46 protein-coding genes (2 of these 46 cut by a window edge) are annotated in these 57,671 nt (G+C 54.5%); 13 read left to right on the forward strand and 33 right to left on the reverse strand.

Annotated features, from left to right (window positions below; translation table 11 throughout):
- The 6 genes from hisA to AC6I7Z_RS12790 form a co-directional block, all read left to right on the forward strand.
- A protein-coding gene (gene hisA / locus AC6I7Z_RS12765) for a 1-(5-phosphoribosyl)-5-[(5-phosphoribosylamino)methylideneamino]imidazole-4-carboxamide isomerase (protein WP_497814481.1) crosses the window boundary here: on the forward strand, positions 1-304 show its final stretch. It extends 434 nt beyond the left edge of the window; the window shows 304 of its 738 coding nt (coding positions 435-738); its start codon lies off the left edge, out of view; it ends in the stop codon at positions 302-304.
- Positions 286-1,062 (forward strand): imidazole glycerol phosphate synthase subunit HisF, encoded by a 777-nt coding sequence (hisF, locus tag AC6I7Z_RS12770; RefSeq protein WP_497814482.1) that lies wholly within the window; start codon positions 286-288, stop codon positions 1,060-1,062. Before hisA ends, hisF begins: the two co-directional genes overlap by 19 nt.
- On the forward strand, positions 1,056-1,667 hold the full coding sequence (gene hisIE / locus AC6I7Z_RS12775) for a bifunctional phosphoribosyl-AMP cyclohydrolase/phosphoribosyl-ATP diphosphatase HisIE (protein WP_497814483.1): 612 nt from the start codon (positions 1,056-1,058) through the stop codon (positions 1,665-1,667). Before hisF ends, hisIE begins: the two co-directional genes overlap by 7 nt.
- A 78-nt stretch (positions 1,668-1,745) precedes the next feature.
- Positions 1,746-2,222: a YbaK/prolyl-tRNA synthetase associated domain-containing protein gene (locus tag AC6I7Z_RS12780; protein ID WP_497814484.1), complete on the forward strand. Its 477-nt coding sequence runs from the start codon at positions 1,746-1,748 to the stop codon at positions 2,220-2,222.
- Positions 2,223-2,284: 62 nt separating this feature from the next.
- Complete coding sequence (locus AC6I7Z_RS12785; protein ID WP_497814485.1) at positions 2,285-3,079, forward strand: ABC transporter substrate-binding protein; 795 nt, start codon at positions 2,285-2,287, stop codon at positions 3,077-3,079.
- Between the two features lie 106 nt (positions 3,080-3,185).
- Positions 3,186-4,484, forward strand: coding sequence for a succinylglutamate desuccinylase/aspartoacylase family protein (locus tag AC6I7Z_RS12790; protein WP_497814486.1), 1,299 nt, complete (start codon positions 3,186-3,188; stop codon positions 4,482-4,484).
- 33 nt (positions 4,485-4,517) lie between these two features.
- Here the strand turns inward: AC6I7Z_RS12790 and gnd are convergent, their stop codons facing one another.
- The 28 genes from gnd to wbaP all read right to left on the reverse strand — a co-directional run bounded on the left by gnd (position 4,518) and on the right by wbaP (position 37,416).
- Positions 4,518-5,927 carry an NADP-dependent phosphogluconate dehydrogenase gene (gene gnd, locus AC6I7Z_RS12795; protein WP_497814487.1) on the reverse strand — a complete coding sequence of 470 codons (1,410 nt, stop codon included), beginning with the start codon at positions 5,925-5,927 and terminating at the stop codon, positions 4,518-4,520.
- 91 nt (positions 5,928-6,018) lie between these two features.
- The gene (locus AC6I7Z_RS12800; RefSeq protein ID WP_497814488.1) at positions 6,019-7,011 is read right to left on the reverse strand and encodes a sulfotransferase family 2 domain-containing protein; all 993 of its coding nucleotides are present in this window, start codon (positions 7,009-7,011) and stop codon (positions 6,019-6,021) included.
- An 8-nt stretch (positions 7,012-7,019) separates the two neighbouring features.
- Complete coding sequence (locus AC6I7Z_RS12805; RefSeq protein WP_497814489.1) at positions 7,020-8,873, reverse strand: acyltransferase family protein; 1,854 nt, start codon at positions 8,871-8,873, stop codon at positions 7,020-7,022.
- 16 nt (positions 8,874-8,889) lie between these two features.
- Positions 8,890-10,020, reverse strand: coding sequence for a glycosyltransferase family 4 protein (locus tag AC6I7Z_RS12810; protein ID WP_497814490.1), 1,131 nt, complete (start codon positions 10,018-10,020; stop codon positions 8,890-8,892).
- Between the two features lie 6 nt (positions 10,021-10,026).
- Positions 10,027-10,917, reverse strand: a complete 891-nt coding sequence (locus AC6I7Z_RS12815) for a glycosyltransferase (RefSeq protein ID WP_497814491.1) — start codon at positions 10,915-10,917, stop codon at positions 10,027-10,029.
- Positions 10,914-12,062 carry a UDP-galactopyranose mutase gene (gene glf, locus AC6I7Z_RS12820; protein WP_497814492.1) on the reverse strand — a complete coding sequence of 383 codons (1,149 nt, stop codon included), beginning with the start codon at positions 12,060-12,062 and terminating at the stop codon, positions 10,914-10,916. Before glf ends, AC6I7Z_RS12815 begins: the two co-directional genes overlap by 4 nt.
- Positions 12,063-12,087: 25 nt before the next feature.
- Positions 12,088-12,963, reverse strand: coding sequence for a hypothetical protein (locus AC6I7Z_RS12825; protein ID WP_497814493.1), 876 nt, complete (start codon positions 12,961-12,963; stop codon positions 12,088-12,090).
- Positions 12,956-13,528: a beta-1,6-N-acetylglucosaminyltransferase gene (locus AC6I7Z_RS12830; protein WP_497814494.1), complete on the reverse strand. Its 573-nt coding sequence runs from the start codon at positions 13,526-13,528 to the stop codon at positions 12,956-12,958. The genes AC6I7Z_RS12825 and AC6I7Z_RS12830 overlap by 8 nt, the downstream gene beginning before the upstream one ends.
- Positions 13,529-13,633: 105 nt before the next feature.
- Positions 13,634-14,527 carry a glycosyltransferase family 2 protein gene (locus tag AC6I7Z_RS12835; RefSeq protein ID WP_497814495.1) on the reverse strand — a complete coding sequence of 298 codons (894 nt, stop codon included), beginning with the start codon at positions 14,525-14,527 and terminating at the stop codon, positions 13,634-13,636.
- Complete coding sequence (locus AC6I7Z_RS12840; RefSeq protein WP_497814496.1) at positions 14,524-15,339, reverse strand: glycosyltransferase; 816 nt, start codon at positions 15,337-15,339, stop codon at positions 14,524-14,526. Before AC6I7Z_RS12840 ends, AC6I7Z_RS12835 begins: the two co-directional genes overlap by 4 nt.
- Entirely contained in the window at positions 15,332-16,078 is a 747-nt protein-coding gene (locus AC6I7Z_RS12845) for an ABC transporter ATP-binding protein (RefSeq protein WP_497814497.1), read from the reverse strand. Before AC6I7Z_RS12845 ends, AC6I7Z_RS12840 begins: the two co-directional genes overlap by 8 nt.
- A gap of 2 nt (positions 16,079-16,080) precedes the next feature.
- Positions 16,081-16,845 (reverse strand): ABC transporter permease, encoded by a 765-nt coding sequence (locus AC6I7Z_RS12850; RefSeq protein WP_497814498.1) that lies wholly within the window; start codon positions 16,843-16,845, stop codon positions 16,081-16,083.
- Between the two features lie 270 nt (positions 16,846-17,115).
- Complete coding sequence (gene galE, locus AC6I7Z_RS12855; RefSeq protein WP_497814499.1) at positions 17,116-18,129, reverse strand: UDP-glucose 4-epimerase GalE; 1,014 nt, start codon at positions 18,127-18,129, stop codon at positions 17,116-17,118.
- Between the two features lie 53 nt (positions 18,130-18,182).
- Entirely contained in the window at positions 18,183-19,079 is an 897-nt protein-coding gene (gene galF / locus AC6I7Z_RS12860) for a UTP--glucose-1-phosphate uridylyltransferase GalF (protein WP_497814500.1), read from the reverse strand.
- A 275-nt stretch (positions 19,080-19,354) separates the two neighbouring features.
- Positions 19,355-20,695, reverse strand: coding sequence for an MOP flippase family protein (locus AC6I7Z_RS12865; RefSeq protein WP_497814501.1), 1,341 nt, complete (start codon positions 20,693-20,695; stop codon positions 19,355-19,357).
- A complete protein-coding gene (locus AC6I7Z_RS12870; protein WP_033750174.1) occupies positions 20,692-21,915 on the reverse strand; it encodes a glycosyltransferase in 1,224 nt (407 codons plus the stop codon). The genes AC6I7Z_RS12865 and AC6I7Z_RS12870 overlap by 4 nt, the downstream gene beginning before the upstream one ends.
- Positions 21,916-21,919: 4 nt before the next feature.
- The gene (gene wcaK, locus AC6I7Z_RS12875; RefSeq protein WP_497814502.1) at positions 21,920-23,182 is read right to left on the reverse strand and encodes a colanic acid biosynthesis pyruvyl transferase WcaK; all 1,263 of its coding nucleotides are present in this window, start codon (positions 23,180-23,182) and stop codon (positions 21,920-21,922) included.
- A gap of 186 nt (positions 23,183-23,368) precedes the next feature.
- Complete coding sequence (locus tag AC6I7Z_RS12880; RefSeq protein ID WP_497814503.1) at positions 23,369-25,579, reverse strand: phage tailspike protein; 2,211 nt, start codon at positions 25,577-25,579, stop codon at positions 23,369-23,371.
- Between the two features lie 90 nt (positions 25,580-25,669).
- Entirely contained in the window at positions 25,670-26,704 is a 1,035-nt protein-coding gene (locus tag AC6I7Z_RS12885; RefSeq protein ID WP_497814504.1) for a glycosyltransferase family 4 protein, read from the reverse strand.
- Between the two features lie 40 nt (positions 26,705-26,744).
- Entirely contained in the window at positions 26,745-27,497 is a 753-nt protein-coding gene (locus AC6I7Z_RS12890; RefSeq protein ID WP_033750743.1) for a glycosyltransferase family 2 protein, read from the reverse strand.
- Positions 27,498-27,562: 65 nt separating this feature from the next.
- Positions 27,563-28,480, reverse strand: a complete 918-nt coding sequence (locus AC6I7Z_RS12895) for a glycosyltransferase family 2 protein (RefSeq protein WP_497814505.1) — start codon at positions 28,478-28,480, stop codon at positions 27,563-27,565.
- Positions 28,481-28,564: 84 nt separating this feature from the next.
- Positions 28,565-29,767: an acyltransferase family protein gene (locus AC6I7Z_RS12900; protein WP_497814506.1), complete on the reverse strand. Its 1,203-nt coding sequence runs from the start codon at positions 29,765-29,767 to the stop codon at positions 28,565-28,567.
- 33 nt (positions 29,768-29,800) lie between these two features.
- The gene (locus AC6I7Z_RS12905; RefSeq protein ID WP_497814507.1) at positions 29,801-30,523 is read right to left on the reverse strand and encodes an SGNH/GDSL hydrolase family protein; all 723 of its coding nucleotides are present in this window, start codon (positions 30,521-30,523) and stop codon (positions 29,801-29,803) included.
- 13 nt (positions 30,524-30,536) lie between these two features.
- Complete coding sequence (locus AC6I7Z_RS12910) at positions 30,537-31,673, reverse strand: EpsG family protein (RefSeq protein ID WP_497814508.1); 1,137 nt, start codon at positions 31,671-31,673, stop codon at positions 30,537-30,539.
- A 238-nt stretch (positions 31,674-31,911) separates the two neighbouring features.
- Complete coding sequence (gene wzc, locus AC6I7Z_RS12915) at positions 31,912-34,089, reverse strand: tyrosine-protein kinase Wzc (RefSeq protein ID WP_497814509.1); 2,178 nt, start codon at positions 34,087-34,089, stop codon at positions 31,912-31,914.
- 12 nt (positions 34,090-34,101) lie between these two features.
- A complete protein-coding gene (locus AC6I7Z_RS12920) occupies positions 34,102-34,536 on the reverse strand; it encodes an arsenate reductase/protein-tyrosine-phosphatase family protein (protein ID WP_497814510.1) in 435 nt (144 codons plus the stop codon).
- Positions 34,537-34,544: 8 nt separating this feature from the next.
- Positions 34,545-35,684, reverse strand: coding sequence for a polysaccharide export protein (locus tag AC6I7Z_RS12925; protein WP_033750198.1), 1,140 nt, complete (start codon positions 35,682-35,684; stop codon positions 34,545-34,547).
- A gap of 298 nt (positions 35,685-35,982) precedes the next feature.
- Positions 35,983-37,416: an undecaprenyl-phosphate galactose phosphotransferase WbaP gene (wbaP, locus tag AC6I7Z_RS12930; RefSeq protein WP_497814511.1), complete on the reverse strand. Its 1,434-nt coding sequence runs from the start codon at positions 37,414-37,416 to the stop codon at positions 35,983-35,985.
- 799 nt (positions 37,417-38,215) lie between these two features.
- Between wbaP and AC6I7Z_RS12935 the strand changes: the two genes are divergently transcribed.
- Entirely contained in the window at positions 38,216-39,790 is a 1,575-nt protein-coding gene (locus AC6I7Z_RS12935) for a TerC family protein (RefSeq protein ID WP_497814512.1), read from the forward strand.
- Position 39,791: 1 nt separating this feature from the next.
- Here AC6I7Z_RS12935 and asmA read toward each other — a convergent pair whose 3' ends face one another.
- From asmA to udk, 3 genes are all read right to left on the reverse strand, one after another.
- On the reverse strand, positions 39,792-41,615 hold the full coding sequence (gene asmA, locus AC6I7Z_RS12940) for an outer membrane assembly protein AsmA (RefSeq protein WP_497814513.1): 1,824 nt from the start codon (positions 41,613-41,615) through the stop codon (positions 39,792-39,794).
- 20 nt (positions 41,616-41,635) lie between these two features.
- Positions 41,636-42,217 carry a dCTP deaminase gene (dcd, locus tag AC6I7Z_RS12945; RefSeq protein ID WP_033750209.1) on the reverse strand — a complete coding sequence of 194 codons (582 nt, stop codon included), beginning with the start codon at positions 42,215-42,217 and terminating at the stop codon, positions 41,636-41,638.
- 83 nt (positions 42,218-42,300) lie between these two features.
- Positions 42,301-42,942 (reverse strand): uridine kinase, encoded by a 642-nt coding sequence (gene udk, locus AC6I7Z_RS12950; RefSeq protein WP_033750212.1) that lies wholly within the window; start codon positions 42,940-42,942, stop codon positions 42,301-42,303.
- 297 nt (positions 42,943-43,239) lie between these two features.
- Between udk and AC6I7Z_RS12955 the strand changes: the two genes are divergently transcribed.
- The 3 genes from AC6I7Z_RS12955 (at position 43,240) to yegD (ending at position 47,998) form a co-directional block, all read left to right on the forward strand.
- Positions 43,240-43,854, forward strand: coding sequence for a phosphatase PAP2 family protein (locus AC6I7Z_RS12955; protein WP_497814514.1), 615 nt, complete (start codon positions 43,240-43,242; stop codon positions 43,852-43,854).
- Positions 43,855-44,020: 166 nt separating this feature from the next.
- Positions 44,021-46,582, forward strand: coding sequence for a diguanylate cyclase (locus AC6I7Z_RS12960; protein WP_497814515.1), 2,562 nt, complete (start codon positions 44,021-44,023; stop codon positions 46,580-46,582).
- A 63-nt stretch (positions 46,583-46,645) separates the two neighbouring features.
- The gene (gene yegD, locus AC6I7Z_RS12965; protein ID WP_497814516.1) at positions 46,646-47,998 is read left to right on the forward strand and encodes a molecular chaperone; all 1,353 of its coding nucleotides are present in this window, start codon (positions 46,646-46,648) and stop codon (positions 47,996-47,998) included.
- A gap of 205 nt (positions 47,999-48,203) precedes the next feature.
- On the opposite strand, the gene AC6I7Z_RS12970 is transcribed toward yegD, so the two are convergent.
- Positions 48,204-49,544 (reverse strand): carbohydrate porin, encoded by a 1,341-nt coding sequence (locus AC6I7Z_RS12970; protein WP_084883862.1) that lies wholly within the window; start codon positions 49,542-49,544, stop codon positions 48,204-48,206.
- Between the two features lie 212 nt (positions 49,545-49,756).
- The gene (locus tag AC6I7Z_RS12975) at positions 49,757-50,716 is read right to left on the reverse strand and encodes an aldo/keto reductase (RefSeq protein ID WP_497814517.1); all 960 of its coding nucleotides are present in this window, start codon (positions 50,714-50,716) and stop codon (positions 49,757-49,759) included.
- A 238-nt stretch (positions 50,717-50,954) separates the two neighbouring features.
- Between AC6I7Z_RS12975 and AC6I7Z_RS12980 the strand changes: the two genes are divergently transcribed.
- The 3 genes in view from AC6I7Z_RS12980 to mdtC are tightly spaced (each overlapping or abutting the next) and all read left to right on the forward strand, a layout consistent with a single transcriptional unit that may run on beyond the window.
- Positions 50,955-52,178: an MdtA/MuxA family multidrug efflux RND transporter periplasmic adaptor subunit gene (locus AC6I7Z_RS12980; RefSeq protein ID WP_497814518.1), complete on the forward strand. Its 1,224-nt coding sequence runs from the start codon at positions 50,955-50,957 to the stop codon at positions 52,176-52,178.
- Entirely contained in the window at positions 52,178-55,300 is a 3,123-nt protein-coding gene (locus AC6I7Z_RS12985) for an MdtB/MuxB family multidrug efflux RND transporter permease subunit (RefSeq protein ID WP_497814519.1), read from the forward strand. The genes AC6I7Z_RS12980 and AC6I7Z_RS12985 overlap by 1 nt, the downstream gene beginning before the upstream one ends.
- A protein-coding gene (mdtC, locus tag AC6I7Z_RS12990) for a multidrug efflux RND transporter permease subunit MdtC (protein WP_497814520.1) crosses the window boundary here: on the forward strand, positions 55,297-57,671 show its 5' portion. Its footprint extends 700 nt past the window's final position; 2,375 of the gene's 3,075 nt are visible here — the first part of the coding sequence; it begins with the start codon at positions 55,297-55,299; its stop codon lies off the right edge, out of view. Before AC6I7Z_RS12985 ends, mdtC begins: the two co-directional genes overlap by 4 nt.

The raw sequence follows: 57,671 nt of genomic DNA on the forward strand, positions 1-57,671 counted from the left end.
GCAGGAAGCGGCCGGCGTTACGCTGGAAGAGGTCATCGCCTGGTTTGCGCCGGTCGGTCTGAAGCATGTGCTCTGCACCGATATTTCACGCGACGGCACCCTGAGCGGCTCCAATGTCGCGCTCTATCAGGAAGTGACCGCGCGCTATCCCGACATTGCGTTTCAGTCCTCCGGCGGCATCGGCAACATTGAGGATATCGCGGCGCTGCGCGGCAGCGGCGTCAAGGGCGTCATCGTCGGACGCGCCCTGCTTGAAGGTAAATTCACGGTTTCGGAGGCTATCGCATGCTGGCAAAACGCATAATTCCCTGTCTTGACGTGCGCGACGGCCAGGTCGTCAAAGGCGTTCAGTTCCGCAATCACGAGATCATCGGCGACATCGTGCCGCTGGCGCAGCGCTACGCGCAGGAAGGCGCTGACGAGCTGGTGTTCTACGATATCACCGCCTCCAGCGACGGCCGCGTGGTCGACAAAAGCTGGGTGTCGCGCGTGGCGGAAGTGATCGATATTCCCTTCTGCGTGGCGGGCGGCATTAAAAGCGAAGAGGATGCGGCGCGCATTCTGGAGTTTGGCGCCGACAAAATCTCCATCAACTCCCCCGCGCTGGCCGATCCTGAGCTGATCACTCGCCTGGCGGATCGCTTCGGCGTGCAGTGCATCGTAGTAGGCATCGATACCTGGTTCGATGAAGCCACCGGCAAATATCACGTTAACCAGTATACCGGCGACGAGGCGCGCACCCGCGTTACCGAGTGGGAAACCCTGGCGTGGGTCGAAGAGGTGCAAAAGCGCGGCGCAGGTGAAATCGTGCTGAACATGATGAACCAGGATGGCGTGCGCAACGGCTACGACCTGGTGCAGCTGCAAAAAGTGCGTGAGGTGTGCAAGGTGCCGCTGATCGCCTCAGGCGGCGCGGGCACCATGCAGCACTTTCTCGCCGCCTTTGAGCAGGCGAACGTCGACGGCGCGCTGGCTGCCTCGGTGTTCCATAAGCAAATTATCAATATCGGCGAGCTGAAAAGCTTCCTGAAAGAGAAAGACGTGGAGATTCGCGCGTGTTAACTGAAGAACAGCTGGCCCAGCTCGACTGGGTCAAAACCGAGGGCATGATGCCCGTTATCGTGCAGCACAACGTCTCCGGCGAAGTGCTGATGCACGGCTATATGAATCAGGACGCGCTGGCGAAAACCCTGAGCGACGGCAACGTCACCTTTTTTTCGCGCACTAAACAGCGTCTCTGGACCAAAGGCGAAACCTCCGGCCATTTCCTCAAGGTGGTGAGCATTACGCCGGACTGCGACAACGATACGCTGCTGGTGCTGGCCGATCCCATCGGGCCGACCTGCCATCGCGGCACCTCAAGCTGCTTTTCGCCTGCCGCGCCGGACTGGGTGTTTCTGCATCAGCTGGAGCAGCTGCTGGCGTCGCGCAAAAGCGCCGATCCCGCCAGCTCCTACACCGCACAGCTCTATGCCAGCGGCACCAAGCGCATCGCGCAGAAAGTCGGCGAAGAAGGGGTCGAGACTGCGCTGGCGGCGACGGTGAACGATCGCTTTGAGCTGACCAACGAGGCCTCTGACCTGCTCTATCACCTGATGGTGCTGCTGCAGGATCAGGATCTCGACCTGAGCGCCATCATCAACAACCTGCGCGCGCGGCATAAATAGCGGTGTGCAGCGCCGCTCAATATCGGGATGCGAAGCGATATTGAGCGGCATCGTCTCTTTTAGCTTCAGGATGCGGCTATGACCACCCATGAAAAACTCCTTGCCCTGCTGGAACAGCATCAGGCACGCTATCAGCTGATGAGCCATGAGCCGACCGGCAAATGCGAAGCGGTGGCGGCGATCCGCGGCACCGCGGTCGGCCAGGGCGCGAAGGCGCTGGTGTGTCACGTCAAAGGCAACGGCGTCAAACAGCATGTGCTGGCGGTGCTGCCGGCCGATCAGCAGGCGGATTTAGCCAGAGTGGCGGAAGCGGTGGGCGGCCGACGCGCCTCGCTCGCCAGTCCGGCTGAGGTCGATACGCTAACCGGCTGCGTGTTCGGCGCCATTCCGCCCTTCTCGTTTCATCCCGATCTCAGGCTGGTGGTCGATCCGCTGCTGTTTGAGCGCTTTAGCGAGATCGCCTTCAACGCCGGACGGCTCGACAGGTCAGTGGTTTTGAACACGGAAGATTACCGCCGCCTCTGCAATGCTAACGTAGTGAAAATAATCCAGTAATTGTCATCGTGACAGCTGGCAGGTACTCTGCTTTATTCAACATCACGATAAAAGAAGAGACTATGACCACTCCTGGCTTCTCACGTCTGCGCGCCGCGCTGATGACCGCCGTACTGACAGGCTGCGCCTTTGGCGCACAGGCAAAAATCGAACAGGTACGCTTCGCCGTCGATCCGACCTATCCGCCGTTTGAATCCAAAACACCGCAGGGCAAGCTGGTCGGTTTCGATATCGATCTGGGCAACGCCCTGTGCCAGCAAATGCAGGCGAAGTGCGTCTGGGTGGAAAGCCAGTTCGACGGCATGATCCCGGCACTGAAGGCGCGTAAGTTTGACGCTATCCTCTCCGATATGGGTATTACCGAAGAGCGCCTGAAGCAGATCGACTTTACCGTGCCGCTCTATGACACCCATACGCAGCTGATTGCACGTAAAGGCTCTGGCCTGCTGCCGACCGCCGAGTCGCTGAAGGGCAAAACCGTCGGCGTAGAGCAAGGCACGGTGCAGGAGCGCTACGCGCGCGCCAAATGGCAGCCGTTCGGCGTCAACGTAGTGCCCTACGGCGACCAGGCTCAGGTAGAGAGCGATCTCATTTCCGGACGGCTTGATGCGGTATTCACCGATGCGGCGCAGGCGGCGATCGGCTTCCTGAAGCATCCGCAGGGCAAAGATTTCGAGCTGGCCGGCCCTATTGTGCAGGATCCGCTTATCGGTCCCGGCACCGCGATTGGCCTGCGTAAAGGCGACAGCGAGCTGAAGAGCGCGTTGGACAACGCCTTTGCCGAAATCAAAAAGAACGGCACTTTCGACAAGATTCAGAAGCAATATTTCGCGACCGATATTTCCATTCAGCAGTAGTCTGAGGCGACCCAGGTGGTCGCCCGCTTTGATTCGGCACTATACTTTTCTTCATTTCCTGGGCGCAGTTGCGCCCGCATCCAAATGACAGGACAATCAGCGCCCTATGCATCAACAACATCATCCCCTTCTCAGCGCCTCGCTGGGCACTCAGCGCGAAATCGTCAGCTTCCACTTCGGCGAAGAAAAATATAAACAGGTCTATATTCAGGCGTCGCTGCACGGCGACGAGATCCCCGGCATGGCGGTCGCCTGGTTTTTGAAGCAGAAGCTGATGGCGCTGGAGTCCGCCGGCAGGCTGCGCGCCGGCTTTACGCTGGTGCCGGTGGCAAACCCGCTGGCGCTGAGCCAGCACTGGCACGGCACCCATCTGGGACGTTTTCACAGCGAATCGGGCCAGGATTTCAATCGTCGTTTCCCAGCGCTGGGCGAGAAGCTGGCAACCGAGCTGGCTGGATCGCTAACGCCGAACGAAGGCGACAATAAACGGCTGATCCGCGACGCTATCGATCGCCATTACCGTGATGTGATTGCCAAAACCGAACTGGAAGCGCAGCGCTTTACGCTGATGCGCATGGCAAGCCAGGCGGATTTGATGATTGATTTGCACTGCGACTGGGAGGCCCTGACTCACCTCTACACCACGCCGCACGCCTGGCCGGATATTGAGCCGCTGGCGCGCTGGCTGGGCAGCGAAGTGCAGCTGCTGGCGCAGATTTCTGGCGGCGAGCCGTTCGATGAAGCCTGCTGCGAACCCTGGCTGACGCTCGCGCAACGCTTCGGTGACCAGTATCCGATGCCGCGCGGCCTGCTGCCGGTGACGCTGGAGCTGCGCGGCGTGCGCGACGTTGATCCCGACCAGGCTGAGCAGGATGCGGAGGCGATCATCAATGCGCTGCGTGAAAGCGGCTATATCGCTGCGGAGAGCCCGACGGTGTCGGCGGAAGTGGCGGCGCCGGTGATTGGCGGCGACGAGCTGGCGCTGGTGACGGCCAATGCCGAGGATATCGCCGGCATGACCGAGAGCAGCGCGGCGGCGAGCGCGCTGGAAGCGGTGGACGTGCCGGAAGAGAGCGGCGTGATTAAACAGCGCCATACTGAAGGCGCAGGCGCGGTGTCCCCTGCCCTGAAACATCCTGCTACGCCGCTGGCTGGCTGCGAATATATTCACTCGCCGGTCTCGGGACTGATTCTGCATCGCAAGAAGCTGGGCGCGCATATCCGTCCGGGCGAAGTCGTGGCGGAGGTAGTGGATCCGATAACGGATTTTGTTACGCCGCTGGTGGCGGAGTATGGCGGCGTGCTTTATGCGCGGCACTGGACGAAGTTTGCGACGGCGGGAATGCTGGTGGTCAGGCTGGCGGGAGAAGATGAGGTGAGGAGCGGGGATTTGCTGGTGGGATAAAAAAAGGCTTCCGGAAGGAAGCCTTTTTGCTGATTAGTCCAGCCACTCGGTGTGGAACACACCCTCTTTATCGATACGCTTATAAGTATGCGCGCCGAAGTAGTCGCGCTGCGCCTGAATCAGGTTGGCAGGCAGCACTTCTGAGCGGTAGCTGTCGTAGTAAGCAATAGCGGCAGAGAAGGTCGGCGTCGGGATACCGTTCTGCACGGCATAGGCCACGACGTCACGCAGCGCCTGCTGATATTCGTCAGCAATGTTTTTGAAGTACGGCGCCAGCAGCAGGTTGGCGATATTGGCGTTTTCCGCATAGGCATCGGTAATCTTCTGCAGGAACTGCGCGCGAATGATGCAGCCAGCGCGGAAGATTTTAGCGATTTCGCCGTAGTGCAGATCCCAGTTGTACTGCTCGGAAGCCGCACGCAGCTGTGAGAAGCCCTGCGCGTAGGAAACGATTTTGCCCAAGTAGAGCGCACGACGCACTTTCTCTACAAATTCTGCTTTGTCGCCGGTGAACGCCTGCGCCTGCGGGCCGCTCAGCACTTTAGATGCGGCAACGCGCTGCGTTTTCAGCGAAGAGAGATAACGGGCGAATACGGATTCAGTGATCAGCGACAGCGGCTCGCCGAGATCAAGCGAGCTCTGGCTGGTCCACTTACCGGTACCTTTGTTGGCTGCTTCATCCAGAATGACGTCAACCAGGTAGTTACCCTCTTCATCTTTCTTGGTGAAGATATCCTTGGTGATGTCGATCAGGTAGCTGCTCAGCTCGCCGTTGTTCCACTCGGTGAAGGTTTTCGCCAGCTCTTCATTGCTCAGACCCAGCGCGCCTTTCAACAGCGCATAGGCTTCTGCGATCAGCTGCATGTCGCCATATTCAATGCCGTTGTGCACCATCTTCACATAGTGGCCAGCGCCGTCCGGACCGATGTAGGTCACGCAGGCTTCGCCATCTTCAGCGCGGGCAGCGATTTTATCCAGGATTGGCGCAACCAGCTCGTAAGCTTCTTTCTGACCACCAGGCATGATAGACGGGCCTTTCAGCGCGCCCTCTTCACCGCCGGAAACGCCGGTGCCGATAAAGTTAAAGCCCTGCTCAGACAGCTCTTTGTTACGACGGATGGTGTCTTTGTAAAAGGTGTTGCCGCCATCGATCAGGATATCGCCTTTATCGAGGTGCGGAGTCAGGGAGGCAATAGTTTTGTCGGTTGCTTCACCCGCCTGCACCATCAGCAGGATACGGCGCGGTTTCTCAAGGGACTCCACAAACTCTTCGATGGTGTAGTAAGGCGCCAGTTTTTTGCCTGCGTTCTCTGCGATGACTTCATCAGTCTTTTCGCGAGAACGGTTGAAGATAGAGACGGTGTAGCCGCGGCTTTCGATGTTGAGAGCCAGATTACGACCCATAACTGCCATACCTACAACGCCGATCTGTTGCTTGGACATCTGATGTTCCTTACACTGATTAAATCAACATTTTAACTAACTTTAAAGCCACATACTATCATGGATTTAACATTAGGATTTTCATCAATTTCTAGTGACGCAAAAAGGCAGAAAGTCTACGTAAAACTTTAGTATACCTAAAGGATTTACTATTCAACATTTTCTCATAACTATCTTCCAGAGAAGAACATTTTTGTTTTAGCTGAGAGATTTCAAGTTCGAGTTCTTTAATGTAATGCTCATCTTTAGAGTTGAGGTCAGCGCAACGAATAATCTCCTCATTTGCATTACTTATGGAAGCATTAAGACTATCAATAGCAGAATTTTTGTGCTTAATTTCCTCAGCTAAATAATGGACTTCATTTTGCAAATCTTTGACGAGCTTCATTTCAGGGATATATAGATCACTGAAATACTCAAGATAAACATCTCTACCAAAATCTTTTTCATATGTAGGGTTGATCATTGAGTATTTAAAAAACAAAAAATCCTTCCGATACACCTTATTTATCAAAGATATAGTTTCATCATGGAGATCTTTAACTTTAACCCGGCCTGGCAAATTACTTTTAATGTTATATTGTTTAAGATCAGCAGATATACCAAGTATAGACTGTATTACATACCAATCATATTCGATATTTTCTTGCCGGCCAACATAATCAGCAATAAGCTTGTCACCGTTGTAGAAAAAATAGTATTGCGGGCAAAAATGAATCAATTCAAACTTATATCTAACAGATGTCTCATTAATATTTAGACGGGCCCATTCGTTGATATCAATACATTCAGAATAATTATGTTGAATCTTGTACTCTTCCCACGCGCTTATAAATCTTTCATAAGGGTTACGAACGAAACCAAATGTAAAATAATCATGAGCTCTTTCACCCAGACGATGATAGACTAATTCTGAAGCCGGGACGTGGGCCTTATCAGTTAACCTGTTTAAAACTTTTATGTATTCAGGATTCCAATAGTAGCCACCAGAAGAATCGTATTCTTCCAAGGCCTTTCGCACTGACGTACCCGCTACTTTGGGGTTGTGAATGAAAAAAAACTTCTTATCATCAGAATAAAGCATGAGTACAATTACCTTTTCATATAATCTAATTCGTGGACATTTCTAAAAATGTATTTACCAACTATTTCGGAACCCTCTTTAGATAAGTGCCCATAATCGGTGTATAGAGGATGATTATCCTTCATTACCATACATTTTTTATCTGAACAGAGAGCTTTATCCGCAGCAATAAAGAAAGTATTTTTGTTTTCTCCAGCAACCTTGGCTAAAACAGCATTAACTCCATCATCGTTTTCTTTTTGATAGCTTTGACATTTATTGAAATGAAATATTTTATTAAAAGGGAGTTCATTTTTAGCTAGACATTCAAACATCAATTTTTTACTGCCTTGAACATCTCCAATCAAATAAAGTGGATTTCTCATAACATCAATATCTTTAAAAAAAAGATCAACTTCTTTATATATTTTTTCTAAAAGCGGGGTTTGATCAGAAGTTCCATCTCTTCTGGGTCCAACCCAAGTCCAAAGAGTGCTCCATAAAACAATTTTTCCAGGGTGGCTATTTATAAAAGAAATCATCTGATCATATCTTTCTTTACATAAATCATTGTTATAACTTTCAGTCATATAGTTCCTGGTGATATTGCATCCATCCAAAGCTAATGAAGCAACTTTAACATTATTGTTTTTAATGTAACTATAATAATGCCTGGCATGACTACTACCTATTAAAATATAATCAAAATCTCTTTCATTTCCATTAAAGTAAACGACATCTGGAGAATCGGATATTTGCAGATTACCCTCATATTTGATCCTGTATTGTTCAACACTCATATTAAATGCGTCAGGATTTTTAAGTCTTGAAGGCATCCCTGAATGCGCTATAATGACTGCAGCAAACGAGAGGAAAAGATAAACGATTACATTTTTTTTAAAGTTCCCCTTCTTTTTTTCACCAAAAAAATTCAGCAGAAAAGTCAGAGCGCAGCATAATAAAACATAGAGTAACCAGGTTAACTCAATATTCAACTTTTTATAAAGTACAATTAGCGGCCAGTGCACCAGATACAATGAGTAAGATGTAGAACCAATCTTCTGAAAGATAACATTATCTAACAGAAAGCTTCGATTTTTAGAAAATATAATCAGCCCTGCACCAGCAACAGGAAGTAGTGCATAATATCCCGGCCAGGCAAATGAGCTATCAAAATAAAAGAATGAAAAAACAATACAAAAAATGCCTAAGTAGTAAGCAGCACTTCTTAGTAAATAAGAGTTAATTTTAGGTATAAAATAAATTAAACCACCTAATAACAACTCCCAAGAGCGAGAAATAAAGTCGTAATAAATGAAATTAGGCTTGTACAACCACAACCCTAATTCCAGTAAAAGTAGACTTACAACTAAAAAAGAAAATACATAAATGAATAAATCACTACGTATTTTTTTATATAAAATCACCATCAAGGGTGGCAAAAGAAGATAGAACTGCCACTCCACAGATAAGGACCAACTGTGAAGCAGAAAACGCTCCTGAGAAGATTGATCAAAATAGCCTGAATTGAAAAAATAGATATAATTAGATATAAATAAGACGGTAGATATGACGTCTTTAGCTAGAACCTGATAACTGGCCGGGTCCAGAACGAAGAAACCTACCACAATTAAAGAGATGCATAAGAGAGAGAGTGCAGGTATTATTCTCAACGCTCTTTTAAGGTAAAAATCGGAGAAAGAAAATTTATTCTTTAATAACCTTTCAATTATAATACCCGTCATTAAAAAGCCAGAAATAACAAAAAAAACATCTACTCCAGCGAAGCCGCCAGGCAGCCAGTCTGGTTTGTAATGAAATAAGACAACACCTAATACAGCGATCGCTCGTAATCCGTTAATATCGCTCCTGAACTTTTCCATATTATCATAAACCAATTTATTTTATAATTTCTTTATAAACACCGAGAGTAGCATTGATGATTTTATCCGAGATAAACTCATCTCTTACTAGCTTCTCGCCCGCCTCTCCCATTCTCTTTCTTAATGCATCATCTTTCAACATCTCATATAACTTAACCTCAAGTTCAGTCTTATCTTTCTTTTTTATTAGAAAGCCATTAATATTATTTTTAACTATTGCATTAATTCCACCACTATCATAAGCTATGACAGCTCTTCTTAGAGCACAAGCTTCAATCAATATCATTGGTACACCTTCATTATAAGTTGAAGGTAAAGCTATTATATTTGAACTGGATATAAGCTGATAAACATCATCTCGTTTACCCAAAAAATTTATATTTTTTGTTTTTGACCACTCATTAATAACAGAAATTGGTATCGCTTCACTATCTCCTGGGCAATGGATCCCAGCTATGTTAAGTATAAAATCATAGCCTTTTTTACTAAGGGATTGATGAACTTCGACCAGGTCCTGTAAGCCTTTTGGATAAATTAGTCTACTTGCAAAAAGAACAACAGGTATATCATTATTAATTTCATTAGTGGCATTGAGATTATTAATGTTGATACCACCGCCATTGATGACAAGACATTTATTTTTATCGACACTACAGCGATTTACCAATATCTTCTTATCGCTTTCGCTTTCAAATATAAGCCTCGTTAGTTTTCTATTGAATAAGAACCCGTATAATAAGGAGATAATGCCTCCCAAAATATTATAGCTCCTTTTTTCACCACTAAACACTCTCCCTAACCCTACAAAACCCGCGATAAAGGGAATATTTCTATACTTTGAAACAAGCCCTCCTATAATTATTGGTTTAATTGTCACGCTATGGATTAAATCAGGCCCAATCAACTTGATTTTTTTATAAATATTCCAGGCGCAACGAAAAAAATTTGTAAAACTAAAGCTTCTTTCGTCAATCCCACTTTCAATACATTTGAACCCAATAAGTTCTAGTTCCTTTAGCAACTCATTATCATGAAACCGCATGAGTAGATATACTTCATACCCTTCGCTTTTTAATGCAAGAGCTCTATCAATCCAGTGTAATTTGAAATACCAGTCAGAATTTATAAAAAAAATCACTTTTTTCATATGTCACTACAACTTTCCGGTTTTGTTGGTGAGACCGTGCCATATCCCTTTAAGCAAACACTTAAGATAGTATGCTTTTTTCTTTTCATGAAGGGCTATTGATATATACTTGATAATTCTCAGCAAAATAAAATAATTATCAAAAACCTCACGAGTCCCCGGTTTTCTTTTCGAAAGCAATAAATTTCTAATTAGATAATAGACTTTCCACTCTTGGTTTTCAAAACCATTGCTTTTCTTTACATCGTGTCTAAATATAAGATTCGGATCATAAAAGATCGGGCAGCCAAATTCATTGAGCTGCCAGGAATAATAAACATCATCGAAATATAAAAACAACTCTTCATCTAGCATGTTAAAACTCTTAGTCAGAATACTGCTATGAATTAAACACCCAACGAATGAGAATGTAACAACATTTTGAAGAGATTCAGCATCCGCAATATAGTTTTTTTTATTGAACAGATATTGAATATTTGAAAATAAACCTTGAGGTATTTTCGACCAAGGTACATTCATATCGCAAATGTTACCTTGTATGTCTATAACTTTACCACACCATATTGTATGGCAATTATGATTTGCAAGACGGAATCTTTCAATTGTGCCTGATTCAGGAAACGCATCATCATCGTAAAAGGTAACCCAATCAACTTCAAATGATCTTAAAATATAGTCTATTCCTAATTTAAACCCTCCGGCACCACCAGTATTGATTTCATTATTAATTATAATTAACCTTTCATTTTCGATAGACGCTAACCACTCTCTTGTCCCATCTGTAGAGTCGTTATTAACGATAACAACTTTATCAAAGCTTTCGCTAAACGTCTTCTCAAGCGTAATTTTCAACTTTGCAAGTCTATTATAGGTAACAATTAAAGCAGCAATTTTCATAAGATTTTGGCCAAAAAGACTGGCATTTTTTTATTTTTTTTCTTTGCCTCTATAAACTCAATAGATACGTTCAAAGCTTCATCGATTATCGCATCCATATCTAAATAACGATAAGTGCCTAATCTACCCAGGAAAGTAACTTTTGTTTCATTGGATGCCAAGTTAACATATTGCTCTAACATTTTCATCTCATCTACAAGTCGTATGGGATAATAAGGTATATCCTCTCTTAGCGCCAATCGACTCACTTCTTTATAAATAATTGTATTATTATGCTTTTCCCACCACGCGAAATGTTTATGCTCTGTTATTCGCGTATATTCAACATCTTTATCACAGTAGTTAATAACTGCACATCCTTGATAATCAGACTCATGCGTTTCTGGATTAAAATCTAACGTCCTGTATGCTAAAAGGCCAAATTGATAATCATAGAAACCATCGATGGATCCAGTATAGAAAATATGACTATACTTGTTCTTCATATTACGGTTAAATGCCTGGCCCAAAGTGAGCTTGATTTTTTTATGATCAAGTATCTTCTCAACGATTTTAGTATAACCTTCTCTTGGCATTCCCTGATATTTATGATTAAAGTAATTATCATCATAGTCAAATCTTAGTGGAAGCCTTTTTAAAATCGCAGACGGTAGTTTTCGGGGAGATACGCCCCACTGTTTAACAGTATAATTTTTCAAGAATGCATTGTAGATTTCATGACCAACTAAAGATAAGGCTTGTTCCTCAAAATTATCTGGTGAATCCTTTTTATCTGTCAATGAATCCACATATGCTCTCGCTTCATTGGGTCTCATTGATTTACCAAATAATTGATTTATCGTATGCAAATTAATCGGTAAACTATAAACTTGATGATTATGTATGGCCTTAACTCTATGGATATAACCTTCAAAATCACCAAATTTGTTTATATAATCCCACACCTTCTTTTTGTCAGTATGAAATATATGTGGCCCATAAACATGTAGCATTACATTAGTATCTTCATCTCGTCGCGTATGACAGTTACCTGCGACATGAGAACGCTGATCAATTATTTCAACTTCAAATCCACTTTCTGCAAGTTCGCGAGCCACTACCGCACCGGAGAATCCAGCTCCTACAATCAAAATTTTGTCGGACATAACTCATCACCAATTACATTAAAATTCATTTATCGGTTAAAAAACGATTGCAAAATGGATCAGATTCAATTTCCGATGATACTTTCTGAAATAAATCATCAAGGTTACTGCTTTCAATTATATTTAATCCTTGAGAATTTAAATATCTTATCTTTTTGATAATACTATAAAAGAGATCATAATCTAAAAAATCACTTGAAGGATAAAAGACGTATTTAACTAAAGGGTTTTTCATAAGGTAATAGTTAACCTTATCAAAATCCTTTATATCTAACATTGCTATATTTATTTTGCCATTATCGAAAATGTGGCTTATGAAGCTTTCGATACTATAATCTCTTAATGCCACATCAGATTCATTATATAATTTACTCTCTTCTTCCAGGCCGTATCCAATGATAGATTTGGAGAATAATTGATGATAAACCATGGACATTGGAAAATTTTCTTTCAGCTTTTCTAATACATTTTTTATATCGTGCTCTATATTTTCATTTGAGATAAATATAAACACAGGAGATAATTTAGTATAAATCCCTATTTCATGTATAAACTTTTTTCTTGACTTGGGTGTAACATTAATAACATCTTCACCGTCGATATCGATATTCGACTCTTGATACATATTTTTAAGGCTTTCTACAATTCTGGCATCCCTTAGATTAATTTTCCTTGCAAAAAAATACTCTTTTGCACTTTCTAACTCTTTTAGATCTTTATAGGAAAATACTTTTGGGATCCCAGCATCATTGAATCTGTAATACATCAGTATTGGTTCAATACCTTCTCCGTTTTTTACATGACTAACTACGCTCTGAATATAAAATTCATCTGGTATCCATGTGTTTTTAAGATATTTCAAAGCATCATGCTTTTTAGTAAAGTCAACAACCTTATTCACCGTCTGGATTGAAAGACACCACCACTGTGAAACCCAACATCGGGACAATATTGCCTGGCAAATTTCGTTTAACCCTAATCTTTTTTTGAATTTTATGTGAAATAGAGAAAAATATCGGATCTAATCGCCAGTTAAAAAAATTATAATGTTCCCATCTTTCTCTTTCGAGGCCATCGATCACCCACTTACCGGAAGACGGATTATGACATTCTATAAAGTCCGTACCTTTTTTTTGCTCAAGTAAACTTATTAAATCTGTTCGTCTTTTTATTGGCATTGCTGTTCCGCTAAGCAATATCAAATAATCAATATCTGCTGTTAAAGCTGTTTCCATGCCACGTAGGGTTGCGTCAACTATTGAAGACTCTCCCCAGACGACATCAATCCCTGGAATTAATAGCGCATTGGGGTATTCATTTTTTATTTGATTGATTTCTTGATTCAGCGGCGACTTTTTATCTATATGTAAAATGACACGATCTTCATCAAATGAAGTTAATGCATCTAGTAGCCCTCTCAGTGCATCGAGTTTTTCATGAGCTAATACTAAGAAGCCTAGTTTCATTATAACCACTCCCTGTTTGTGATTAGACCTGCATCAAGTAAATCTCTATAGCCCCTGTATTCTTGACTAATAAACTCATCGTAAAACTCTTCATCAAGAAATGTTTTATAACCCTGATATTCTGAAGAGTTTCCCATAGTGCTGCTTTCTCACTTGTTCTTCTTCTACTTTTTCTATTAACAACGATACATATTTAAAATGCAATAAAGCGCCTGTTAATGAATATTTATAGCCGCCATTAAGTCTTCGTGGCAAAAGTGTGTGCATTGATGAGATATAACTGTAGTACCACTTCCATTTAACTAAAGGCGTTTTATTTAAAGCAGGAGCTTTATACGGCTGTTTTTTATAAAGTTTTCTCATCCTTACTCCCCCCTGAATCCATAGCGAGTTCATTTCTGGATTTTCAGTGAAAAAGTAGCCTTCTTTGTCATAAAACTTACAAACTGATAAAGGGTCCATTCCTTCTGCGTAAAAGGTATTGCTTGGGCTTTCTTTACCATACATATCAATCATTATAGTAAAAAACGAGCGTCTTGCCGCTTCATCGAGATAATTTACTAAGCGTGAAACACTTCTTTCATCTTCATTTGGAACCACTAAAAATTCGTCAGGGTCGCACGTTATGCACCAATGATTATTACCATGTTTTCTTAACAGGAAGTTAAGCCAGTGCATGCCAAAATTAGATTTTTTATAACTTGCTTTCGTGTGATATACCGTTACGTCACTATAATTTTTTATAATCTCTTTAAAATCGTCTTCAGAATCATTATCAACAAAGATGAAATGATCGACTCCAAGATTTTTATAATATTCTATAAAATAATTTATTCTCTTCGATTCATTACGCAATGTGCAAAACAAAAGCAAATCGCTTTGTTTAATCTTGCTACTATTATCAATAACTAACTTCAAATCTTTGCCATGTATCAATGATAGAGCAAAATATTTAAACATTTCCATCGCGTGTCTTAAATACCCGATATACCGCTTCATTTCACTTTCCTTAGAAAATATCTCATTGGTTTAGAAAAAATAAAGTCTCTAATAAGACCACACCATAAATCGGTTTTAGTAATTCTGTGCTTAATTATGAATTTCTTTTTATAATGATTATGAAGATCTTTTTTATGTATGGAATTCATCGATTCAACACTGCTCTGACTCATTTCTCTTATGTGATAATTTGCTAACGGTAAAGAAATCAATCCAACATTGGCATGATTTAAGTAGCGATAATGAAAATCCCAGTCTCCACAAACTAAAAAACTCTCATCAAAACCACCGATTTCTTTGCATATTTCTCTTGAGAAAACAAAAGATATCGGCATAAAAATATTTTTCGATTTAATATCTTTAACTCTTAGCTTTTTTAAATCTGGATTGAAATACCGGCAACTATTGATATTAATAAGGCCATTTTTTTCAGTTTCAAATACCTGCTTGACATGGCAAACGCATCCATCAAGTTCGTGCGTTTCTATATGATTAAGCATTAATTTAAGAAAGTCTTTGTCCCAAGTATCATCGTCGTCATGTATAGCAATCCACTTAGAATCTGAATTCTTAATGCCTGTATTCGTTGCGGCTTCCATGCCAGAACTATAAGGCTTGTGGATTATTTTTAATCTATTCAAATAATCAGGCAAGTAAGGTCTAACAGTTTCATCTAGTTCTTTTTCATCTCCACCATCATTTACGATCACATGTACCCAATCTTTATAAGTCTGAGAAATTACGCTTTCGATGGCTCGATTAAGAAACTGATTTCTGTTTTTTGTTCTGGTGATAATCGCTATTTTAGGCATTCATCATTCGTTCATATAAAGGGAGAATGTCTGCTGTTTTGCCGTCAGCAACCTGTGTATGATTATCAATCCATATAGTGCGATCACAAAATGCTCTGACGTCATTAGCATTATGTGAAACTAGTACAACTGTCGTGCCCTTATCTTTGAATTCTTTAATTGTCTTTAGGCATTTTTTTTGAAACGCAATATCTCCTACAGCTAACACTTCATCGATAATTAAAATTTCGGGTTCAACACTAGTTATAACCGAGAACCCTAATTTAGCTAACATACCTGAAGAATATGTTCTTATCGGTTGGTCAATAAATTCACCTAACTCTGAAAATTCAATTATTTTTTCTAATCTTTGCTTAGTTATTTTTAACGGCAAACCTAACAATGTTGCGTTCATTATTATATTTTCACGCCCCGTTAATTCGCTATGGAAGCCGCCACCAAGCTCTAACATGGCTGCCACTCTACCTGCAACTTTTATTTCCCCATAAGTTGGCTTCATTACACCAGTTAGAAGGGAAAGTAATGTGCTTTTTCCAGCGCCGTTCCTACCGATAATTGCAACAGCTTCGCCTTTACTAATGGAAAAGTTAACATCATGTAACGCGGTAAATTTCCGGGAACTCAAAAATTCCTTAATTTTAGTTGGTTTTAGTAATAAATTTTTTATACCACCACTAATATGGTTATAAAATGGATAGTCCTTCCTGACATCTTTCGCTTCTATTACATATTTCTTCATATTTACAGAACTTCCGCAAATTTAAATTTAAGCTTATTATATATTAGAGACGCTAACACAAGAAACACAATACCAATACCGAGTATCTTAAAATAAGCAAACCAGTCGAAAGCTCCGCTCATAAACAGGTTTCTCCATAGTGTTATCAGTTCGGCAAACGGATTTATTTTAATGATCCATTGATAATTCTCAGGTATCATTTTTTCTGAATAGAATATGGGAGTAGCATAAAACAAAGCCGTCATTGCTAAGGTGACAAACCTTTCTATATCTCTAAAAAAAACACACAATGTTGAGAACAGGAGTGACAGGCTGAATGACAATATTATTTGTATAATACATAAAAGCGGTAGAAACAAAATTATATCCAGATGTAAAGTAATTCCGCTGTACCACAAAAAAAGTAATATAACTGGCACAGACATTAAAAAATGGAATCCTTCCATAAACACGTTACTCAAGATTAAAGTGAATTTAGGGAAGGTTGTTTTTTTAATTATTTGTGCATTCCCCAGAAAGCACCATGCGCCATTGGTTATACTATTAGTGATCCATTGCCAGGGAAACAGCGCGCACACTAGAAAAGCAGGATAATTTTCAACCTGCACGCGCATGAAAACTTTAAAAGCAAGATAATAAATTAAAGTAAAAAACAAAGGGTTTGCCAGAGCCCATAGATATCCTAACTTATTGTTTTTATACTTTACTTTTATATCTTTTTGTGTGAGGACTAATAACACTTCATATACTCTGGATATTTTTTCCACTGTCAACCTCTTAAACACGAACGCTTAAAATACCTTATGTACTTTAATTCATTGACTAAATTTATTGAATGCTACCGCCCTTGACTCCAAGCTGCCAATGTGCTTAACCACTTAAGTAAAGATGCTTTATTGAAATTAATGATATCACCAAAGTTATTAAGTAAGCATCTTATCATCTTGCCTGATAGCATTAAAGTTTCTGGCTTGATTTCAATATCGAATCTATAAAAAAAAGCCTGTCATAGACAGGCTTTTTAAAGTATCTGAAATTCATTTAAATCCGTTCGGATTCTTCGACTGCCAGTTCCACGTATCCCGCATCATCTCTTCAATCCCGCGCGTCACGCGCCAGTCCAGCTCTTTATCCGCCAGGCTCGCATCGGCCCAGAAGGCAGCCAGGTCACCGTCGCGACGCGGTTTGATCTCGTAAGGAATCTGCTTACCGGACGCCGCTTCAAACGCCTTGATCATCTCCAGCACCGAGTAGCCTTTACCCGCGCCGAGATTGTAGGCCTTGTAACCTTCAACCTTCGGTAAATGATCGAGCGCTTTCAGATGCCCTTCCGCCAGGTCAACGACGTGGATGTAGTCGCGCTGACAGGTGCCGTCCGGCGTCGGGTAATCGCCGCCGAACACGCCCAGCTGCGGCAGACGGCCAATCGCCACCTGCGCGATATAGGGCAGCAGATTGTTGGGAATGCCGGTCGGGTCTTCGCCGATTTCGCCGGACTCGTGCGCGCCGACCGGGTTGAAGTAGCGCAGCGCGATAGCTTTGAATTTTGGTTCGGCGAAGGCGAAGTCGCGCATCACGAACTCAATCATCAGCTTGGAGGTGCCGTAAGGGCTGGTGGTGCCGCCAATCGGCGTGGTTTCCACATAGGGAACCGGCGCGTCGGCGCCGTAGACGGTGGCGGAAGAGCTGAAGATAAAGTTATAGACGCCAGCGGCGCGCATCTCTTCCAGCAGCACCACGGTGCCGGCAACGTTGTTCTCGTAGTATTCCAGCGGCATGCGGGTCGATTCCCCTACCGCTTTCAGCGCGGCGAAGTGGATCACCGCCGTGATATCGTTGCTGGCGAACAGATCGCGCAGGCAGGCGCGGTCGCGAATATCGCCTTCGACGAAAGTCGCTTTTTTACCCGCCAGCTTCTCAACGCGATTAATCGCCTCGCGCGAGGCGTTGCACAGGTTATCCAGTACCACAACGTCGTCGCCGCGCTGCAATAACGCCAGCACCGTATGCGAGCCGATGTATCCCGCCCCGCCCGTTACCAAAATAGCCATGTGTGCTCCTGTCTAAGCTGCCGCGTCGGTGCGCGGCAAAACGTGAGAAAAGGTTATTTTGCCAGAATTTTCTCAATGGCGGCGCGGAAATCCTGCCCCATGCCGTTGCTGCGCAGGCCGTATGAAACGAACGCCTGCATATAGCCGAGTTTACGACCGCAGTCGAAGCTGCGACCCATCAGCAGCGCGGCATCGACCGGCTTCTTCTGGCTCAGGCTGGCGATAGCGTCGGTAAGCTGAATACGGCCCCATGCGCCCGGCTCGGTGCGCTCAAGCTCGCCCCAGATATCGGCAGAGAGTACATAACGGCCGACCGCGGCCAGATCGGAGTTCAGCGGAGCCGGCTCTTCAGGTTTCTCAACAAAATCGGTGATGGTGCTGACGTCGCCTGGGTTATCCAGCGGCTGCTCGGTGGTGATAACGGAGTACTCAGAGAGATCGGCTGTCGGCATATGCTGCGCCAGCACCTGGCTGTGCCCGGTCTCTTCAAAACGCGCCACCATCGCGGCAAGGTTGTAGCGCAGGTGGTCGGCGGTGGAGTCATCCAGCAGCACGTCCGGCAGCACCACCACAAAGGGGTTGTCGCCGATCATCGGGCGGGCGCACAGAATAGAGTGGCCCAGACCCAGCGGCTGCGCCTGGCGTACGTTCATAATGGTCACGCCCGGCGGGCAAATTGACTGTACTTCGCTCAGCAGCTGACGTTTTACGCGCGCTTCGAGCAGCGCTTCCAGCTCGTAAGTGGTATCGAAGTGGTTTTCCACCGCATTTTTGGAAGCATGGGTGACCAGCACGATCTCTTTGATGCCTGCAGCAACGCACTCATCAATGATGTATTGAATCATCGGCTTATCAACGACAGGCAGCATCTCTTTTGGAATTGCTTTCGTCGCCGGGAGCATATGCATACCGAGACCCGCAACCGGGATTACTGCTTTAAGCTTGGTCATATTTTTTCCATTTCATGAAGTGAATACGTGCGGTCGATTATGCAGGATCGGCCAGAACTGCAAGTATAATCTTTATCCGAAAATCCGATACTAAATGCCTGTCATCCCTTAGAAATTCATCTTTTTCCCACTGTTCAGGCGCGCCACAAAGCGAGTAAAGACAAGCGCTAACCGCCGGGTTAAAACCTGCGTGGATAACGCCGTTCGGCAAAGGTTAATGCCAGGCTAAAAAAGACTCGGGCGGCACGCTGGCCGCCCGAGAGGAAACGCGTCGATCAGAGCCAGCCCTCAAACCATTCCGGCTTAACGAACAGGTTAAAATGGTTTACCAGCGCGATGACCGCGATAAATATCGCCGACACCGACACCCACTGTCGCGCATAGGGCATAAAGCGAATACCAATCACCGGCTTGATAAAGAACGGGTGCGCGAAAGCGGAGATCAACACCTGCGAGATCGACAGCGTCAGCGCCACATAGAGCACGTTCGGCCAGATAAAAGTGGTCGCCAGCACCGCCAGCACCACCAGACTCGCCACCACATTCCAGTAGAATTCGACGCTGGTGCGCCCGTTCGCCTGCGAAATCGCCCCGGTCAAGCCGCCCATCGGCCGCAGCATGCCGAACAGCAGCATCAGCGGGATCAGATGGTAGACCTGCTCGTGCGATGCGCCATACAGCACGCGCACAATCACCGGCGAGAGAATGCCGATGGCGAGATACATCGCGCTGCTGAACAGCATGATGACGAAAGTGCCCTTCAGGAACAGTTTTTTCAGCTGCTCCGGATCCTGCTGCTTTTCGGCGAAGCGCGGCAGCGCCAGGCGGTTGATCACCGGCGACACCAGCTTGAGCGGCTGGAGAATCAGCTCTTTCGCCAGCGAGTAGATGCCGAGCATCTCGGCGCCCATCACCTTGCCGACAATCAGGGCATCCGCCTGGGTGCGCAGCTGGTTGATGGTCTGCGAGCCGAGCTGATAGATGCCGTAGCGCACCGCGCTGACGAAGGTCGCTTTGTCAAACTCCCAGGTCGGCCGCCACTCCTTCTCGCCGAAGGCGATCAGGCAGAGGATGCGGGTAAAGGCGTTGATAAACAGGCCGAGGATCGCCGCAGCTACCGTCAGCGAGGTGAAGTAGAGCATCGCCACGGTGCAGGCGAACGCAAACAGTTTGGTCGCCATCTCGATTTTCGCCAGCAGCACCATGCGTTTGGTTTTGATGTAGTGCGCCTGATACTGCGACAGATGCCCCAGTACGAGGAAGTTGAGGCTGGTGAGCATAATCAGCCCTACCAGCTCCGGCAGGTGGTAGAACCAGGCGATGGGCCAGGCGACGCCGATCAGAAACAGACCGGTCACCAGGCTCAGCGACACGTTGACCCAGTAAATGGTGCTCTGCTCGCGTCGGCTAATCTCCTGGCGATGCACGATATAGCTGCTCATCCCCATATCCTGCAGCACGGTGGCGACCGCCAGAATCGCGTTGATTATCGCCAACAGCCCCAGCTCGTGCGCCTCCAGCTTGCGCGCCAGCACGCTAAGCTGCAGCACCTGTAGCAATGCGGCGAAACAGGTGCTGCCAAACAGCCATATCGCCTGTTTTTTTAAACCGCTCACGCCAGCTGCTCCAGCAGCCTCGCCAGCTCGCCGTAGGCGATATGTTGGTTGAATTCCGTTTCGACCTTGCGGCGCGCCGCCGCAACCACCGGCGCGACGTCGATATCGCCCTGCGAGAGCCGGAAGAGCGTATCGGCCAGCGCCTCGGCGTCGTTTTCCGGCACCAGCCAGCCTGAAACGTTGTTCTCAATCAGCTCCGGAATGCCGCTGTGGAAGGTGGAGACGACCGGCAGCCCCACCGCCATCGCCTCCATCAGCGCAACCGGAATGCCTTCCATATCGCCATCGGCGGCGGTTTTCGACGGCAGCAGGAAGATATCCGCCTCGCTCAGGGCGGCGCGGATCTCCTCCTGCGGCTTAAAGCCCGGCATACTGACGCAATCCTCCAGCCCGGCATTAGCGATATGCTCGCGCATCATCTCATCCTGATCGCCGTTGCCGATAATGGTGAACTCAAACTGGCCGCCGCGCTGCTTCAGGAGTTCGCTGGCCTTCACCGCCACGTCGAGCCCCTTCTTCTCGGTGAGACGCGCCACGGAAACAATGCGCAGCGGCGAATGAAACGCCTGGCGCGGCTCGAAGTTGAACTTCTCCGGCTCGATGCCCATGCGCGTAACGTGGATCTTCTCCGGCGGGCAGCCCATCTCGATTAGCTTGCGCTCCCACAGATGGCTAATCGGCAGCAGCAGCTCGCTCTGTTCGAACAGATTGACGTAGTCCTGCTTATGCTCTTCCAGGATATGGCGACGCGAAATATCCGCGCCGTGGAACACCGTCGCCTGTTTGCCTACCAGCACGCCCAGCTCGCGCAGCTTATTGGCCAGCGCGCCCGCATAGCCGAAGTGCACCAGGAACACGTCAGCGGTATAGGGCTGGCGGGTATTCGCCACGATAGAGGGCAGCAGCAGCTTGCTGGACTGCGCGCCATAGCGACGCACGTTCAGCGAGCGGATCAGCGCCGGTTTCGCCACTTTCGGCAGTACCAGCTTCAGGCGCTGGTTGAGCTTGTCGAGGTTCGAGACCTTCTCTTCCGGCAGCAGATAGTGAGTGCGCGCCGCCAGCTGATATTCGTCGAAGGCCGCGTGACGGTTCACCAGATCGCCTGGGAACACGGAGATAATTTCGACGTCGTAGCCGGCGTCGATAAAATGGGTCACCTGGTTCAGCACGAAGGTCTCAGAGGCGACCGGGAAACGCATGGTGAAAAAAGTCAGTTTCATAGCATTACCCCAATACGTTGAGGATCTCTTCTGTGATCCGGTTACCGACTTCGCGCTCGTGCGCGACCGCCGTATCGACCTGCTGCTTGATGGCGTCGTAATTCGCCAGCACCTCTTTTACTTTGCCGATCAGCGAGCCGTCCATCAGGCTCTTCACGTCGGTCGCCATCTGCGGCAGACCGAGCTGATTCATGACGCCCATCGACTTATGTTCATAGTTGATCGCCACGGCCGGCGTGCCGAAGTTCATGGAGATAATGGCAGAGTGCAGGCGCGTGCCGATGGTGAGATGGCAGCGGCTTAACAGAATGCCCAGCTCCAGGTCATTGAACTCATCCATAATGACGTGGTAATTCTCCGGGCGCTCGACGCTGTCGCGCAGGGTCAGCGCCACCATGCGATCGTCTTTGGCATAGCTGTCGATGCCGGTGCAGGTAGAGAAAGCGACCACCTGATAGCCCTCGGCAATCATCGCGTTGATCACGCGGCCAAAGGCGGCTTCATACTCTTGCTGCGTTACGCCCAGGCGCTTGTCGAACGGCGCCAGCTCGCGCACGGTAATGGCGATGGTTTTGCGGCTGCCGATGATGTTTTGCCAGTGCAGCAGGTTGTGGCTCGGCTGCTCGACGCTGCGCGCGCGCACCAGAAAAGCGGTGTCGACGCCCGGCGCGACTTTCCGCGTGGTGACGCCATCTTTTTTCAGCAGATCGAGGCTGACCGACTCGCGCAGCACCAGGCTGTCGACGCGGTCAAAAACAAAGTTTGCCAGCGCGTTAACGCGCGGATTCTGAAAAGGGCCGACCGAGTGGCCGATCAGATAGATCGGTTTTTTCGCCATCAGGGCGCAGAGCGCATGGTCGAACTGCGTCACGCCGTAGAGATCGACGAAGAAAGAGCCGCCGACCTGGATAATGGCGTCGTACTGCTTCAGGCTGTCGGCGAAGGATTGCAGATGCGCCGGTACGGCAAAGGATTTAAAGGGTCCGCCTTTGCCGAGATGCGCCATCATAATGTTCGGCATCAGGCGGTTGGCGATTTTGCGCTTTACCGTGCCGATCAGGCCCTTCGCCGCTTTGCTGTTATGCAAAAACAGCGAGTCCTGCTGAATGTCCTGCTGGAGCAAATACCCAGAGCTCGTTGGATAACGGCTGATCGCGTCAATCTCTATGTCACTGCGGGCGGCATGCATTGAATCGATCAGCCCGCGAAGAATCGCGCCATCCCCGCGATTCCCGCACGTGTGGTTACCCACCAATAAAATTTTCATCAACAACTCCGAAAAAATTCTTTTAATTTTTTACCCGGACGGAAATTCTGCGATGCGTCGGGTAAACAAGCCGCCCTGTCCTGACGGGCAAAGTAAACTCTGCGTTCAAAAAAAAACCAATGTGCAAGCTAAAAAAGGCTCCAGAGGATGCTGCTCGCGCGCCTCCCTGCGCGCGATAGACGATTATTAGCCCTTCACGGCGAAATAGGGCACGGCACACTGTTCGCCGTTAATCACCATCGAGATAAAGCCTTTCGGCTTGCTGGTGTCCACCTGCCCGGCGTCAAGCGCGCGCGACGCCAGCAGCAGATCGCCCTGCTCGTTGCCGCCGATGCCCGCCTTGCCGTTATGCAGGCTAAAGCGCTGCGGCGCCGCCACGTTGCCGGACGGCGGTGTCGCTTTCTCCATGCTGGCGCTGACGCGCGCGCAGCGGCCGGTGGCGAAGCGGTCTTTGCTGGTGGTCTTCATCAGCACCACCGCCGACGGCGTCCAGCCCGCCAGCTTCACAAAGATGCGCACTTCGCTGTCGCTGGCGGCGACGTAGCGCACCTCGACGACCGGGCTGCTGCCCTCCGCCGACCAGCTCGCTTCCGCCTTGCTCTTCTTGCGCTGCACCTGGATCACCGCACGGCCGCCGGTGGAGCGATCGGCGATCGGATTCATCAGCGGCTGGCTGGTGCTGCCGTTGCTGAACTCCGACTGGCCGAAAATCTCGATCTCCCAGGCGTCGCCGACGTCCGGCGAATAGAGCGTGCCCAGCTCAAACCACGTCTGCTGGTCGCTGTTGTTCTCCAGCCGCCAGCGCGAGGTGATGTAGTTGTATTTCAGGCTGCCGTCGATGGCGACGCCGTAAGACTCCACGCGCGTCGATCCCATCTCCCAGACGTTGAGCCAGCGCTCGCCCTGATCGGAGTTATCGATCCAGCTACCGGACTGTAGATTGGTCTGGCGCATATTGAGGCGCGAGTTGTGCGCAATCAGCGGATTTTTGCAATCCTCCAGGCTCAAGGCATCGACAATCCACTGGCCGTTGGAGATGTCGCCCGGATGATCGCAGTGCTCGATCCAGCCGTTATGGATAATCGACTGGCTGCAGCGCGGCAGGTTCAGCACCATGCCGCCGCGGCAGTTCTGCGCGTTGAAGTTGGAAAGCTCGATAGCGGTGCTGTGATCCCAGGCGCCCGCCTTGCGGCCCGACCAGCCCGCTTTAATCACGTCGCCGGTGCAGCGCGAGGCGTACCACTGGTCGATTTTGCAGTCGAGCGTATCGAGCAGGCTGAGCGCGGTGCCGCCTACCGCGTTGAAGCGCAGACAGGCGCCGCGGAAGAACTGGCCGCCGTCGCAGGTGTTGCGAAACAGCCCCTGTTTATTAGGACGCTTGTCGCTGTTGCCGTTGAAGATCAGGTTAGAGATCTCGACCCAGCGCGCGTTGACGTCGAAGACGAACTCCGACTCACCGTCGGAGACGATGGTGGTGGCCGGGAAGTAGCCGAAGTTGACCATCGCGCCGGAGATACGGAAAAAGCGGCGCCCTTCGCGGCCGAAATCGCAGGCGGAGACGAAGAAGGTGCCGGCGGGAAACTGCACGCAGATAGGCTGCTGCGCCTGTTCCGACCACTGATACATCGCTTTGATGGCAGGCGCGGCGTCGGTTTTGCCATCGGCGATGGCGCCGAAGTCGAACAGCGACAGGCGATTGAAATCGTCTACCACGCGGCGCCAGTAAAAGCCCTCGCCGGCGAAGTTCACGCCGCCGTCGTCTTTGGCGCCCTGGAAGCTGCCGACAAACTCGCCGCCGCCCACTTCCAGCCCTTCATGCCAGCTTTTCAGCTTGATTTTCGCCCCTTCGAACAGTGGGCGGGTTTTGCGCAGCTCCTCAACCGAGGCGATCTCGCCAATCAGCTGATAGCCGCCCGGCTGCGCCAGACGCTGGCTGAATGCCGCCTGGCCCGGTCGGCTGACGTCGGGAATATTAAACAGCGTGTTGCCGTCTTTGTCTTTCACCGTCATCGAGTGCGCCGGATCGGCGATCAGCGCGGCGTTGTCGTGAACGAAACGGGCGAAGCTGCCTTTGTTGAGCGCGATTGGCTGGGTGATTTGCGCCAGCTTGCCGCTGTCGTCGCGCAGAAAAACCGGGATCTGGTTGCCAGCCTGGCTGGCGTCGCTGCCCGCCTTGCCGATCCAGAGCTGCCCTTCGAAGCCCTGCCAGAACTGCGGCGGCATGGCGTAGAGGTTCTCCGGCGTCAGAATCGGCACGTCGCCTTTCGGCACCGCTGCCGGATCGACCGCTTTCAGGGCGACGCCGCTGCTTTTCGCGGCGTGGCTGGAGAACGCAGTGACGGAGAGTGCGGCAACAATGGAGGAGGCTGCGCTCTGCAAGACTTCTCTTCTTTTCATGCATCTAATCCCGTAGTCGATGGGGCCGCGCAATGGGCCATAACAGTGTCCCCTGAGGCACGTTGCAATCAGGCCCGTCCCTTGCCGCTGTTAAACCAGCGCCAGCCAGCTCTGCTTAATCTGCTTACCGTCGAATTTCAGCGCGGTAATTTTTGTTTTCTGACTCATGGCGTAGAAAAGCGCGTCGTCGCTGGCAAGCTGGTCCATGCGCGCCAGGAAGGTCGCTTTGTCGTTCATCGGCACCAGGAAGCCATCTTCGCCCTGGTTGATAATCTCCTGCGGGCCGGTTGGGCAGTCATAGGCCACCACCGGCAGCGACCAGGATTTAGCTTCGAGCAGCACCAGCGGCAGCCCTTCGTAGCGCGAGGTCATCAGCGCCATATCGCTGTCGCGGTAGTAGTCGTTGATATTGCTGACGCGGCCAACGAACCTGACGCTGCCGGTGATGCCGAGCGCCGCCGCCTGATCTTCCAGCTGCTGGCGCAGCTCGCCGTCGCCGGCGATCGCCAGCGTCCACTCCGGATGGCTTTGCGCGAAGTCGCGCCAGATATCGAGCAGCAGATCGAACCCTTTCTGGTGATCGAGGCGGCCTACCGCCAGCGCCTGACGGCTGCGCGAGGTGCGCTCAAAGGCTTTGTACACCACCGGATTGGGGATTTGCTTGCTCGGAATGCGCCAGCGGGAGAAGACCTGATGGTCTTTGTCGGTCAGGACGATGACCTGATCGTAGTAGCGCAGCAGCAGGAACTTGAGGAGTTTGATCGGCTTGCTGAAGGAGTTGATGGCGATATGTTCGCAGGCATAGGCCTTGAAGCGTTTCTTCTTGCCGGAGAGCAGGCTCCAGAAAGCGAACATCACGCTCAGACGCCCCATGCTGATCAGAAAAACGCTGTCAACCTCTTCGCTGTGAATGCGTCTGACGATGCTTTTGATCGGATTGCTGTGTCCCTCGAAGCTGACGATCTCTTTGACGTGCTTAAAGGGATAGAAGGTTTTACCGCTGCCTTCCAGCGAATAGATGGTGACGTCGTGCGTTTCGCCCAGACACTCGGACATAAAGTTGCAGATGTTCTCAGTGCCGGCATACGAATAGGCATCTTTGATCACCAGGACGATTTTTTTCATTTAACGCTACCCACCTCAAAAGAGTAAAAAGACAATCCTGTTATCGATGCTTAAGGGTAAACAGTACGCCGTTCACCATATACCAGCCGTAATAGTAATAGATTTTTAAAGGATTGTTTTTATAGATAATTCTTAATAATTCCAGGTGCCACTTCGCCGCTTTATTCTTGTTGCGCGAAAGGGAATCGCCTAATTCGTAATAGTTGACGAGAATGCTCTGAATCACGCGCGCCTGTTTGTAGCGGGTGAAGAGTTCATAGAGGAACAGGAAGTCCTCGTGCCCTTTACGCTGGAAGAAAATCCCCTGCGGCGGACGGCGGAAGCAGACCGAGGAGAAGCAGACGCGATACTGCTTCTTCACGAAGTTTTCCTGCTGAAGGTAAGGTTTGCTGTAGGTGATGTCGTGATCGGCGTTTTTGGTTTTGTAGTGATATTCGGTGATCACGAAATCGTCGCCGGAGGCGATAGCGGCCGCCTGCTGCGCCAGCTTGTCGACGTGCCATTCGTCGTCGCTGTCGAGGAAGGCGATAATCTCCTCTTTCGCCGCGCGCAGCCCGACGTTGCGGGTCTCCGCCGCGCCGAGGTTTACCTCGTTGTCGAGAATGGTAATGCGCGGATCGTTACAGTGCTCGCGCACCAGCGCCAGCGAATCATCGGTAGATTTGTCGTTGATCAGGTAAAGGTGCCAGTCCGGCCAGGTCTGGTTCATTACCGACTGCACGGCGCGTAAAACCGTCTGGCGTGCGTTATACATCGGCATCACAATGCCTACGGTGCCAACATGATTCGTCATATTCATACCTGAATAAAAAAGTGTCGTTCCGGGAAAACGCTCCCGCGTCGGGGAGCAAGAAAGAGTCAGGAAACCGCTTTTTCACCGCCCAGCCGCGCCCTTAACTTATCTTTCACACGGTTAAGGAAGTAGGACTGGTTGTCTTTGTTGGTGAGAAAGAAGTAGCGCGCGAAGGTCAGGCTCGCCATCAGCGACTTGCCGTCCATTTTGTAGCGCAGCGGCAGCTTAAACGCCTTGTAGGTGTCGATATCGCGCGCGGTCAGGTGCGGCTTCATGGCATCCAGCCAGAAAAGCGAATATTTCACCGATTCGCCTTTATGCTTGGATCCAAATTTCGTTACCAGATGGTAGGTGGCGAGCGGGCGCGCGATCATCACGAACTCATAGCCGAGACGATCGGCGCGAATGCAGAAGTCGTAATCCTGATGGCGGATATAGCGCGTATCGAACTGGATGCGCGCGGCATCCTCGCGTTTCAGCACGATGGTGCTGGTCTGGATAAAGCCGTAGCAGCCGAAGAGATACTCCGCCACGGTTTCGTTCTTGCCCGGCGTCTGCATCGGCATCACCTTCAGGAAGCTGCCGTCCTGATAGATGTTCACCTGGCTGTAGATCACGAACTTGCTTTTGCCCTGCGCTTCCAGCTGCTGGATTTTACGGCTGGTCTCCAGCAGCTTGTCGGCGTGCCACTCGTCGTCCGCGTCGAGAAAGCTGATGTAGTCCCCTGTCGCCAGCTCAATGCCTTTATTGCGCGCGCCTGCGCCGTTCAGTTTCACCTCGGAGAGCACCAGGTTAATGCCCAGATCCTGATAGCGCTCGCTGTTGACTACCTCCGCCAGCGCCGCCGCATCGGCGGATTTGTCGTCAACGATAATCACTTCGAAATTGCGGTAGCTCTGCGCCTTGACGCAATCCAGCGTCGCGACGATCGACTGCGACGCGTTATACGCGGGGATTACAATGGAGAAACGAATGTCCTTCATGCCAGTACCTCTTAAAAACAGGGCTGAAATCGATAAAAAAACGCGCTGCGTGCCGCGCGGCGGCGCCGGACGCAGCCGCGATAATCAGTAAGGGTTACCGGTGCGATCCTGTTTAGCGGGCGCAACCTCGGCCGCTACCTTCTTCTTGTTGCTGCTGCCGATAAAGGGCTTTTCAACATAGAGATAGGTCATCTTCGCCACGTAGAACGACAGCACGAAGAACAGCGTGGAGATCAGGGTGTAGACCACCATGTTGTGCGGCACCATGCTGAGCGGGATCTGCTTAATGAAGTAGAGCACCACGCCGTGGATCAGATAGAGGCTGTAGCTCACCTCGCCGATCGACATCAGGGTTTTGTTCTCCAGCATGCCCAGCAGGTTGTTGCCGCTGCTCACCACGAAGAAGATCGCCGTCAGGCAGCAGAGGAACACCAGATACCAGAAGGCGTTGCTGGTGAAGGCGAGCGCGAAAATCGCCAGCAGGATGCAGGCCACGCCCGCAACGCGCGACGTTTTAAACACCGCCAGCCGGTCGCGCCAGGTATAGGCGAAGTAGCCCATCGCGAAGCCCAGCACCGGACGCGGGTCGGTATAGGTTTTGCCCCACAGGCGCAGCGCCACGGCGACGCAGAAAATCGCGCCGATCGAGCCGAGGATCAGCAGGGTTTTGTACTTGCCGTGGGTGGCGCGGTTCACCACGAAAATCAGCGGGATAGAAAGATAGAGCAGCCACTCCAGACGCAGCGTCCACTCCACGCCGGCGTTGACGTCGGCGGTGAGAAAGTCGCCCATATGATAGCTGCCGACAAACAGCAGCCAGAGCACGGCGTCGGTTATGCTGTGCGCGTTGATATGCAAGCCGCCCTGCGCCAGTCCGACCAGGATGATCACCAGCCCGGAGAACCAGAACATCGGCACGATGCGGCGCACGCGCGACTTCAGCAGCTTCCAGGTGAGCTGGCTCGCCGGCATGCCGTCGTTGTCCAGCCAGCGATAGAACAGAAACGCCGAGATCATAAAGAACAGCAGCACGCCGAACTTGCCGGCGTTGACGAAAAAGTTGCCTTCGGAGAACCAGACGAAATAGTCCTTATCGAAGATCCAGTTGCCGTCCAGCGAGTAGAGATAGTGCACCAGATGGGAAAAGGCGACGATGCTGGCCAGCAGCGCGCGCAGCCCGGAGATGCTTTTAATGCCGCTGCCGTTGTAAACGCCTTTATGGAATCCGGTCGCGCGTAGAAAAAGCAGCGCCAGACAGAACGACACCACCATGATTAATACGTACATGACAACTCCTGAAGCCACAGAGTGAGGTTGGGTTTAGCTGCCGGGCTGCGACAGCTGTTTACCGAAGTTGGCACTGATGACGTCAAAGGTCTGCTGCGCTTTTAGCTTATAAAGCGATTCGGACGGATGAATACAGTCCGCCGACATGCCGCTCTGCCAGTCGCGCTGCGCCTTAATGGCCGTCCACTGCTTCACGACAGGCACCCCTTCCGCTTTGGCGACCTCATTGAGCTGATAGACATAGGGCCAGACGTTCCAGCGCTCGACTTTGCCGCAGATGGGATTCGGCTCCTGCAGCACCACCAGCTTGTTGTGCGCCTTCGCCTCTTTGACCAGCGCGGTCATGATGCGGCCATACTCTTCCGGGCTTTCCAGATGGGCGTTCTTGTCTTTAAAAAAGTAGTGACGTGCATCGTTGATGGCGTAGTTGAGCAGGATCAGCCGCGCGCTGGAGTTCGCCATGCGCTCGCTCCAGCCGCTGGGATCGTCCTTGCCCTTGTTGTAGAGCAGTTCCGCCGCCTGCGCGCCCGGCACGCCGTGATTTTTTACCTCGATAGCGTCGCCATATTTGCTTTGCAGCATTTTTTGCAGCCAGGCCATCTCATTGCCCGGCGCGATCACGTTTTTCCCGCCGGAGGACATTACGCCCGCCGTGGTGGAGTCGCCGTAGGCGTCGATAATAAAGGGGCCTCGTTCGGCGGCCTGCGCGAAGCAGGCGGTCGAGAGGATAGCTGCGGCAATAAGTGATTTGGTCATGTTACCTCCCCGGTTAATGGAACAGCTTGAATTCCTGAGCAACTTCATAGCCGACAACGGCCTGCTTCAGGGAAATCGTGTTGTAGTAGAGGTAATAGACAAGGAAGAACGCGAACATCGCGAACATGGCCGGCTTGAGTATCGGGCGCACCTGATACACCAGCGAGGCTAAAATAATCGGCTCGACCTGCAACAGGTAGTTGGAGAGGCGCGCGCCCGACGAATAGTTATAGAAGAAGATACGGATGCCGCCGCCGATGGCGAAGGTCAGCACCAGCAGGTAGTTAAGGCGATACTGCTGGTAGTTATATTTTTTAATCTCGTTGCTCAGCAGGAAGTAGACGAAGATAAACACCAGCATGATGTTTTTCAGGTTCGACACCGAGAAGATGCTGCCTTCGCCCGTGTTGGAGGTTTCGTTGCTGTAGCCTTCCGCCCTCTCCCCCAGCGATCCCAGATGCGCCGAGATCAGCGAGATAAAGCTGGTGCCGCCGACTTTCGAGGCGGGAATGCTCAGCAGAATAATCGCCACCGGCCACCAGCGCGAGTCGCGGATAAACAGGAACGGCACAATGGTCACCACCATGACCGCAGTGTTGTGGCTGAAAAACGACAGCAGGGTAAAGGCGAGCGCCATCCAGTAACGCTTCAGGTAGATATACCAGATCACGCCGAGGAACAGCGCCGAGCTAAGGCCGAAGCGGATCTGGTTCATATCTTTGTTGATAAAGATATGCGCCGAATAGAGCGCCAGCGCCAGGATGGGATAAGGCGACATCTTCTTGAAGAACACCGCGTTAACCGCCACCGCCAGCAGGCAGAAGATAAACAGGAAAATGTCGGCGTTGTGCGACACCAGGCTGGTGAGATAGGCCAGCACGAAAATCAGCGGTTCGTAGCGGAAGAACGCCACCGTTTCGGCGAAGCCGTTCACCTGAATGCGGTTGATAAAGTCGGCGAAAAAGCTGCGGTACTGATAATCATCCATGCCGGTGCCGAGGCCGCGGATACCGCCGAACACCACCAGCGTCGCTGCGGCGATGCAAAGCAGATAAGTCAGGATGTGCGTAGTGCGTTCGTCTTTTTTCAGCAGGATTTCTACGATCGAAATCAGCAGCAGAAACCCTGATATATACCAATATGGAGCCATGGTGTGATTCCTTAATTCCACACGTTGCCAGCTGACAGGCGTTCACGCTTTTTGCGTAAAGCCGCGCCTGAAGGCGCCTGCCTGTTGCTGAACCATTCTGTTATGGGCGCCCGCCCGGTTATGCGTGTTATGCGTGGCGTCTGGCGCGAAACACAGAATCACCTGTGTACATCGTTGCGTGTCGTCTTTAACAGACGATAAAAAGGGGCGGTCTTGCCGCCCCGTTAATCGTCAAAGTTTAGCTTTTGGTCGGCTTGCCATATTCGTAGTCGTAATAGTCGTAGCCATAACCGTAGGCATTGGCGGCTTTACGCACCACGGCGTTAAGAATGACGCCTTTGATCTCGATGCCGTTCTGCGCGAAGCGCTTGAAGCTGACGTCGATCTCTTTCGCGGTGTTGGTCTCAAAGCGCGCCACCATCAGCGAGGTGCCGGCCAGCTTGCCGATAATCGAGGCGTCGGTCACGGCCAGAATCGGCGGCGTATCGATCAGCACCAGGTCGTAGTTCTTGCTCGCCCAGTCCAGCAGCTCGCCCATGCGGCGGTGCATCAGCAGCTCCGACGGGTTCGGCGGCACCTGACCGCGCGGCAGGAAGTCGAAGCCGTACGGACCGCGCTGGATCAGCGCCGGGCTGAACTCAGTTTTGCCGGAGAGCACGTTAGAGAGACCAGATTTGTTATCCGCGCCGATCAGGTCGTGGGTATAGCCGCGACGCATATCGCCGTCGATAAACAGCACGCGCTGACCCGCTTTCGCCACCAGCGTCGCCAGGTTGGCGCAGATAAAGGTTTTACCAATGCCTGGGCTCGCGCCGGTGATCATCAGGATATTGTTTTTCGCTTCCATCATCGCGAAGTGCAGGCTGGTACGCAGGCTGCGAATCGCTTCGATAGAGAGGTCGGTCGGGTTGCCCAGCGCCAGCAGCGTTTCGTGCGGGTCGGTCTTCACTTTATGGCCGCGACGCGCCAGCGCTTCGGTGTCTTTCTTGCGCTGCCATTCAGAGAGCGGCACGCTCGCATAGACGTTCATACCCAGCTCTTCCAGCTGTTCCGGGTTCTCGATACCGTGATGCAGCAGCGCCTTCAGCAGCACCAGACCCACAGAGACAACCAGACCAAGCAGCAGGCTGGCGGCGATGATCAGCGTTTTCTTCGGCGCGACCGGCGCGTTAGCCGTTTCCGCGTTATCGATGATACGCACGTCGCCGACGGTGCTGGCTTTACTGATGCCCAGCTCTTGCTGACGGTTCAGCAGCTGCATGTAGATCTCCTGCCCCGCCTGCACGTCGCGGGTCAGACGCAGGATCTCTTGCTGAGTCTGCGGCATCTGGGAGATTTTCTTGTTCAGCTGCGCCTGCTCGCCTTCCAGCGTTTTGCGTTTTTCCAGCAGCGCGCGGTAGGTCGGGTGGTCTTTGGTGAACAGCTGCGACACTTCCGCTTCGCGGAAAGTCAGCTCGTTCAGCTGGCTCTGCACGCTGACAGAGGAGTCGAGCGCCGATTTCGCTTCCAGCGACATATCGACTGATTCATTCTGACGACGGAACGCGTTCAGCTTGTTCTCAGCGTCGTCCAGCTTGGCGCGCACCTGCGGCAGCTGGTTGCGCAGAAACTCGAGGCTCTTCTCAGCCTGCTCGGATTTGCGCTCGACGTTTTGCAGCAGATAGTTGTTGACGATCTGGTTCAGCACCTGGCTGATGTGCTCCGGATCTTCACCTACATACTGCAGACCCAGCACGCCGGTGTCTTTGCCTTTATCGGCGACGGTCAGGTTCGCCAGCACGGAGTTGATCGCCTGCAGCTCGTTCAGCTTGGTGACGGTGAAGCTGGTGCCCTCTTCCGCCTGGATGCCGCTGACCAGCATGGTGATTTCGCCGTGCTGCTCCAGACGACCCACCTGGCCTTTAAACAGCTCGTCGCCATCTTTGGTCACGGTATAGGTTGTCGGGCTGTTGACTTCCAGCTCAACGCTGCGCTTGTCGATAGTGCGCGGGATATCCAGACGCGAGATGGCGATCTGCGCCGGTTTGTTGCCCATCAGGCGCGACAGGCCTTTACCGATAATCGGGAAGTATTTCTGCTCGACCACGGTATCCAGACCGAGATCGCTCACGGTCTTGCCGATGACCATGCGCGATTCCAGGATCTGAATCTCGGTATCCGACTCCGGCGTCGCCGGCATCAGGGTTTGCAGATCCGAAAGTACGGAGCTGCTGTTTTTCTGCTCTACCTGCACCATGGCGTCGGCGCTGTAAATCGGCGTGGCAAAGAGTGTGTAGAGCGTTCCCACCAGCATAAAGAAGGCGGTTACGGCGACAATGATCCAGCGATGATCGATCAGCTGTCCCAAAAGGTGGCCAAGATCGAATCCCGTCGACTCCTCTCTTGGCGCGGTCATAACCTTATTTTTAATATTCATGGATAATCCCAACTATCGGCTTAATACGTTGACCCATTTCTGGGTAGCGTTTTCCAGTAACCCGTAAACCTCTTCAAAGGCCTCACGACTTTTTCTATACGGATCCGCGATTTCCTGTTGGTTGAGCCAGTGCCCAAGCAGCATGGTTTTTCCGCGCGCGGCTGGATCGATGCGATTGACCTGTTCGATATGACGTTTCTCCATCACCAGAATCAGGTCGAAATCGCGGCACATACTGGCGGTTAACTGCTGCGCGTGATGCCCCTCCAGCGAGAGGCCATGAACCGCGGCCACCTCGCTGGCGGTTTGATCCGCCGGATAGCCCTTGAGGGCGCTGAGCCCCGCCGAGGCGATGCGCTTTTCCGGCAGCGCGCGCTTCAGTAAGCGCTCTCCGGTAGGAGAGCGGCAGATGTTGCCGACGCAGACCACTAACACGGACGTAATCATGGCTAAACCTAGTTCGACCAGTTGCGGAAACGCAGCGCCGCCTCGCTCGCGTCGTTGATGCCGGCGATGGTCGGCAGCAGCTGCGAGATCACGCGGTTCCAACGCGTCAGCGGCGTCGAGGTGACATAGACGATGTCGTAAGGTTCAAGTTGGAATTCGGTACCCATGACCATCGCCGCGGCATCTTTGGTGTTCAGCTGATAGATGTTGGCGATTTTGGTGCGGTTTGTGCCGCGAATCGGACGGATAACGAATACGCCGGTGGCGTCAGCGGCAGTCTGATCCATACCCTGAGCGTTGCCCAGCGCTTCTGCCAGCGTCATGCCGCTGCGGTCCATTTTCAGCGTCGACTGCTGACGCACTTCGCCCATCACGAAGACTTTGAGATCGTCGTTGCGCGGTACGTAAAGGATGTCGCCCGGATAGAGCAGGTGGTTCTGGCTCAGGTCGCCATTCTGCATCAGCGCCTGCAGCGAGATACGCTGCTCGGTGCCGTTGTGCGTCAGCACCACGTTGCGCCAGTCGGCGTCCGCCGCCAGGCCGCCCGCGGCGTTGATGGCGTCCAGCACCGTCAGCGGCACGTTGGTGATCGGCTGCTGGCCAGATGTGGTCACGGCGCCGGTCACGTAGGTTTTCTGCGACTTAAAGGAGGCGATGCTGACATCGACCTGCGGGCTCTCGATATACTGCGCGAGGCGACGCGCGATCTCGCCGCGCACTTCGGTGACCGTACGGCCCACCACGCGGACTTTGCCGATATAGGGATAGAAAATGGTGCCGTCGGAGTGCACCCAGTTGCCGGTGTCGCTGGCGCTGCGGTACTGGCCGGCCGGCGTCGTCAGCTCTGGGTGATCCCAGACGGTGACGTTAATGACGTCGCCGATGCCGATGCGGTATTCATAGTTCTGAATTTCGTTCTGCAGCCCTGGGTTGGCCTGCGCCACCAGCGGCTTGGGTCGCATCTGCTCGACCAGGCGCGGCGTTAACGGGAAGACGTTGACATATTTGTCGATGTCATAGTTGCTGTCCTGCTGCTCGACGACATCTTTTCCGCTAGTGGAAAGGTGCTGGCCTGGAACAACCGTACACCCTGAGAGAAATGTGGCGGATACCAGCATGGGTATCAATTTCGTTTTGATTGTAATCATCTAGATCTTCGCTATCAGTTATTGATTGATAGAGGCGAAAACGCCGCTGTGTAAGCGCTGAAAAAAAATAAACTCGCCAGCCTAAGCACTGAAAATGCCTGTCATTATCACTTACTCCCTAACTCTTTTTTGTTGCTGCCGTTTAACAGGATGGAATAAGCAAACCTACTACGTTGCCTTCTGCATCAATTAACGGCTTCCTTCAGCCACGATAATGGCAGCTATCGCCAATGACGTTGCCAGCGGCGGCGCCTGCAACCAGGGAGCGTTGATATTCGCTCCCCGCACTCGCCTGCTATCAATACGCCCCATCGCGCTTCAGTACGACACCGACCGTTTTGAACAAAATGGCGATATCGTTCCACAGCGACCAGTTTTTTACGTACCACGAATCGAAATAGACGCGCGTTTCGTAATCAACGTCGTTACGACCGCTGACCTGCCACAATCCCGTCATGCCCGGTTTCGCCATCAGATAGTAGTCGACATCCCCTGCATAACGACAAAGTTCATCTTCAATCACCGGGCGCGGACCGACAAGGCTCATGTCGCCGCGCACAACGTTCCACAGCTGCGGCAGCTCATCCAGACTGGTTTTACGGATGAAGTGACCGACCTTAGTGATGCGTGGATCGTTTTTCAGTTTGAAATCTTTATCCCACTCGGCGCGCGCCACTGGATCGGTGCGCAGCACCTCTTCCAGCACCTCTTTAGAGTTGATCACCATCGAGCGGAACTTCAGGCATTTGAACTTGCGGCCGTTCATGCCGACGCGTTCGTGGCCGTAAATCGGCGGTCCGCCGTCGCGGCCGACCAGAAAGCCGAGCACCAGCAGCGCAGGCAGCAGCATGATAATAATCGACAGCGCGCCGACGATATCGAACGCTCGCTTCAGGAAGCGCGAGGTGCGCTTCGCCAGATTGTTATTAACGCGCAGAATCATCACTTCATGGCTGAAGATATAGGCCATGTCGGTGCCGTAGAGCGGCACGCCGCGCAGCGTCGGGATGACGGAGACCGAGCGGCAGTTGTGTCTCGCCAGGTTCTTCAGCCACAGGTCGCGATACTGGCTCTGCTCATACTCGACCGCTACGATGAACTGCGTTTCGCTGTGGGTCAGGTTCCAGAGTTCCGCCTCTTCGCGCAGCACCGGCACGCCGGCGATGCTCCCCTGCGGACAGGTGCCGTCAACATCGTAAAAGGCGATAACGTCGAAACCCATCACCTCTTCGCTCTGCAGCGCCTGCCAGGCTTCCTGCGCATTTTTGCTGCTGCCGATAATAATGGTCTGCTTTTTCCACAGGCCGTAGTGATTAAGCAGATGTTTAACCACCGCGCGCGCCACCGGAATTAACACCAGCGCCAGCACCCAGGTCAGCAACCAGACAAAGCGCGACATTTGCCACTGCGACAGTGCGGTAATCGACAGGTCGATAATAGAAAAAATAAGAATGGTACGAAAAACTTCTTTCAGCTCGAACCAGAATGGTTTGCGGTAGGTAAAGTGACGCAGCCTGACCCAGAACCATCCGACGCAAATTACCGACAGGAGAATATGCGTAGCTATTTTCAAATTTAGATCTTTTTCAGAAATATCTGCCAGTGGCGAATCAGACATCATATTAATTAACGCCAGCGCTATGAATAATGCGGCGTTAAAACAAATTAAATCCGAACCTGCCAACAACAATTTAGTGAAAAGACTTTTAAACGTAATTTCAGTATCGCGCATATTTAACTCTTTATTTTATTTCCTTTAACCCGTGACGCCCTGAGCTGTGTAATAATTGAGCGAATCAGTCTCTCGTCGACATATGCGTAACTGAGGGGAGTTCCAGGGTGCGTTCACGCCAGTTCCCTTATCAAGAAAACAAGAAAATCATGATGAATACCAACAGATTACTCTGACTTAACCTGTCGTGACGCACTGATTATTTTCTAAACATAAAAGGCGTTTCAGGCACGCTACCGCCCTTGGCTGTCGCTGCCAATACCGCTTTTGATATCCTGTTTCCGGCCTGTCTTTCCCGGGCCGGTTGCCTGATGCATACCCCACGGGACAGATCACAATTCACAACATTGAGTGCCAAATCAGTGGGCGAATATCAACATAAGCGCAGACTTTTAACAGCACGTTGCTATACTAGTTATTACTGGCTTCTTTACAAGTAGGCCCCGCCGTCCCCTGACTATTTTAGGAAAAAGACTACCAGCCATTAGTATTGAGGCCCGCCATCCGGCAAAAATGAAAGTGCAATACCCTGCGTAAAAATCAGATTATTACCATATTCGCCACGCTAATAAATTCTCCCACCGCCGTGATGAATTCAAAATCGATTCATCAATAATTCATCGCGTCGCCATCTTATCCTTTACCTAATTCTGGCTCGGTGCTGAAAGAAATCAGACGCTATCCTTTCATTATTCCCTGTGGACGCCCTAAACCTCGGGCGCGACGGCCTGTTGTGCCCTGCCCTCTGCTCCACTATCCTCAGACTTTACTGACTTCGATATATTCAGGCGGCTAAGACATGTTGGAGGTGTTTGCGGATCCCTCGCTATGGGCGGGGTTAATTACGCTAATCGTTCTTGAACTGGTGCTGGGGATCGATAACCTGGTCTTCATCGCTATTCTGGTGGAAAAGCTGCCCGGCAAAGATCGCGACCGGGCGCGCGTTATCGGTTTACTGCTGGCGTTGCTCTGCCGTTTGCTGCTGCTGGCGTCGCTTTCCTGGCTGGTCACTCTGACGCAGCCGCTGTTTACGCTACGCGGCCATCCCTTTAGCGCACGCGATCTGCTGCTGCTGCTCGGCGGTCTTTTCCTGCTATTCAAGGCAACCACCGAGCTGAATACCCGGCTGGAAGGCCAGGATCACAGCGACAATCAACAAAAGCGCGGCGCTAAATTCTGGCCAGTGGTGGCGCAAATCGTGGTGCTGGACGCCATTTTCTCGCTGGACGCGGTGATCACCGCCGTCGGCATGGTCAATCAGCTGCCGGTGATGATGACCGCCGTGACCATCGCGATTCTGCTGATGCTGCTGGCCAGCAAGCCGCTGACGCGCTTCGTCAACCGCCACCCGACTATCGTTATTCTCTGCCTGAGCTTTCTGCTGATGATCGGCTTCAGCCTGGTGGCGGAAGGGCTCGGCTTCGTCATTCCTAAAGGCTACCTCTATGCGGCGATCGGCTTCTCGATCGTGATTGAGGCGTTTAACCAGCTGGCGCAGCGCAACCGCCGCCGCGCGCTGTCGGCCGGCCGGCCGCTGCGGCAGCGCACTGCGGAAACCGTGCTGAGGCTGCTGCGCGGCGAAGCGGAGCACGCCGAGCTGGACCCGCAAAGCGCGATGCTGATCGCCGACAGCGATCGCCATGCGCTGTTTAACCGTCAGGAGCGGGTGATGATCGCCCGCGTGCTCAACTTCGCCCAGCGCCACGTCAACAGCATCATGACCTCGCGTCACGATATCGAACATATCAATCTGGATGACGACCCGGCGGAGATTATGGCGCGGCTCGACCGCAACCAGCATACGCGTCTGCTGATCACCGACCAGAGCAACGAGCTGCTGGGCGTGGTGCACGCCATCGATCTGCTGCATCAGTCGCTGCATCATCAGTCGCTGGATTTGCGCGCGCTGGTTCGTCAGCCGCTGGTGTTTCCCGAGCGGCTGACGCTGCTGCAGGCGCTGGAGCAGTTCCGCCAGGCGCGCACCCATTTTGCCTTTGTGGTCGATGAATTCGGTTCGGTGGAGGGGGTGGTAACGCTGAGCGATTTAATGGAAACCATTGCCGGCAATTTGCCCCTCGAGGGCGAGGAGATCGACGCCCGCTACGACGTGCAGGCGCAGGGCGAAGGCCGCTGGATCGTTAACGGCAATATTCCGCTGGAGGATTTAGCGCTCTATGTCAGGCTGCCGCTGGATGAGCGACGCAGCTACCACACGCTGGCGGGTCTGCTGATGGACAGCCTGCAGCACATTCCCGAAGAGGGTGAGACGCTGCAGGTCGGCAGCTATCTGCTGCGCATCCTGCAGGTGGAGAATCATCGCGTGCATAAGGTGGAGATCCTGCAACAGCCGCAGGATCCCGATTACGAAGTCTGACTTAGGGCCGCAGCAGCTTGCGCAGGCTCTCGCTGTCGCTGTTTTTCGGCTGGCGGTCCAGCCACTGATTCAGACGCGACTTCGCCTCGCTCTGCAGCTGCTGACGCAGCACCTGATCGACCGGCAGCGAGTACTGCACATTATTCCAGCTGCCGTACATGCGCAGCGGAATCGCCTGCTGCGACAGCAGCGCGACCACCTTGTCGTCGCCTTTCCAGCCGGTGAGCGTCAGGCCGAAGGTGACATCCAGCTGCTGCGTCGGCATATTCACCTCGCCGCCGCCCTGCAGCCTGAGCCGATCGCCCTCGCCTTGCAGATTCGCCAGACGCAGCACGCCGTTATTCAGCGCCAGCGTGCCGTCGAGCTGACGAATTCCCTGATCGGCGCTCTCGTCGCTGCTGACCCGATCGCTGGCGCGCGCCACCGCGCGACGCACCATTTGCTGCAGGTTAAGCTGCGCCAGCTTAACGTCGCTGGCGTTCAGCTGCGCTTCGCCGCGCCAGCGACGTTTGGCCGCCGCCAGCGAAAGTCCCTCGCCGCTCAGGTCGCCCTTCAGCGAAACGGCGCCCTGAACGGTCTGCGGCATGTCGAAGGCGGCGAGCAGCGGTTGAATCGCGACGTGATTCAGCACCGGCTGCAGCGCGACGCGGGTTTCCGGCTGGCGAATATCGATGGTGCCCGGCGCGGAGAAATCGCCGTCGCCCAGCTTGCCGCGCAGCGTGCGCAGTGCGATCAGCCCCTGCTGACTGGTGACGTCCAGCGCAAAGCTCTGCAGCGACAAACCGCGCCACACCGCGCTGTCCGCGGTTAAATTCACCGCCAGATCCATATCGTTAAGCGGCGAATCGAGATTATTTTGCTCGCGCGGCGCGGCAATGACCGGCGCGCGCGCCACCGTGGCGCGCTGCGTTCCGCTGTCGCTGGTCTGCGGCGCATTCGCCATCAGGTTATCGAGGTTCAGCTGCGTGGCGTGCAGCTGAAGCGCAAGCTGCTGCGGCGGCGTCAGTGAACCGGTCGCCTCGCCCGACAGCGCGCTGTCGTTGGCGCTCAGCTGCATCTGCGTCAGCGCGAACTGCTGCGTCTCTGCGCGCCAGCTGCCCTGCGCGCTCAGCGTGCCTTTAATGCCCTGCGGCGGAATATTGGCGCCGCTCAGCGCATAGTTAAGCTCATCGATTTTGCCGCTCAGGCGGTGCGGATACTGCGACGCGTCGAGCTGGCCTTTCAGCGACAGCACCGCGTTGCGCTGATTGCGCGTCAGGCTGGTGCTAAGCTCAATGTTTGCCAGATGGCGCGCGTCCTGATTGAGATTAAGGTTGAGGTTGCGGAAGTTATATTCGTCGCCGCCCGGCTGACGCCAGATCAGCAGGCTATTAGCGACGCGCAGCTGACTGATATCGAAAGACCAGCCGCTGGCGGGCGCGTCGGCGTCGCTGCGGCCGGGCGCGACCGGGGCATTTTGCGGCTGCTGCGGCGCGCTTTCCGGCGTGGCGCGCACCACGGCGTTGCTCAGCATCACCTGGCTGACGCTGAGCTGGTGCGACAGCAGCGGCCAGAGATTGACGTCGAGACGCATATTTTCCGCCGTGACCAGCGGCTGCGAGGCGCCAGGGGCGGTCAGGCTCATGCGCCCGGCCAGAATGCTGAGCTTAGGCCAGACGTGCCAGCGCAGATCGCCGCTCACCTCCAGCCGATAACCACTACGTTGCTCGACCTGTTTCACCATGTAGGATCGAAAATCGTTTGGATTGACCAGCAGCACCAGCGCGGTCATGCCTGCAACGATGACCACCAGTAATATGGCCAGCGTGGTTATCACTCTTTTCATCACATCCCCATGTTCGCGGTTTAATCTTTGTCGATACGACTGGCGACAGCGCCCTGCTGTCCGCGATATTTGGCGTCTTCGCGACGGTTGTAAGGCCGCGCCGCCGGCCCGGAAAGCGGCTCGAAGCTCAGCGCGCCGATCAGCATGCCTGGGCGCAGCGCCAGCGGCAGCTTACCGGAATTATAGAACTCCAGCACGATGCGGCCCTGCCAGCCGGGATCGATGCGGTGCGCGGTAACGTGCACCATCAGCCCGAGCCGCGCCAGCGAGGAGCGGCCATCCAGCCAGCCCACCAGATCGTCTGGAATGGTGACGGATTCGAAGGTTACCGCCAGCGCCAGTTCGCCCGGATGCAGGAAAAAGGCTTCCCCTTCCGGCAGCACGATCTCATCGCTCATCACGCGATCCAGCGCCGCGCTGACCTCATCTTTCGGACCGCTTAAGTCAATAAAGGCCGCCGTGTGGCCCCGGAACGTCCGGAACTGATTGCCGAGGCGCACGTCTACGGTCGCGCCGTTGATGCGCTCGACCGGCGGACGCGGATCGATGGCTAGCCTGCCGTCATCCAGCCAGGCTTCAATATCGCGGTCACATAATCTCATTAACCTGTCTCCATGATATAAGTGTAGCGAAGCGCCTGAAACTCGCGTGACAGGCGGCTCGCCGCGCGTCAGACCCGACGCGTCTATTCGAAAAACTGGTTGATCCTGGACTTAAGAATATCAATGGCGATACGGTTTTTCCCGCCGCGCGGCACGATAATGTCGGCGTACTGCTTAGAAGGTTCGATAAACTGCAGGAACATCGGACGCACGGTTTTCTGATACTGGCTCATCACCGAATCCATTGAGCGGCCGCGCTCGTTCACATCACGCTTCATGCGGCGCATCAGGCAGATGTCGAGCGGCGTATCGACGAAAATGGAAAAATTCATCTCCTGACGCAGGCGCGCGTCGGTAAGCAGCAGGATGCCTTCCAGAATAATCACCTTCTTCGGCTTCAGGTGAATGCTGTCGCGGGTACGCGTATGCTCGACGTAGCTGTAGACCGGCAGATCGATCGCCTGACCCGCTTTTAGCGCCTGCAGATGCTGCAGCAGCAGATCGTGATCCATCGCGCTGGGATGGTCGTAGTTGGTTTTTACCCTCTCTTCCATGGTGAGGTGGCTCTGGTCCTTGTAATAAGCATCTTCCGGGATGACCCCGATATGCTCGTCACCGACCTGATCGCGGATTTCACGATAGAGCGTGCTGGCGATTAAACTTTTTCCGGATGCGGAGGCACCGGCAATGCCCACAATCACGCACTGATGAGACTTGTCAGTCATACTTTTTTTAAGACCTGATACTGGAGCCTGCGCTGTACGCGGTTTAGGCGTTTTGACGCAGGACGGAATGGAGAGGGTTTAGTAGGCGCTAAGTATAGGGATTTCATTCTTTTGACGCCAGAGAAAAGCCGCTTGCGCCATTTCAGAATTTCCCCTTTTCAAACCGAAACCATTACCCGATAAACTATCTGACAGATCTGTTTTTACTTATGCGGCTGGCGAATCAGGCGACGGAAGCGCGTTCCGCCCCGGCGATGGCGCGGGAATATTACTGCCGGCCCACAATAAAGGAAGCTTATGCACTGGAGAACACTGACCTATTTCGGCGACAGCATGCTGCTGATCCCGACTGCGGTAATTATCGCCCTGATCCTGCCGTGGAAGAGCGATAACCGCCGCACGGTCTGGTACTGGCTGCTCGCCTTTGGCCTTGCTGGCCTGCTGGTGAGCCTGTCGAAAATTCTGTTTCTCGGCTTCGGCATCGGCAGCGCCCGTTTCAACTTTACCGGCTTCAGCGGGCACAGCGCGATGTCGGCGACGCTCTGGCCGGTGATGCTGTGGCTGGTCTCCGGCCGCTGGCCGCATCCGCTGCGGCTGCTCGCCATCGGCGTCGGCTATCTGATTCCGCTGATGGTGGGCTTCTCGCGGCTGGTGATCCATGCGCACTCCGCCAGCGAAGTGGCGACCGGGCTGCTGCTGGGCTTTACCCTCAGCTCCGCGTTTTTGCTTAGCCAGCGCCGTACCGCGCTGAAGGGCTTTAGCTGGCCGCAGGTCGGCGCGGCCTTTTTAGTGCCGCTGCTGCTGATGGGCCACGGACGCATCGCCACCACGCAACAGTTTCTTGAACGTTTCTCCGCCGATTTGGCGGGACTGGAGAAACCCTTCACCCGCGCCGATCTCTTCCGGCAGTAGCCGCACTGCGCTCTGTTGCGCCGCAGCAGAGCCAGTCAATTCGTTGAATAACGCACTAATTTGATTTAACAAGCCCATAACGGCATCGATGTGCTAGCATGCCCAAAAGAGTATGACTGGCGCATTTTTCGTCATCCAGACGCGGTGCGCGCTGCCGGGTTAGTGAATGAGTGTTGAACTATTGTCCTCGCCGGACAAACCGCAAAATCGCCTGCTGAGCGCGCTGATTCTGGCCGCGCTCGCTTTTCTGCTGACGCTTTTTTGCCTCGAGCTGATCGTATTCAGCGGCCGCATTTCGCCGCTCTGGTTTGCGACCGCGCTGATGACCATCGTCGCTTTTCGCTCCCCTTCCCGCCATACGCCGCTGCTGCTGCTGGGCTGCGCGGCAGGCACCGCGCTGGCGAACGGGCTGATCATCGGGACCGAGCTGGCCAATCTGAAATTTACGCTGATCAACGTGCTGCAGGCGATGGTGGGCGGCGCACTGCTGCGCGCGCTGCTGAAGCGCGAGGCGCCGCTGAACTCGCTGCGCGACTGGCTGCGCTTCGTGCTTTCGGTCGGCATACTTACCCCGCTACTGGGCGGCCTGCTGGCGCTGTGGATGCTGAATATCAGCGGCAGCGGCACCTTTTCTTTTCTCTCAACCTGGGTGATCTCCGAAATTATCGGCATGCTGGCGCTCGGTCCGGTGCTGCTGCTGCTGCCCTGGCCGCTGCGGCCCGCCGCGATTAGCCTGCGCCGCCTGGCGGAGTTCCTCTTTACCCTGCTGCTGACGGCGGGCGCGAGCTGGCTGGCGCTGCGCTTTATGCCCTGGCCGTTCACCTTTATCGTGGTGCTGCTTTTCTGGTGTGCCGTGCGGCTGCCGAAGCGCGACGCGTTTCTGTTGTTTCTGCTGAACGCCTGCGCGATATCGCTGATCCTGGCGCTCGGCCTCGCGACGGTCGAAACGCGCAGCGAGGTGCCGGGTCAAATTGCCAGCTGGCTGCCTTTTCTGCTGGTGCTGATCCCGAGCCACGTGATGGCGCTGGTGATGGACGCCTTTCGGCGTGAAAAGCATCACATCAGCGAAAGCGAGACCCGGTTTCGCCACGCGATGGAATATTCCGCCATCGGCATGGCGCTGGTGTCGCCGCAGGGAAGCTGGCTGCAGGTCAATCACTCTCTCTGCCTGACGCTCGGCTTCCCCGACGTCGAGCTAAAAAAACTCACCTTCCAGCAGATTACCCATCCCGACGATCTGGAAAACGATTTGCTGCATGCCGACAGGCTGCTGCGCGGCGAGATTGACGCCTATACCATCGAAAAACGCTACTTCCGCAAAAACGGCGAGATCGTCTGGGCGCGCCTGACGGTGTCGCTGGTGCGCGACGGCGCGCAGCAGCCGCTCTATTTTATTTCGCAGATTATCGACATCTCGGAGCTGAAACAGAGCGAGCAGGTGAACCGCCATCTGATGGAGCGCATTACGCTGGCCAACGAGGCGGGCGAAATCGGCGTCTATGAATGGAACCTGACGCGCAACGAGATGATGTGGGATCGCTATATGTACCGGCTGTTCGGCCTGCCTGCGCACCAGCCGCCCAGCCGCGAGCTGTGGCGCAGCCAGGTGCATCCGGCGGATCGCGAGCGGCTCGACCGCGCGCTGCAGCCGTCGGAAAAAGTCGACGTTTTCGATATCGAGTATCGCATCCAGCGCGCCGACGGCGTACGCACCCTGCGCACTCAGGCGCGCCGCTTCTTCAACCAGGACGGCCGCATCGAACGCATGCTGGGCATCTGTCAGGACGTGACCCACCTGCGCAACCTGACCGACGCGCTGTTTCAGGAAAAAGAGCGCATGGCGATTACGCTCGACTCTATCGGCGAAGCGGTTATCAGCACCGACAGCGACATGCGCGTGACCTTTATGAACCCGGTGGCGGAAAAGATGAGCGGCTGGCGGCAGGAGGCGGCGGCGGGCATTCCGCTGAGCGAGCTGCTGCATATCACCCAGGGCGTTCACGGCGCGCCGGTGGAAAACCAGCGGCTTCGCCGCCTGCCGACGGAGAAAGTCACGCCCGAGCTGGATGACGAACTGGTGCTGCACGCTGCCGACGGCGGCGTCGTGGAGATCCACTACAGCATTACGCCGCTGCGCACGCTGCAAGGCGAAGAGATCGGCGCGGTCATGGTTATTCAGGACGTCAGCGAATCGCGCCGGCTAATGCAGCGCCTGAGCTACAGCGCGCTGCATGACACCCTGACCCGGCTGCCGAATCGCGCCAGCTTCGAAGGTCAGCTGCAGCGTCTGCTGAGCGACGCGGCGACGCGCGGGCATCAGCATGTGCTGGCGTTTATCGATCTCGATAAGTTTAAAGCGGTCAACGACAGCGCCGGACACGCGGCGGGCGACGCGCTGCTGCGCGAACTCGCCGAACTGATGCAACGCCATCTGCGCGGCGCCGATTTTCTGGCGCGCCTCGGCGGCGACGAGTTCGCCCTGCTGATGCCGGAATGCGCGCTATCGCAGGGAGTCGGAGTTGTGCAGCGCATCGTTACGGCGGTCAACAGCTACGCCTTTAGCTGGCAGGGCGGCACCTATCAGGTGGGCGCCAGCGCCGGGCTGACGCAGATTGCCGCCGACAATGGCGTCGGCGCGGAGGTGCTGTCGCAGGCGGACACCGCCTGCTATAACGCCAAAAAAGCGGGCCGCGGGCAGCTCATGGTATACAGGCCGCCGACGCGCTGAGCCGCTTGCCAGCCCCGCTCAGCTGCGCTAAAGTCGCCCCCTTTTTTCCGGGAGGGGCATCAGATGTTCATTGGTTTCGATTACGGTACGGCGAACTGTTCCATTGCCGTGTGCGAAGAGGGCACGCCGCGCCTGCTGACGCTGGAGAAGGGTCAGCGCCTGCTACCGTCGATGATTGCCGCACCGACGCGTGAAGCGGTGAGCGAATGGCTCTATCGCCATCATCAGGTCGCGACTCCCGATGCGGAAACCACCGCGCTGCTGCAGCGTGCGCTGCGCCATAACCGCGAAGAGGACATCGAGGTGTCGGCCACCAGCGTGCAGTTCGGCCTGAGCGCGCTGCAGCACTATATGGCGGACCCGGAAGAGACCTGGTTCGTGAAATCCCCAAAATCCTTTCTCGGCGCCAGCGGCCTGAAACCGCAGCAGATCGCGCTGTTTGAAGATCTGGTCTGCGCCATGATGCGCCATATCCGCGAACAGGGCGAAGCGCAGCTCGACGCCGCGATCGATCAGGCGGTTATCGGCCGCCCCATCAACTTCCAGGGGCTCGGCGGCGACGACGCCAACGCTCAGGCGCAGGGCATTCTGCTGCGCGCCGCGCAGCGCGCCGGTTTCCGCGACGTGGAATTTCAGTTCGAGCCGGTCGCGGCGGGACTCGACTTCGAAGCGACACTGGAGAGAGAGACGCGCGTGCTGGTGGTGGATATCGGCGGCGGCACCACCGACTGCTCGATGCTGCTGATGGGGCCGGAGTGGCGCAAGCTGTCGGACCGCCGCGCGAGCCTGCTCGGCCACAGCGGCTGCCGCGTCGGCGGCAACGACCTCGATATTATGCTGGCGTTTAAGACCCTGATGCCGCTGCTCGGCCTGGGCGGCAGGACGCAGAAAGGCACCGCCCTGCCCGCGCTACCGTGGTGGAACGCGGTGGCGATTAACGACGTGCCGGCGCAGAGCGAATTCTACTCCGCCGCCTGCGGCAAGCTGCTGCGCGATCTGGTGCGCGATGCGGAACAAAGCGCGCAGGTGGCGCATCTGCTCAAGGTGTGGCAGCAGAAGCTCGGCTATCGTCTGGTGCGCGCGGCGGAGGAGAGCAAGATCGCCCTTTCCGATCGCGCCGCTTTCGACGCCAGCCTGGACTTTATCGCGCCGCAGATGCACGCCGCCATCAGCGACACGCTGCTGCAGGAGGCGATCAATCAGCCGCTGGAGCGTATTCTGGAGCAGGTGCACCTGGCGCTCGCCAGCTGCGACGCGAAGCCTGAAGTGATCTATCTGACGGGCGGCAGCGCGCGTTCGCCGGTGCTGCGCGCCGCGCTACAGCAGGCGCTGCCGGAAACGCCGATCGCCAGCGGCGATGATTTCGGATCGGTGACGGCCGGTCTGGCGCGCTGGGCAGAGGTGATGTTTCGCTAACGAATCTGTCTGGGTAGCGCTTTCAGGCAGCTGAGAAGTTTAATACGCGGGAGGCAGGGTCCGAAGAGCAAAGCGTCCCGCGACAGGGATGTCGCGGGCCGAGCGCGCAGGGAAGCTTTGAGCGACTTTGCGATCGGATCCTGCCTCCCGCGTAAGCGCCTTAATAGCAGCATTAAGCGGCCCATGGCAGCCGCTCGCTGCGCTATCAGAAGTTGATATTGGCGCTGATGCCGCCGACAAAGGCATCCTTCACTTCGCTTACCGCGCCTGGCGCCACGATATACTGCACGTTCGGACGCACCTGCAGCCACTTCGCCAGCTTCACGTTGTAATAAAGCTCGTAGTTATATTCCGAACCATCCTGAATCGGCAGATAGGTCGGGCTGTCGAAGTCCGTTTCGCCATTGGCGGCGTTTTGCTGGCGCTGCGCGCGGGTGTAATCGCTGTTAACGTGAATGCGCGCCGCGGCGATGCCGATCTCATCTTCAGGACGGGCGTCGAACGGGCCCGCCCAGGTAAAGGCGATCGACTGATAGTTGTCGGTCTTCGAGGTTTTGTGATCGTTCATCACCGCCTGAACCGACACGCCGATGCCGCGGCTGGCGTCGCCGCCCTGCGCGGTCAGCTGCTGCTGCAACAGCACATAGCCGCCGTAGGCGTGATCTTTATCCTGATAGGCGCCGTCGCGCCAGCTGCCGTAAACGTCGCCGTTGGCGGACGAATAGTAGTAGCCGATGCGGTAGTTACCCGGCAGCTTGTCCGGGCCCAGCGTCGGCTTCCAGCCCAGTTCCACCGGCACCAGGTTACCCTCGGAGTTGCTGGTGTCGAGGCGGAAACCGTCGCCGCGATCGTAGTTGGCGCGGTTCTGGTTATAGAAACCGACCTGGAAGAAGACTTCCGGCGTGATGTTGAGCTTCACGCGGCCGCCCCACTGCGACACCGGCCAGTTAAACCAGCGGTCGCCGCGCCAGTTGCCCGCCTGGCCGCTGCCGAACGCCAGGTTCTGGAACTTGCTGTCGAAGTTGTCGAAGTCTTCGCCGACGGTGACGCGACCCGCTTTCAGGTTGACGACGTCGTCAAACAGCCCCTTGCTCAGCCAGAACTGCGTCAGACGCCAGGTCTGGCCGCGGCCATAGACTTCCTGCACCGAAGAGAGCATGCCGGTACGACGGTCGGCTACCTGATCGGAAATATTGCGGCCGTCACGGTTGGTGATGGTGGCCTGGAACTGCGTATCCTGCCAGCCGAGCAGTTTTTCCAGATCGAGATTGGCGCCGAACGCCCACTGATCGCTGTAGCGCATTGAGGTGTTGGTATCGGCGCCGCCGCCGAGGTTTGATGCGCTTTCCATGGTGTAGTTGACGTCAAACTTAACGCCGTCATTTTCCAGCTGCGTTCGCGAGCCGCCCCAGTCGCCGAACATATAAGGCGAGTCATAGCTAAAGGCATCTGCGGCCACAGCAGACGCGCTCAGCATAGCAAACATCAGGGAGCCGGCCGCCACACGGCGCAGCGGGAAGCGTTGCACTGCTTTTTTTCTGTTCATAATCGTTCTTCTTATCTGAATAAGGGTTATTTCCACGCAGAGAATAGTGCTGCGAAAAGTTCAACTTTTGTAAAAATGTGCGCACGAATAAGCAAAGGGACAGGTTTTTCAGACAAGTGTGAAGGGGATCGCTGAACAGAATCACCGCGGCGATTAACGCATTATTTGGCACGCAAAATAATGACGAGGCGCTAGCGCCTCGTCTGGCAGGCTCAGCGGCTGGCCTGCGCCAGTTTCTCACTCTCCTCCGGCGACAACCGCAGCTGCGTTGCGCCGATCAGATCGTCAAGCTGGGCGAGCGAGGTAGCGCTGACGATCGGCGCGGTAATGCTCGGCCGCGCAATCTGCCACGCCAGCGCGACCTGGGTCGGCGTCACGCCGTGCGCCTGGCTGATGTCGTCCAGCGCCGCCAGAATAGCCAGGCCGCGCGGGTTAAGATACTTCTCGACCACGCCCTGCCCGCGCGCGCTTTTACCGGCATCGGCCGCGCTGCGGTATTTGCCGCTCAGAAAGCCGCTGGCCAGCGAATAGTAGTTAATCACGCCCAGCCCGTGCTGCGTCGCCACCGCCTCCAGCGCCGACTCATAGCCTTCGCGATCGTAAAGATTATATTCCGGCTGCAGGGTGGCGTAGCGCGCCAGGCCCTGCTCCTCGCTGACCTTCAGCGCCTCCTGCAGGCGCGGCGCGCTGTAGTTCGAGGCGCCGATGGCGCGCACCTTGCCCTCTTTGATCAGCGAGTCGAACGCCGCCAGGGTTTCCGCCAGCGGCGTATCGCTATCGTCGCGGTGCGCCTGATAGAGATCGATATAGTCGGTTTGCAGACGGCGCAGCGAATCCTCTACCGCCTGACGAATATACTGCGGCTTCAGGCCGGTTTTCTCCGGCGAGAGTTCCATGCCGACCTTGGTCGCCAGCACGATGCGGTCGCGTTTGCCGCTTTTTTTCAGCCAGTTGCCGATAATGGTTTCTGACTCGCCGCCTTTATTGCCTGGCGCCCAGCGCGAATAGACGTCGGCGGTATCAATAAACCACAGCCCTTTTTCCACCAGCGCATCCAGCAATGAAAATGATTTCGCCTCATCCAGGGTCCAGCCGAAGACGTTGCCGCCAAAGGTTAACAGCGGCACCTGAATGCCGGTATCGCCGAGCTGGCGGGTTTCAACCTGACTCATCCTTTTCTCCTTGTGTAAGAAATGCCCAGACAAAGAGCATAGCAAAAGCGAAAAGCGCCCTTTATGCGTAATTCCTCGATAAGTTTGTTCTGACAGGGATACTTACGTCGGGCTGACAGATATCCTTAATTCCTTCAACTTCTGCCCGCTTTGCGGGTCTACACTCTGCTATTTGCAGGCTGCCGCGTTTTAGCCTGCGTTTTGGGGATTTCGCTACTGCTGGAGAGCAACCGATAAGATGAACCGATCTTCCTTGTTGAAAAAGAGCCTGCTGACGCTGTTAGTGCTCGCCGCCGCCGCAGGCGGCTACTACTGGTGGCACCATCCGGCGCAGCCTGACGCCGATCCTCAGGCGTCGACCCGACCGCATCGCGGCAAGGGCGGCGCGGGCGCGCCGCCGGCGCCGGTACAGGCCGCCGCCGCCGTCAGCCAGAGCGTGCCGCACTTTCTCAGCGGGCTCGGCACCGTGACCGCCGCCAGCACCGTGACGGTGCGCAGCCGCGTCGACGGCGAGCTGATGGCGATCCACTTTCAGGAAGGGCAGCAGGTCAAAGCGGGCCAGCTGCTGGCGGAGATCGATCCCCGCCCTTATCAGGTGGCGCTAACCCAGGCGCAGGGCCAGCTGGCGAAGGATCAGGCGACGCTGGCGAACGCCCGCCGCGATCTGGCGCGCTATGAAAAGCTGGCGAAAACCTCGCTGGTGTCGCAGCAGGAACTGGATACCCAGCGTTCGCTGGTGAGCGAAACCCAGGGCACCATTAAGGCGGATGAAGGCAGCGTCGCCAGCGCCCAGCTCAATCTGACCTACAGCCGCATTACGTCGCCAATTGAGGGCCGCGTCGGCCTGAAACAGGTGGACGTCGGCAACTACATTACCAGCGGCGACACCAACGGTCTGGTGGTGATCACCCAGACCCACCCCATCGACGTGCTGTTCAGCCTGGCTGAAAATTATCTGCCCGACATCATGCAGGCGCAAAAAAGCGGCCAGCCGCTGGTGGTCGAAGCCTGGGATCGCAGCAACCAGACGCTGCTGACTCAGGGCACGCTGCTCAGCATCGACAACCAGATCGACGCCACCACCGGCACCATCAAAATGAAGGCGCGCTTCGACAATCAGGACGACAAGCTCTTTCCCAACCAGTTCGTCAACGCGCGGCTGAAGGTCAATACCCTGCAGGATGCGATCGTTATCCCGGCCGCCGCGCTGCAAATGGGTAATGAAGGCCACTTTGTCTGGGTGGTGAACAGCGACAATAAAGTGAGTAAGAAAAGCGTGACCGCCGGACTGCAGGATAGCCATCAGGTAGTAATTAACGCCGGCCTGAGCGCGGGCGAACGCGTGGTCACCGACGGGCTGGATCGCCTGACGGAAGGGGCGCAGGTAGAGGTCGTCGCGCCGCAGAGCACCGCGCTGAAAAGCAGCCGCGCGGCGCAACCGGCCAAAGGAGCGAGCGAGTAATGCAGGTTACGCCTCCTGACGCCAGCGGCGGGCCGTCGCGTCAGTTTATTTTACGTCCGGTCGCTACCACGCTGTTGATGATCGCTATTCTGCTGGCGGGCGTGCTCGGCTACCGTTTCCTGCCGGTTTCGGCGCTGCCGGAGGTGGACTATCCCACCATTCAGGTGGTGACGCTCTATCCCGGCGCCAGCCCGGATGTGACCACCTCGGCGATTACCGCACCGCTTGAGCGCCAGTTCGGCCAGATGTCAGGGCTGAAGCAGATGGCGTCGCAAAGCTCCGGCGGCGCGTCGGTGATCACCCTGCAGTTCCAGCTGACGCTGCCGCTCGACGTCGCCGAGCAGGAGATGCAGGCCGCCATTAACGCCGCCACCAGCCTGCTGCCCAACGATCTGCCTAACCCGCCGGTCTACAGCAAGGTCAATCCCGCCGATCCGCCGATCATGACGCTGGCGGTCACCACCACCAGCATGCCGCTGACCCAGGTGCAGGATATGGTGGAGACGCGCGTCGCGCAAAAAATCTCCCAGGTCTCCGGCGTCGGGCTGGTAACGCTCTCCGGCGGTCAGCGACCGGCGGTGCGCGTGCAGATGAACGCTCAGGCGCTGGCGGCGCTCGGCCTGACCAGCGAAGAGGTGCGCAGCGCCATCAGCAGCGCCAACGTCAACTCAGCGAAAGGCAGCCTCGACGGCCCGGAGCGCTCCATTACCCTCTCCGCTAATGACCAGATGAAATCGGCGGAGGATTACCGTCAGCTGATCGTCAGCTATAAAAACGGCGCGCCGGTGAGGCTCGGCGATGTCGCCACTATCGAACAGGGGGCGGAAAACCGCTGGCTTGGCGCCTGGGCGAACCGCGAAGCCGCCATCGTGCTCAACGTGCAGCGCCAGCCGGGCGCCAACATTATCGCCACCGCCGATAATATCCGCGCGCTGCTGCCCTCGCTCACCGCCTCGCTGCCGAAGTCGGTGAAGGTCCAGCTGCTGACCGACCGCACCACCAATATTCGCGCCTCGGTCACCGATACCCAGCACGAGCTGATGCTGGCGATCGGCCTGGTGGTGATGATTATCTATCTGTTCCTGCGCAACGTGCCGGCGACGATTATTCCCGCCGTCGCGGTGCCGCTGTCGCTGGTCGGCACCTTCGCCGCGATGTACTTCCTCGGCTTCTCTATCAATAACCTGACGCTGATGGCGCTGACTATCGCCACCGGCTTCGTGGTGGATGACGCCATCGTGGTGATCGAAAACATCACCCGCTATCTGGAAAAAGGCGAAAAGCCGCTCACCGCCGCGCTCAAGGGGGCGGGCGAAATCGGCTTTACCATTATCTCGCTTACCTTTTCGCTGATCGCGGTGCTGATCCCGCTGCTGTTTATGGGCGACGTAATCGGCCGTCTGTTCCGCGAGTTCGCCGTGACGCTGGCGGTGGCGATCCTGATTTCCGCCGTGGTTTCGCTGACGCTGACGCCGATGATGTGCGCGCGCATGCTGAGCGCCGAGTCGCTGCGCAAGCAGAACCGCTTTTCACGCGCCAGCGAAGCCTTTTTCGAGCGGTTGATCGCCGGGTATGGCGGCTGGCTGCGCAAGGTACTGGCGCATCCCTGGCTGACGCTGTCGGTGGCGCTCGGCACGCTGCTGCTTACCGTGCTGCTGTGGATAGCGATCCCGAAAGGCTTTTTCCCGCAGCAGGATAACTCCATTATCCAGGGCACGCTGCAGGCGCCGCAGAGCGCCTCGTACGCCAGCATGGCGGAGCGCACGCGCGACGTCGCCTCGCTGATCATGAAAGATCCGGCGGTGCAGAGCATGACCTCTTTCGTCGGCGTCGACGGCACCAACGCCGCGCTCAACAGCGCGCGTCTGCAGATCAACCTGAAGCCGCTGAGCGAGCGCGACGATCGGATCCCGCAGGTACAGCAGCGGCTGCAGCAGCAGATAAGCCAGCTTCCCGGCGTCACGCTGTGGCTGCAGCCGGTCCAGGATCTGACCATTGAAACCCAGGCGAGCCGCACGCCCTATCAGTTTACGCTGCAGTCCGGCTCGCTGGAGTCGCTCAGCACCTGGGTGCCGAAACTGCTGGACGCGCTGCGCCAGTCGCCTGAGCTGCGCGACATCAGCAGCGACTGGCAGGATCAGGGGCTGGAGGCCTACGTCAATGTCGATCGCGACAGCGCCAGCCGCCTCGGCATCAGTATGGCGGACGTCGATAACGCGCTCTATAACGCCTTCGGCCAGCGCCTGATCTCCACTATTTACACCCAGGCGAACCAGTATCGCGTGGTGCTGGAGCAGGACAACCGCGCCACGCCTGGCCTGGCGGGCCTGGAAGGCATCCGGCTGACCAGCAGCGACGGCGGCAGCGTGCCGCTCAGCGCCATCGCGAAAGTTGAGCAGCGCCATAGCGCCCTGAGCGTCAACCATCTCGATCAGTTCCCGTCGGCGACCTTCTCCTTTAACGTCGCCGACGGCTATTCGCTGGGCGACGCGGTGAAAGCGGTGAGCGCGGCGGAAGAGCAGCTCGGCATGCCCTCTGAACTTATGACCCAGTTCCAGGGCAGCACCCTGGCGTTCGAGGCGGCGCTGACCAGCACCGTCTGGCTGATCGTGGCGGCCATCGTGGCGATGTATATCGTGCTGGGCGTGCTCTATGAGAGCTTTATCCATCCCATCACTATTTTGTCGACGCTGCCCACCGCCGGCGTCGGCGCGCTGCTGGCGTTGATCCTGAGCGGCGGCGAGCTGGATATCGTCGCCATCATCGGCATTATTCTGCTGATCGGCATCGTGAAGAAAAACGCCATCATGATGATCGACTTCGCGCTGGCCGCCGAACGCGAGCAGGGCATGACGCCCTATGACGCCATCTATCAGGCATGCCTGCTGCGTTTTCGCCCGATCCTGATGACCACGCTGGCGGCGCTGCTGGGCGCGCTGCCGCTGATGCTCAGCACCGGCGTCGGCGCAGAGCTGCGCCACCCGCTCGGCATCGCCATGGTGGGCGGCCTGATCCTGAGCCAGGTGCTGACGCTGTTTACTACGCCGGTGATCTATCTGCTGTTCGATCGCCTCGGCCAGGCCGCGCGCCGTCGCTTTAGCGGCCGGGAGGCGGAGCAGTGAGATTTTTCGCGCTGTTTATCCACCGCCCGGTGGCCACCACGCTGCTGACCTTCGCCATTGCGCTGGCGGGCGTGCTCGGCTTTCGCCTGCTGCCGGTCGCCCCGCTGCCGCAGGTTGACTTCCCGGTGATAGTGATTTCCGCCTCGCTGCCGGGCGCGTCGCCGGAAATCATGGCTTCGTCGGTGGCAACCCCGCTGGAGCGTTCGCTGGGCCGCATCGCCGGCGTGAGCGAAATGACCTCCACCAGCTCGCTCGGCAGCACGCGCATTATTCTGGTGCTCGACTTCGACCGCGACATCAACGGCGCGGCGCGCGACGTGCAGGCGGCCATCAACGCGGCGCAAAGCCTGCTGCCAACCGGGATGCCGAGCCGTCCCACCTGGCGTAAGGTCAATCCCTCGGACGCGCCGATTATGATCATGACGCTGACCTCGGATATCTATAATCCCGGCCAGCTCTACGACTACGCCTCGACCCAGCTGGCGCAGAAGCTGTCGCAGATCGAAGGCGTCGGCGACGTCACGGTCGGCGGCAGCTCGCTGCCTGCGGTGCGCGTCGCGCTGAATCCGCAGGCGCTGTTTAACCAGGGCGTCTCGCTGGACGCGGTGCGCGAGGCGATCGCCAACGCCAACCAGCGTCGTCCGCAGGGCGCGGTGGAGGATCGCCAGCAGCGCTGGCAGCTGCGCACCAACGACGAGCTGAAAACCGCCAGCGACTACGCGCCGCTGGTGGTGCATTACAGCAACGGCGCGGCGGTGAAGCTGGCGGACGTCGCCAGCGTGCAGGACTCGGTGCAGGACGTGCGCAACGCCGGGATGGCGGACGGCAAGCCAGCGGTGCTGCTGCTGGTACGCAAAACGCCGGAGGCGAACGTGATCGATACCGTCGACCGCATTCGCGCCGAGCTGCCGACGCTGCACCAGACCATTCCCGCCGCTATCGACCTGCAGATTGCGCAGGATCGCTCGCCCACCATTCGCGCCTCGCTGCATGAGGTCGAGCAGTCGCTGACCATCGCCGTAGTGCTGGTGATTATGGTGGTGTTCGTTTTCCTGCGCTCCGGCCGCGCCACGCTGATCCCCGCCGCCGCGGTGCCGGTCTCGCTGATCGGCACCTTCGCCGCGATGTACCTGTGCGGCTTCAGCCTGAATAACCTGTCGCTGATGGCGCTGACCATCGCTACCGGTTTCGTGGTGGATGACGCCATCGTGGTGCTGGAGAATATCGCGCGCCACGTCGAGGCGGGCATGAAACCCTTGCAGGCGGCGCTGACCGGCGTGCGCGAAGTGGGCTTTACCGTGCTGTCGATGAGCCTGTCGCTGATCGCCGTCTTTTTGCCGCTGCTGATGACCGGCGGGCTGATCGGCCGCTTCTTCTCTGAATTCGCCATTACGCTGTCGGTGGCGATCGCCATCTCGATGGTGATCTCCCTGACCCTGACGCCGATGATGTGCGCCTATCTGCTGAAGCCGCATGCGCCGCGCGCCCAGCCGCGTCGGCGCGGCGCAGGCCGGATGCTGCTGGCGATCCAGCAGGGCTACGGCCGCTCGCTGGGCTGGGTGCTGAACCATGCGCGCTGGGTGCTGCTGCTGCTGTTCGGCACCGTCGCCCTGACCGTCTGGCTGTTTATTCAGGTGCCGAAAACCTTTATGCCGGAGCAGGACACCGGCCGCCTGTCGGGCTTTATCTCCGCCGATCAGAGCATCTCGTTCCAGGCGATGCGCCAGAAGCTGCAGGATTTTATGGTGATCGTGAAGGCCGATCCGGCGGTTGAGAGCGTGGTGGGCTTTACCGGCGGCATGCGCACCAACAGCGGCTCGATGTTTATCTCGCTGAAGCCGCTTTCCGAGCGCAGCGAGAATGCCCAGGCAGTGATCGCCCGGCTGCGCGCGAAGCTGGCGAAAGAGCCCGGCGCCAGCCTCTATCTTAACGCGGTGCAGGATCTGCGCGCCGGCGGCCGCGAATCGAACGCCAGCTATCAATATTCGCTGCTCTCCGACGATCTCGCCGCGCTGCGCGAATGGGAGCCGAAAATCCGCCAGGCCTTCTCCGCGCTGCCGCAGCTGGCGGACGTCAACTCCGATCAGCAGGACAAAGGCAGCGAAATGGCGCTGATCTACGATCGCGAAAGCATGTCGCGCCTCGGCATCGACGTCTCTGAGGCTAACGCGCTGCTGAACAACGCCTTCGGCCAGCGGCAGATCTCCACCATCTATCAGCCGTTGAATCAGTACAAGGTGGTGATGGAGGTCGATCCGCGCTACACCCAGGACATCAGCGCGCTGGATCAGATGTTTGTGATTAACAGCGACGGCAAGCCGATTCCTCTGTCGTGGTTCGCCCGCTGGCAGCCCGCCAACGCGCCGCTGTC

The organism is Pantoea sp. X-Soil-MYKO-1289 (genome assembly GCF_059730625.1).

Bases quoted from the DNA above. Each gene is read 5' to 3' on its own strand.
- AC6I7Z_RS12955 (WP_497814514.1), top strand. From the start codon at position 43,240: ATGCACTGGAGAACACTGACCTATTTCGGCGACAGCATGCTGCTGATC.
- glf (WP_497814492.1), bottom strand. From the start codon at position 12,062: ATGTCCGACAAAATTTTGATTGTAGGAGCTGGATTCTCCGGTGCGGTA.
- AC6I7Z_RS12895 (WP_497814505.1), bottom strand. From the start codon at position 28,480: ATGAAGGACATTCGTTTCTCCATTGTAATCCCCGCGTATAACGCGTCG.
- AC6I7Z_RS12885 (WP_497814504.1), bottom strand. From the start codon at position 26,704: ATGAAAAAAATCGTCCTGGTGATCAAAGATGCCTATTCGTATGCCGGC.
- AC6I7Z_RS12840 (WP_497814496.1), bottom strand. From the start codon at position 15,339: ATGCCTAAAATAGCGATTATCACCAGAACAAAAAACAGAAATCAGTTT.
- AC6I7Z_RS12815 (WP_497814491.1), bottom strand. From the start codon at position 10,917: ATGAAAATTGCTGCTTTAATTGTTACCTATAATAGACTTGCAAAGTTG.
- AC6I7Z_RS12970 (WP_084883862.1), bottom strand. From the start codon at position 49,544: ATGAACAGAAAAAAAGCAGTGCAACGCTTCCCGCTGCGCCGTGTGGCG.
- wzc (WP_497814509.1), bottom strand. From the start codon at position 34,089: ATGAATATTAAAAATAAGGTTATGACCGCGCCAAGAGAGGAGTCGACG.
- AC6I7Z_RS12980 (WP_497814518.1), top strand. From the start codon at position 50,955: ATGAACCGATCTTCCTTGTTGAAAAAGAGCCTGCTGACGCTGTTAGTG.
- AC6I7Z_RS12870 (WP_033750174.1), bottom strand. From the start codon at position 21,915: ATGAAACTGACTTTTTTCACCATGCGTTTCCCGGTCGCCTCTGAGACC.
- AC6I7Z_RS12830 (WP_497814494.1), bottom strand. From the start codon at position 13,528: ATGAAACTAGGCTTCTTAGTATTAGCTCATGAAAAACTCGATGCACTG.
- gnd (WP_497814487.1), bottom strand. From the start codon at position 5,927: ATGTCCAAGCAACAGATCGGCGTTGTAGGTATGGCAGTTATGGGTCGT.
- hisF (WP_497814482.1), top strand. From the start codon at position 286: ATGCTGGCAAAACGCATAATTCCCTGTCTTGACGTGCGCGACGGCCAG.
- AC6I7Z_RS12905 (WP_497814507.1), bottom strand. From the start codon at position 30,523: ATGACCAAATCACTTATTGCCGCAGCTATCCTCTCGACCGCCTGCTTC.
- AC6I7Z_RS12845 (WP_497814497.1), bottom strand. From the start codon at position 16,078: ATGAAGAAATATGTAATAGAAGCGAAAGATGTCAGGAAGGACTATCCA.
- AC6I7Z_RS12900 (WP_497814506.1), bottom strand. From the start codon at position 29,767: ATGTACGTATTAATCATGGTGGTGTCGTTCTGTCTGGCGCTGCTTTTT.
- AC6I7Z_RS12890 (WP_033750743.1), bottom strand. From the start codon at position 27,497: ATGACGAATCATGTTGGCACCGTAGGCATTGTGATGCCGATGTATAAC.
- AC6I7Z_RS12780 (WP_497814484.1), top strand. From the start codon at position 1,746: ATGACCACCCATGAAAAACTCCTTGCCCTGCTGGAACAGCATCAGGCA.
- udk (WP_033750212.1), bottom strand. From the start codon at position 42,942: ATGACTGACAAGTCTCATCAGTGCGTGATTGTGGGCATTGCCGGTGCC.
- AC6I7Z_RS12810 (WP_497814490.1), bottom strand. From the start codon at position 10,020: ATGAAAAAAGTGATTTTTTTTATAAATTCTGACTGGTATTTCAAATTA.
- galE (WP_497814499.1), bottom strand. From the start codon at position 18,129: ATGGCTATTTTGGTAACGGGCGGGGCGGGATACATCGGCTCGCATACG.
- AC6I7Z_RS12805 (WP_497814489.1), bottom strand. From the start codon at position 8,873: ATGGAAAAGTTCAGGAGCGATATTAACGGATTACGAGCGATCGCTGTA.
- AC6I7Z_RS12985 (WP_497814519.1), top strand. From the start codon at position 52,178: ATGCAGGTTACGCCTCCTGACGCCAGCGGCGGGCCGTCGCGTCAGTTT.
- wbaP (WP_497814511.1), bottom strand. From the start codon at position 37,416: ATGCGCGATACTGAAATTACGTTTAAAAGTCTTTTCACTAAATTGTTG.
- AC6I7Z_RS12800 (WP_497814488.1), bottom strand. From the start codon at position 7,011: ATGCTTTATTCTGATGATAAGAAGTTTTTTTTCATTCACAACCCCAAA.
- AC6I7Z_RS12920 (WP_497814510.1), bottom strand. From the start codon at position 34,536: ATGATTACGTCCGTGTTAGTGGTCTGCGTCGGCAACATCTGCCGCTCT.
- AC6I7Z_RS12910 (WP_497814508.1), bottom strand. From the start codon at position 31,673: ATGGCTCCATATTGGTATATATCAGGGTTTCTGCTGCTGATTTCGATC.
- AC6I7Z_RS12790 (WP_497814486.1), top strand. From the start codon at position 3,186: ATGCATCAACAACATCATCCCCTTCTCAGCGCCTCGCTGGGCACTCAG.
- yegD (WP_497814516.1), top strand. From the start codon at position 46,646: ATGTTCATTGGTTTCGATTACGGTACGGCGAACTGTTCCATTGCCGTG.
- AC6I7Z_RS12960 (WP_497814515.1), top strand. From the start codon at position 44,021: ATGAGTGTTGAACTATTGTCCTCGCCGGACAAACCGCAAAATCGCCTG.
- galF (WP_497814500.1), bottom strand. From the start codon at position 19,079: ATGACCAAGCTTAAAGCAGTAATCCCGGTTGCGGGTCTCGGTATGCAT.
- AC6I7Z_RS12975 (WP_497814517.1), bottom strand. From the start codon at position 50,716: ATGAGTCAGGTTGAAACCCGCCAGCTCGGCGATACCGGCATTCAGGTG.
- AC6I7Z_RS12835 (WP_497814495.1), bottom strand. From the start codon at position 14,527: ATGAAGCGGTATATCGGGTATTTAAGACACGCGATGGAAATGTTTAAA.
- AC6I7Z_RS12880 (WP_497814503.1), bottom strand. From the start codon at position 25,579: ATGAAAAGAAGAGAAGTCTTGCAGAGCGCAGCCTCCTCCATTGTTGCC.
- AC6I7Z_RS12785 (WP_497814485.1), top strand. From the start codon at position 2,285: ATGACCACTCCTGGCTTCTCACGTCTGCGCGCCGCGCTGATGACCGCC.
- AC6I7Z_RS12935 (WP_497814512.1), top strand. From the start codon at position 38,216: ATGTTGGAGGTGTTTGCGGATCCCTCGCTATGGGCGGGGTTAATTACG.
- asmA (WP_497814513.1), bottom strand. From the start codon at position 41,615: ATGAAAAGAGTGATAACCACGCTGGCCATATTACTGGTGGTCATCGTT.
- dcd (WP_033750209.1), bottom strand. From the start codon at position 42,217: ATGAGATTATGTGACCGCGATATTGAAGCCTGGCTGGATGACGGCAGG.
- AC6I7Z_RS12925 (WP_033750198.1), bottom strand. From the start codon at position 35,684: ATGATTACAATCAAAACGAAATTGATACCCATGCTGGTATCCGCCACA.
- wcaK (WP_497814502.1), bottom strand. From the start codon at position 23,182: ATGAAAATTTTATTGGTGGGTAACCACACGTGCGGGAATCGCGGGGAT.